Origin of the sequence: Hymenobacter perfusus (assembly GCF_003944765.1) — a bacterium.
GTDB classification, from domain to species: domain Bacteria; phylum Bacteroidota; class Bacteroidia; order Cytophagales; family Hymenobacteraceae; genus Hymenobacter; species Hymenobacter perfusus.
In genome coordinates this window covers 1320562-1378232 of the sequence record NZ_RWIU01000001.1, presented here as the reverse complement: position 1 = coordinate 1378232, position 57671 = coordinate 1320562, and the positions used below count along the sequence as shown (strand labels likewise).

The window sequence follows — 57671 nt, the reverse complement described above, 5'->3', positions numbered from 1 at the left end:
GTGCTGATTTCCTCGGTGCTCATCTGCTGGATGCGGGCGCCCACGGCTTTCAGCTTGGCGCCGTACTGCTGGCCCAGGCGCTTGAAGTTGGGCTTCACCGACTTCACCAGCACGCCGCTGGCATCATCGAGGAACTCCACGTGCTTCACGTTCACCTCGGCGCAGATCAGGTCTTCCACCAACGCCACCTGGGCGCGGGTACTCTCGTTGAATACCGGCACCAGAATGCGCTGCAAGGGCTGGCGCACCTTCAGCACCGACTTCTTGCGGAGCGAGTGGGTGAGCGAGCTGATGCGCTGAGCCAGCTCCATGCGCTCCTCCAAAGCCTTGTCGATGCGGGCCTCGTCGGCCTCCACCAGCAAGGTCAGGTGCACCGATTCGGCGGCCAGCGGGGTGTTGCGCAAAATGGCTTCGGCGCGCATGCCGTTGGTCATGTTCTGGTAGAGCCATTCGGCGAAGAAGGGCGCAATCGGGGCCATCAGCTGCGAAACCACCACCAGGCATTCCTGCAGGGTTTCGTAGGCGGCGCGCTTGTCGGCGGTTAGCTCACCCTTCCAGAAGCGGCGACGCGAGAGGCGCACGTGCCAGTTGGAGAGTTGGTCGGTGACGAAATCCTGGATGGCGCGGGCGGCCTTCGTAGGATCGTAGCTGTCGTAATGGCCGCGCACTTCCACAATCAGCGACTGAAGCTTGCTCAGAATCCAGCGGTCCAGCTCGCTCAACTCGGCGTGCGGCGTGCGGTCGAACTCGCGGGCCTGAAAGCCGTCGAGGTTGGCGTAGAGGGCGTAGAACGAATAGGTGTTGAAGAGCGTGCCGAAGAAGCGGCGCTGCACCTCCGTGATGCCCGCCACGTCGAACTTCAGGTTGTCCCAGGGCTGGGCGTTGGCAATCATGTACCAGCGCGTGGCGTCGGGGCCGAACTGACTGATGGTGGCAAACGGGTCCACAGCGTTGCCGAGGCGCTTGCTCATCTTGTTGCCGTTCTTATCCAGAACCAAGCCGTTGGCCATCACGTTTTTGTAGGCCACCGAGTCTTCCAGCATCACGGCCAGCGCGTGCAGGGTGAAGAACCAGCCGCGGGTCTGGTCCACGCCTTCGGCAATGAAATCGGCCGGGAAATTCTGCTTGAATTTCTCGCCGTTTTCCAGCGGGTAGTGCCACTGCGCATAGGGCATGGCGCCGCTGTCGAACCACACGTCGATGAGGTCGGTTTCGCGGTACATGGGCTGACCTGAGGGCGACACCAGGAAGATGTCGTCCACGTAGGGCCGGTGCAGGTCGATTTTGGCGGTTTGATCCGAAGAACCGTTGGCCATTATCCAGTTGCCGTCCACCAGCTGGTAGGGGTTGTGGGTCATGACTTCGGCCGCCACTGCTTTATCGATTTCGGCGTTCAGCTGCTCGATTGAGCCGATGCAGATTTCCTCGGTGCCGTCCTGGGTGCGCCAGATGGGCAGCGGTGTGCCCCAGTAGCGGGAGCGGCTCAGGTTCCAGTCCACCAGGTTTTCCAGCCAGTTGCCGAAGCGGCCGGTGCCGGTGCTGGCGGGCTGCCAGTTGATGGTTTTGTTGAGCTCGATGAGCCGGTCTTTTACCGCCGTGGTTTTAATGAACCAGGAGTCGAGCGGGTAGTAAAGCACGGGCTTGTCGGTGCGCCAGCAGTGCGGGTAGGTGTGCTCGTACTTCTCCACCTTGAAGGCTGTGCCGTCGCCTTTCATGCGGATGGCAATGCTTTCGTCGAGGGTTTTGTAGTCGGCGCCCGACTCGTCGTGGCCGTCGTAGTTTTTCACCCAGCGGCCGCCGAATTCGCCCATCTGGGCCACGTAGCGGCCCGTCCGGTCCACGATGGGGCCGAGCTTGCCTTCGTCGTCGGCCACCATCAGGGCGGGCACGCCGGCCAGCTGAGCTACCCGGAAGTCGTCGGCGCCAAACGTGGGCGAAATGTGCACGATGCCGGTACCGTCCTCGGTGGTCACAAAGTCGCCGGGAATCACGCGGAAGGCGTTTTCCTCGTTTTCAAACGCCGGGAAGCCTTTGTCGTGGCCGAACAGCCGCTCGTAGTTGATACCGACGAGGTCGGCACCTTTGAAAGTATTTTCGATGCGCCAGGGCAGCACTTTGTCGCCGGGCTTGAAGTCCTCAAACGAGGCTTCTTTGCCTTTCTCCGAGAAGTATTTGCCCAGCAACGCCTCCGCCAGCACCACCCGGATGGGCGCGTAGGTGTAGGGGTTGAAGGTGCTCACCAGCACGTACGGGATGTTCTTGCCCACAGCCAGACCCGTGTTGGCGGGCAGGGTCCAGGGCGTCGTCGTCCAGGCCAGGATGTACACGTCCGGCTCCGAGGCATTGTCTCCGTAGAGGGCCGCCAGGGGCACTTCATCAAGTTGCACGTTGCCGAACAACGGCTCCGACTTCTCGTCCCGCTTCACCTTGAACTGGGCCACCACGGTGGTGTCCTTTACGTCCCGGTAGGTGCCGGGCTGGTTCAGCTCGTGCGAGGAAAGGCCGGTGCCGGCGGCCGGCGAGTAGGGCTGGATGGTGTAGCCTTTGTAGAGCAGGCCCTTGTCGTAGAGCTTCTTGAGCAGCGCCCAGCAACTCTCGATGTACTCGGGCTCGAAGGTGATGTAGGGGTCGTCGAGGTCCACCCAATAGCCCATTTTCTCGGTGAGGTCGTCCCACTGGGCCTTGAAGCGCATGACGGTTTCGCGGCAGCGCTGGTTGTACTCCTCGATGCTGATTTTCTTGCCGATATCCTCCTTGGTGATGCCCAGCTCCTTCTCCACCTGCAGCTCGATGGGCAGGCCGTGGGTGTCCCAGCCGCCTTTGCGGTGCACCTGCTTGCCCAGCAGCGTCTGGTAGCGGCAGAAGATGTCCTTCACCGTCCGGGCCATCACGTGGTGAATGCCGGGGGCGCCGTTGGCCGAGGGCGGGCCCTCATAAAACACGAAGGTGGGCTGCCCTTCGCGGGTGCTCACGCTCTTCTCAAAGATGCCGTTCTGCTTCCACCACGCCAGGATATCGGTGCCGACCTGGCCGTAGTTGAGCGGCTGCTTGAATTCGGGGTAGTTCATTTGTGGGTGTTTATTTCTTAGCCTCTAGCTGCCTCACCCCCTAGCCCCCTCTCCAAGGGGAGAGGGGGAACTAGAACGGAAGACGTTAACAGCAGCTAAAAAGAGTCTGTACTGGCGCTAGTGGAACTGATTTTTAGAATTTTTAAGCTAGTTCCCCCTCTCTTTTGGAGAGGGGGTTAGGGGGTGAGGCGACTAAGGCTAGGAAACCAACCCCTTCCGCATGCGGCTCAGGTTGAGCTCCAGGTCGTCGTCTTCCTCGTGGTAGTTGTCGTCGTAGTGCCGGATATTGGACTGGTCGATGACGTCCTCATCCTTGCCATGCTCGAAGGTAACAAGCAGGCAGGGCAGCAGAATCAGGTTGGAGAAGTTGGTGATGAGCAGGCTGGCCGACATGAGCAAACCTAGGGCCTTGGTACCGCCAAACTCGGAGAAGGCAAACACCGAAAAGCCCAGAAACAGCACGATGCTGGTGTAAATCATACTGGTGCCGGCCTCCGAAAGCGTGGTGCTGATGGCGGCCTTCACGCGGCGGCCGTTGGCGGCCATTTCCTGCCGGAACTTGGCCAGCAGATGGATGCTGTTGTCGCCATCAATGCCCAGCGCAATGCTGAAAATGAGGGCCGTGCTGGGCTTAAGCGGGATACCGAAATAGCCCATAATGCCGCCCGTGAGCAGCAGCGTGAAGAAGTTGGGCAGCAGCGTAAAGAACACCGCCCGGATGCTGCGAAACAGAATCAGGACCACCAAACCCACCAGCGCAAACGCAATCAGTAGGCTCTCCTTGAGCGTGCCAATCAGGAATTCGTTGCCTTTGGTAAAGATGACGGTGGTGCCGGTCAGCTTCACGTCCATGCCGGTGCCGTTGAAAATCTTGTTGATTTCGGGGCGGATGCCGTTGTTGAGCAGCGTATCGAGGTTGTGGGAGCCGATGTCGGCAATCTTGAGCGAGATGCGCGCCTTCTGCATCGTGCTGTCGGTGAAGGAGCGCAGCAACTTGCTGGTAAGCGCGCCCTCGCTGCCTTTGGTGCTCTGCGAACGGGCCAGGTAGCTGAATACGTAATTCTTGTCGTCGTTGTCGGGCAGGCGGTAGTAGGCGGGGTCGCCATTGTAGAAGGCCTGGGTGGAGGCTTTCAGGAACGTGACCACGCTCACGGGCGTGGTGAGCACGGGCTGGGTACGCAGGTAGTTTTCCAGCCGGTCGATGCGCTCCAGGGTCTTGAGCTTGAGCAGGCCGCGGGGCTTGCCGGTGTCCACCACCAGTTCCAAGGGCATCACGCCGTTGAAGTGCTGCTCGAAGAACTTGAGGTCGGAGTTCACCGACGAATCCTTGGGCAGGTCATCCACCATATAGCTCACCGACTTCACCTTGGCCACCCCGAACGAGGCCAGCACCACCAGCGCCAGGGCCGTCAGATACACCGTGCGGCGGCGCTCCAACACTAGGTAGTCGAAGAATTCGAGCAGCTTCATCAGCGGCTTGGCTTCCAGATGTTCCAGCTGTTTGGGCGTGGGCGGCGGCAGAATAGTGAACACAATCGGCATCAGTATAAACGACACCGCAAACGCCACGAAAATATTAATGGTGGCCACTGCCCCAAACTGGAACAGAATGGCAATGTTGGTGAAGCAGAACACCACAAAGCCGATGGCCGTGGTAGTATTGTTCATGAGCGTAACGAGGCCGATTTTGCGCACCACCCGCGCCATAGCCAGCACCTGGTTGCCCGATTTGCGGTAGTCGTAGTGGTAGCGCGAGAGCAGGTAGGTGCAGTTCGGGATGCCAATCACGATGATGATGCTCGGAATCAGGCCCGTAAGCAGGTTGATTTTGTAGCCCATCAGCACCATGCTGCCAATACACCACGTCACCACAATCAGCACAATCAGTAACGGAAACACCACCGCCGACCACGTCCGGAAGAACATGAACAGCGTCAGGGCCATCATCACGATGGTGAGGCCCACGAACAGCTTCATTTCCGAGGCTACCTTGGTGGTCATCGTGGCCCGCACGTAGGGCAGGCCGGCGTAGTGCATCTTGATGCCGGTTTTCTGCTGAAACCGCTCGGCGTGGCCCAGAATCTCCTGCATCACGGCCTCCCGCCGGCTAGAGTTCAGGTACTTGGGGTCCATGGTAAGGGCCAGCAGCGTGGCCCCGGTGGTAGGCGAAATCAGCTGGCCTTTGTAGAATTCCTGGGCATTAACCACCCGCATCAGCGAGTCCAGCTCGGGCTGGGTCTGGGGGAAGTTGCGGAAGATGGGCTCGGCCCGAAACGTGCGGGAAGTAGTGTCTTTTACCAGCCGGGGCAGGCGCGTAACGCCCAGCACGCCATTCACGCCCTCCACCTTGCTGAGCGTGTCGGTGAGGGTGCGCAGCTCGTTGAAGTTGCCCAGCCGGTACACCGAACTATCCTGCATGCCCAGCACCAGCACGTTGCCGTCCTCGCCAAACTGCCGCTTAAACTGCTGGAAGTACACCATGTCCGGGTCGGTAGGGCTCACCACCTGGGCAAAGTCGTAGGTCATCTGCACCTTCCGGGCCTGCCAACCCATGAACACGGTGATGATGGCCAGCAGCCCAACCAGCAGGCGGCGGTTCTTGATGACGAACAAGGCGAGGTTTCTCCACATAGGCCGGTAAAATGCAGCAAAGGTACGTAACCCCAGGCAGCTATCCGGTGAGCATCAGCTATTAAACCCCGGCTCCACTACTGCATCTGAGAAGATGTGTTAATTGGAAAATCCAATTTTAATTCGGAATATAGGGAACAATTTATACCATTTATAGCGTAAGTAAGCTCACTTCAGCGTGTTGCACAGTCCAATAATTGTATTATTTCCCGCACCGCTTGTTATTTTCTTCTTGTCATGACTTTGTACAATTCCCCGGATGCGTCCTTGACCTATAATCCGGTTTCTGCAACGCTGCACCTGAGCTACAATGCTACCTGCCTTTCGGTGTCGTTCGGGCAGGCCTATCAGCGCGCCCTGGAGGAAATGCTGGCCCAGAATGTAGACAAGCTGCTGCTGGACCTCAAGCGCAACGCCCCGCCCACCGACGAAGCCGACGAGCTGCTCGGCCCCCTTACCGACGTGCTTGCCGAACAGGCCCACCGGCCGCTGTTCATTGCCGCCGTGGTATCGGAAGGTCAGTACCAGTACCAGATCGGCAATTCCATTGCCTCCACCACCCTGCCGCCGGCCCGTGTGGAATTCAACTACTTCACCTCCCGCCGCGACGCCACTCAGTGGCTAAGCGAAAACTAGTCCTTCTTCAAACACCGCCTCCTACGTACAAAAAGGCCGCCGGATTGCTCCGGCGGCCTTTCGGCTTTTTACTGACTACGTTGTGCTCTACAACTGCTCGAAAATGCGGTTCAGGCTCACGGCCTCGCCAATGTAACCGCGCAGCTCGGCAATGGGCATGCGGGTCTGCTCGCGGGAGTCGCGGTGGCGGACCGTGACGGTGTTGTCCTCCAGCGTCTGGTGGTCGACGGCAATGCAGAACGGCGTGCCAATGAGGTCCTGGCGGGTGTAGCGGGTACCGATGCTGTCCTTCTCCTCCACTACCACCCGGAAATCGAAGCGCAGGGAGTTATAGATTTCGTTGGCTTTCTCGGGCAGGCCATCCTTTTTCACCAGCGGGAAGATGGCGGCTTTCACCGGGGCCACGGCCGGGTGCAGGCGCAGCAGCTTGCGGGTTTTGGTTTTCTGCTCCTCGCCTTCGCCTTCCGTAATGGTTTCCTCCTGAAACGCCTGGCAGAGCGTGGCCAGGAACAGCCGGTCGGCGCCCACTGAGGTTTCCACCACGTAGGGCACGTAGTTGCCGTAGGGCTTGCCGGTTTCGGGGTTGATGTCGTTGTCGAAGTAGTTCTGCTTCTTGCGGCTCAGCGTCTGGTGCTGCGTCAGGTCGAAATCGGAGCGGGAGTGGATACCCTCGATTTCCTTGAAGCCGAAGGGGAATTCATACTCAATGTCCACGGCGGCCTTGGCGTAGTGGGCCAGCTTCTCGTGGTCGTGGAAGCGGAGCTTTTCGGCGGGTAGGCCCATTACTTCATGCCAGCGGCGACGGGTGGCCTTCCACTTGTCGTACCACTCGCCCTCGGTGCCGGGCCGCACGAAGAACTGCATTTCCATCTGCTCGAACTCCCGCATGCGGAAGATGAACTGCCGGGCCACAATCTCGTTGCGGAAGGCCTTGCCGATCTGGGCAATACCGAACGGCACCTTCTGGCGCGCCGACTTCTGCACGTTCAGGAAGTTCACGAAGATGCCCTGGGCCGTCTCGGGGCGCAGGTAGATTTTGCTGGAATCATCAGCCACGGCCCCGATCTGGGTCGAGAACATGAGGTTGAACTGGCGCACATCGGTCCAGTTGCCGGTTTTGGAAACCGGGCAGATGATTTTCTCATCAATGATGAGCTGCTTCACCCCGGCCAGATCCTCGGCCGTGAGCAGGCGGCCCATTTCGGCCAGCAGGGTTTCGGCTCGGGCTATTTCGCCGTTTTTCTCGTACTCGGCGGCCTTGTCCTCCAATAGCACGTCGGCGCGGTAGCGCTTCTTGCTGTCGAGGTTATCAATCATCGGGTCCGAGAAGCCGTCGATGTGGCCGGAGGCTTTCCAGGTGAGCGGGTGCATGAAAATGGCCGCGTCAATACCCACCACGTTCTGGTTGAGCTGGGTCATGGCCTTCCACCAGAGCTGCTTGAGGTTGTTCTTGAGCTCCACGCCGTTGGGGCCGTAGTCGTACACGGCGGCTAGGCCGTCGTAGATTTCCGAGGAAGGGAATACGAAGCCGTATTCCTTGGCGTGCGACACGATATCGGCCAAGGTGTTTTCGGCCGTGGCGGCGGGTTTCTGCTCGTTGCTCATACTGTATAGAGAAGTGAGAGGCGAGAAGTGAGAGGTGAGAACTGAACAGGTTTGTGGGTACTTCGGCCCTGGGGTCCGTTTCCCTTCTCACCTCTCGCTTCTCGCTTCTCACTTCTGAATCGGGGCAAAAGTAGCTAAAGCCCAGGCTAGTAGCCTAGCCGCAGCCGCAGAAATAGCCCTTACAGCCTAACTGTCAGAATTTTACCATACCCAAACAGGTCTACCTCAACCAATACGGCCGGCCTGCGTTTAGCGGCTCAACCGGCCGGCCCTCGGGGCAGTGCGGTAACAATTTCATAATCTTGCGCCCCCTTAGGGCGACAGTACCTTTGGTTGCCGAAAACTGAATCTTCACCAATCCCCCCCTTATGTTTGGCTTAGAGCCTCATGTGCTGCTGCTGCTGATTGCCTGTCTGGTAGCGGCCTGCGCGTTTGAATTTGTAAACGGCTTCCACGATACGGCCAACGCCGTGGCCACGGTGATTTACACCAACACGCTGCGGCCCTGGGTGGCCGTGGTGTGGTCGGGCTTCTGGAACTTCATTGGGGTGCTCACGGGCGGTATTGCGGTGGCCATGGGCATCGTGTACCTGCTGCCGGTGGAAAGCCTCGTCGACCAGAACGTGTACCACGGCATTGCCATGGTGGGCGCGCTCATCATTGCGGCCATCATCTGGAACGTGGGCACCTGGTACTACGGCCTGCCCTCGTCCTCGTCGCACGCCCTCATCGGGTCCATTCTGGGCGTGGGCATTGCCTACTCGCTGCTGCCCGAGTCAAATGGCGCGGCCGTGAACTGGGGCAAAGCCGGCGAAACGATGGCGTCTCTGCTGATCAGCCCCATCTTCGGCTTCTCGCTGACCATCATCATGATGTTCCTGCTGAAACGCTTCGTGGCCAATAAATCCATCTTTAAGGAGCCCCACAAGCGCAAGCCGCCACCCCTCTGGATTCGGCTGATTCTCATTGCCACCTGTACGCTGGTAAGCTTCTTCCACGGCTCCAACGACGGCCAGAAGGGCGTGGGCCTGATCATGCTGATTCTGATTGGCATCGTGCCCATTCACTTCGCCCTGAACTCCAAGCTGAACCCGCTGGATATGCGCGAGTCGCTGACCAACGTGGAGATGGTGATGAACAAGGTGAACGCCAACGGCCTGAGCGAAGCCGACACGAAGCTGCTGGCCGATATCCGCACCCAGACGAGCACGCTGGACCAGATTTTTGCCGGTAAAACCGACGTGAAACAGCTGCCCGAAACAGCTCGCTTTGAAATCCGCAAGGCCATTCTGCTGCTGAACAACCGCGCCAAAAAACTCACCGCCAGCGACAAAGTGCCCCTGAGCACTGCCGACCGCACCACGTTCGAAGACAGCATCAAGCAGATGCGCACCTTCACTGACTACGCGCCCTGGGAGGTTTCCTTCATGGTAGCTTTGTCGCTGGGAGTTGGCACCATGGTGGGCTGGAAGCGCATCGTGAAAACCATCGGGGAGCGGATCGGCAAGGAGCACCTGACCTACGCACAAGGGGCCTCTTCGGAGCTGGTAGCTGCCGCCATGATTGGGGTGAACACCCAGTTCGGCCTGCCCGTATCCACTACCCACGTGCTCTCGTCGGCCATTGCCGGCAGCATGGTGGCCAACCGCGGTATCAAGAACCTTAACCCCCAGATGGTGCGCAATATTGCCCTAGCCTGGGTACTCACCCTGCCTGTGACGATGACGCTGGCCGGCGGATTGTTCCTGCTGTTCCGGGCCATCATCCCGAGCTAAGCACCAAAGGGCAGGGTAACCTGCTCTTGAAATCACACAAAAAAGCCGCTCCGTTACCGGGGCGGCTTTTTTGTTTTTTCGTTGAGTATCAGCAGCGTGCTAGCGAAACTAGCAATTCCTCCCGCGTTGGGAAAACCTGTTGAAAACTCCCGATACTTAGCATCTTATCCACTTATCAACACTAAAATTGAACGATTTTGTGGATAACTCTGACCTAAGCGGGCCATTGTACGTCCAGATCGTCGTTTATGAACACGCCGAAGTTGACAAACTGCAGTTCCTCATCGTCGAAATACAGGTCAATCATTTCCTTTTCGTAGGAGATGCGCATCTCGCCGGTGTCCATTTTCTCGATTTCGCTGTGCTCATGGCCATGGCGTTTCATGAGGTCCTGAATTTCCTCGGGGCTTTTGCCGTGAATGGCTTCGCCGTAGAGGCGCATGCCGGGGTGATCCGTCTCGATGCAACTCAGGCGGTAATCGTCTTCCCGGTCGAAATACAGGGAGTAGCCTTCTTCGAGGTAGTTCCAGGCCTGGTGCTCAAACTCGTCGTCGTCTTCCGACTCTTCAATCTCTTCGGGCTCACCCATCAGGGCGCGCACCTCGTCCATGGAAGCGCCAAACCTGAGCGGGCCCATGCCGGTGCCGAGGCTGATTTCGTTTTCTTCGGTGCTGGAGGGTTGGGCTGGGGTCGTCATAGCCGGTTCGGGAAAAAAGTAGAGGTTGAGTACGTGTAAAGGTAAAGGTTCTCGGGGGTCATTTGCCGTAGCGTGCTTCAAATTCGGCGCGCTGGCGGAGGTAGTCGGGGTGTTGCTTGGCCTCGTCCCACTTGCGTTTGAAGATGGCGGCGGCTTTGGCCTTTTCCGGGTCTTCGGGGGAGCGGGGCAACTCGGCGCGGCCGTGGCTGCCACTCTGGCCTTTCTTGTCGTCGGGTACCGGGCCGGCGTATTTCTTGCCGCCCTTGTGGTTGGCGTAGCGACGGGCCCGGGTAAAGCCCATCTGCAGAAACTTGCGGGCCATGTCGGCTCCCACAAAATCGTTGGCCTGCAAATAGGCCTCAAACAGCGCGTAGATAGTATCGGCCGACTCCCGGGCCACGGCAGGGGTGCGGAAGCGCCAGTGGGGCAAAATCTCGCCTTTATAGGGCTGTACCAGCAATACCCCCTGCTCGCCCTTGCCCACGCGGTAGTATTCCGGGTGCTGGCGGAAGTCAACGGTGTGGAAATCCTGTTGATAATCGAACGGCATGCCAGAGAAACCAGGGACAGAGAAGCAGGAACTGTAGTGCTATACGCCGGTTACTGGCCATTGGCTGCTTCCAAACTTCATCGGCTGCGCCCGCACGAAGCATAATTCCACGCATAACCGTGGATAACTGCCTATTTATCAACAGAGTTATCCCCAACGAAAGCAGGCTGCTTATTCTACCAACATGTTTTCCGCCGCTTTCCCGCCCTGATGCGACACCGCAACGCAACAGTCGCGCCTTCTGCAGTTCTGGCAACAGCTGTCTTGGTCGGCAACAACTGGTAGCCCGCCGGATACCAATCGGTTCGGCTTTGCTTACCGGACTCACTGTTCCAACCCGAATCAGGCAAGCGGAAGTCCGGCTGGCTTTTCCACAGGTTAATAACTTTTAAAAAATCTTTTATTTAAAAATCTCTTTTAATCTCTGTTGTTAGGGGTGTTCATAAGTGGATAAAAACAAAAGGTTATCCACGGCGGGGATAACATGTGCACAAGAACTGAGTTATACACCGTCTATCAACAGGGGGTGTGGATAGTAAAATTCTCATTATTAGTAATTTGTAGTAGTTTTTCACAATTCACACAGGTTATCCAGATATCCACAATCCACATCCACACAGGTGTGTGGATAGTGGGATTTTCGGGGGATAGTTATCCACCGCTATCCACAGCGTTTGTGCATAGCCAAGCGGGTGTGCTGGCCGGTTCAGATGCAAAAAAACTTGTCCGCAAGTTGTCCACGGGTTATCCCCAGGTTTCCCCACTATTATCCACAGGTTACGCCGCTTACGCGGATTTAGGTGGATAACTTATGTGGATAGTGGTTTCGGAAAAATGAGAAACCGGCCCTCCGAATCACAGGTGCGGTTTTGGGGTGTGGATATCTTTATGAAGGAGAATCTATATAGCAGCTGTTTGCACTTTTAAGAGCTAACATGGTTGGTGGCACGCAGGCGTGCAGACAGTGGCATTCAGGCCGACCAGTTCTATGGGTAGCCGCTACCTCCCGCCGCAAAAAAGCCCGACTCCGGCAAAGCGGAATCGGGCGGAACAGGCATTGGAGAAGTGCTTAAAAGCTCAAGGACTCCACATTATCGAAGTTTGAGCGCACCTGAATGGTTTTGGGAAACAGGAAGACGGGTTCTGGCGGGAGGCGCAGCTGCGGGTCGCCGCCCTGCCAGCGGCCGTCTTGGTTGGCATCAATGAGTACGCGCAGGCGGTAGGTGCCGGGTTGCAGGTTATCGAAGCGGTAGGTGCCCTTGGGCGAATCGAGGGTGATTTGGGCCTGCCCATTGGCATCGAGCAGCTGCACCCAGTATCGCTTGGCCGTCGTCTGGATGGGGCCGCTGAGCGTGCCGGTGCTGGTTTGATCCGTCACCCGAAGGCGTAGCGGTTTCAGTCCCAACGACTGCCCCGTAATACTGCGGATGGTGGTGCTATCGAGCTGAAACGTGACGGTTTTGCGGGCCGTGGTGTTCAGGTTCAGGGCCAGCTCGGTGCGGCTGGGGCTGAGGGTGCCATCCTGCGGGAGCCGGAGCGGCCGCCGTTTCAGGGAATCTTCCACCAGCGTCCCGATCGGTTTATCCAGGGCAATGCGTACCGGCTCGTTGAACACAAACTTGATCTGGCCCTGACGGTATACCTCGCGCGGATTGCCTTCCACGGAATAGGCGGCCCCGCGCTTAGCGGAAGCATTACCCTGAAAGCGCACGTTAATCGTGTCGCGCCCTATGTTGCCGGCGCTGTCGGTAGCGGTGAGCAGGTAGCGGCCTTCCGGCAGTTCGGGCGTGCGGTAGAGGATGGCGGTGCGGCCCCGTTCGGCCAGCTGCACGGCCTCGTTCAGGGCCGGGGTAGCGGCTGCGCCCAGCGGAGCCAGGGTGGTAGCCACCACGCCCTCAGTGTAGCTCACGCGGTAGCTGGTGGGCTCAGGTTTCTGGGTGGTTACAAGCGGCCGGCGGGTGTCGGGGCGGGTGAGCACAAAGCGCAGGCTATCGGAAGCGGGGCCGCCCACGGTGAGCAGGCCGGGCAGATAGCCGATGCGCTCGGGCTCCTCGTAGCGGTTGTTCTGGTTTTTATCGGCCAGAGCGTAGGCCTGGTACTGGCCAGCTTTCAGATAATTCAGCTCAAACTGCCCGGCCTTATCGGTGCGGGCTAAGTACGTGGGGCGGCCCCGACGCACGTTGGCAGTATCGGCCTCAGGGTACAGCACCACAGCCACGTTTTCCACCGGCTGCTGGCTCAGCACATCCACCACTGTGCCCCGCACCGAGGCCGAGTCCAGCTCGGGGCCGGTGCTGAAGCTGACCACTGCCTTGGCGGCCGGATTGCTCTCGGTAATGTCGCTGATGGCGGTGCCGAAGTTGAAGGAATAGGTAGTATTTGGGGCCAGCGGCTTATCGAAGGTTAGGGTAATGGACGTGCGGTCTTCGCGCACTTTGTAGGGGTTGTCGTCGGAGAGCAGCGGGGCCACGATGAGGTTTTTGGCCAGCTCTTTCAGCTGCACTTGCTCCGAAAACTCCAGCCGCACCGACTGGCCCTGGTAATTGCGGGTGCCGTTGGCCGGCACCGTGCGCACCAGCTTGGGCGGAATGGTGTCCCGAATACCGCCTTCAGGCGAACTAATGGCCGCGCAGCCGCTCAGGCCCGCGGCGGCGGCAAACAATAGGAACAAGGAGGCGCGGGCGCAGGCAGACTGGAGCATTGCGGGCAGGCAGTTGGGAAAGGTGACAGATTTCGGCCCCGCCCAGGCGGGCGTTTCCGAACTCCGAAGGTACACGCTGTAACGCGGCTCAGGTCCAAAACTGTCATGCCCGGCTGCTACATCATCCGTCAAACAAAGCGAGGAATCCGAAATACGTCAGTAGACGTCCCGGATTCCTCGCTGTATTCGAGCTAGCAACAGGTTTTGCCTTAGTGCTATAGCCTCTCCCCTACCCTACTGCTTAGCGCTTGCGCACCACGTAAATCAGGCTGCTGTACTGGCCTTCGTGCTGGGCTGCGTACTGGTTGGATTTGTAGCCGGCCTTGAGCACCGTGAGCATCCCGCCGCCGCGTTCAGCGCGGTGCTTTTCGCTGAGCATGCTCACGTAATAGGCATCCAGCGGCATGGGCAGCACCTCCAACACCTGCATCTTGTGCTTTTTAAGCAGCTGGGTCATGGTTTTGGGGCTGAAGTGGTAGAGGTGGCGCGGTACGTCGTAAGCAGCCCAGTCCTGGCGGTAGTGCTGGGCATCGAGGCTGTCCACGTTGGGCACAGCAATGACGAGCGTACCGTCGGGCTTCAACAAGCTGATGAGCTGAGCGAGGGTTTCGTTCAGACTGTGAACGTGTTCCAGCACGTGCCAGAGCGTAATGGCATCGAAACTGGCGGGCTGAAACTGCACCAGACTCTCGGTGCCGATGGGCTGGCCTACTCGTTCGGTAGCTTCCTCGCGGGCGCGGGCGTTGGGTTCCCAGCCGGCCACCTGCCAGCCGTCGGCTTTGGCGGCGGCCAGAAAGTGGCCCGTGCCGCAGCCGTAGTCGAGGAGGCGGCCCTTGCTGGCGCGCTGATTGACCAAGGCTACCTTGCGGCGCATAGTAAAGTAGCGCGCTACTTTGTAGGCTTGGTTGATGACCCCTCCTGCCCCACTGTTGTGCGACACGTACTCCTCCGACTCGTAGTAGCGGCCGATGTGGGCGGCGTCGGGCCGGGGGTTGGTGAACTGGAATGTGCACGCCTCGCACTGCTGAATGGCGAAACTCTCCTTGCTGACGGATTTATCCTCGACCACCAGCTTGTTGCGAAACTCCGTTTTGCCGCAAACCGGGCACTTCTCCAAACGCTCGTAAATCACAGATGCTCGCTGATTATGTTGATTTCGCTGATTGCGACAACCGGCCTGCGCAGAGAAGCCAGCCGCAAGGCGAAGGTACAAAACCAAACCGGCCGCCGTTTCGGAAAGAAACGGCGGCCGGTTTGCTAACCAGAACGTGATTAGTTAAGAACGTCATTCCGAGCGGAGCGAAGAATCTCGCGCGCTGCCGTTATAATGGTAATTCAACAAAGCGGTAGAGCTGTTTCGACAAACTCGGCATCACAATGCAGTTTCTATGGCCAAGCCACTTATTTCTTCACTTCGTATTCTTCTCTGATCCAACGAATGGCTCGTGGCACTACTTCGCTCGACTTGAGCGGCTCGTCGGGTGCTAGGGATTGGCCATACTGTACTAAGCGGCGGTCGGCGAATACAGCGGTTGTCAGCAAGAGAACGGACCCCTCAGACAAATAAAAGCGGCTTCTGCTGGTCGATACCCCGCACGTGCCCGCCCCAAAGCTTCTGGTGTGCTTTCGGGCTTTAAAGGCCACCGCCACGGCCTCGCCTGAACTGGCCGTTAAGGTATCGGTCAGCACGGCTACTATTGGGTTGGCCGACTTAAGCGTATAGTAATTAGCTGTTTCTGCTTGTATGTTGCCGTCCAGCAATGCCTTGCCCTTTTCGTAGCGCCACGCGGTTTTGGTATTATGCGATTCGATGAAATAGCCGAGGGTATCCTCTCCCAAAATCGGCCCTGCCCCCACAAGCATCGGCCACATATTTCCGCCCATATTCCCTCGCAAATCCACGACCCAGCCTTTTAATTCCGGCTTATCCCGCTCCTTGATTTGGGCTTGCACGCGGGTGATATACGCGTCCAGCTTTTCCTGACTGCCGACAACCCACGGAACTCTGATGTAGCCGATGTCCCCAGGCACCGGCTCGTCGGGGTATACGAGGGGTTGCTTGGCAGGGGGCGTTTCGAGGCCCTTCAGCGGCCGGGCGGGCACAAACATACTGTGCTTATCGCCCAGGGCTCCAATAGCAGATACAACCGCTGGATAGACCTGCTCAATTGTTTTGGCGCCACTTGCTTGCGCTAGTAGGTTCTGCCTGAAAACTACCCAGTTTATTGCCGACCGATTAACGAAATTGGCTTGCAGGATACTGGTTACCTCATCCAAATACTTCCGCACCGCAGGTGAAGACAGCCTACGTTCTGCACTATCTGCACTACAAGAGGCAAAGACGAAGAATAGAATACAGAGCTTGACCCTCATGGTTGCGTAGCGTATCAACACAAAGCCCAATTCGCAAAGCTCATCCCAGAACGCCGTTCCTCACTCCGAGCGGAGCAAGGAATGACGTTCTGTTTACTCAGGATGACAAGAGCTACCGCCCCAGATACACCATCAGTACCGACACATCGGCGGGGCTGACGCCGCTGATGCGGCTGGCCTGGCCCAGGGTTTCGGGCTGAATCTTGAGCAGCTTCTCGCGGGCTTCGTGCGAGAGGGCCGGCATGGCGGTATAGTCGAGGCGGCCCTGGATGACGAAGTTTTCCAGCTCCTGCACGCGGGCGGCCTGCTGGTGTTCCTTCTCCAGGTAGGCCTCGTACTTCACCAGAATTTCGGCCTGCTCCAGCGCGTCGGGGCGGTACGCGGCCAGGGCCAGGGTGAGTTCGGGCAGCACGCGGGCCAGGGCTGGCAGCTCGATGCCGGGGCGGCGCAACAGGTTCACGGCGCGGGTTTTCTCGCTGATAACGGCCGAGCCGATTTCCGTGAGCCAGGGGTTGATATCGGCAGCCTCGATGCCGAAGTTCTTCAGCAGCTTGGCTACTTCCTTGGTCTGCTGCTCCTTTTCGCGCACCAGCTGCATACGCTCCTCCGAGGCCAAACCCAGCTCGTAGCCCAGCGGCGTGAGGCGCAGGTCGGCGTTGTCCTGGCGCAGCAGCAGGCGGTGCTCGGCGCGGCTCGTGAACATGCGGTAGGGCTCGTCGGTGCCTTTGTTCACGAGGTCGTCGATGAGCACGCCGATGTAGGCCTCGCTGCGCTTGAGCACGAAGGGCGCCTTGCCGTGCACCTTGTTGTGGGCGTTGATACCGGCCATCAGGCCCTGGCAGGCGGCCTCCTCGTAGCCGGTGGTGCCGTTGATCTGGCCCGCGAAGTACAGGTTCTGAATCCGCTTGGTTTCCAGGGTGAGGTGGAGCTGCGTCGGCGGGAAGAAGTCGTACTCAATGGCGTAGCCGGGCCGGAACATCTTGGCGTTTTCGAAGCCGGCAATCTTGCGCAGGGCGCGGTACTGCACGTCCTCGGGCAGACTGCTGCTGAAGCCGTTCACGTACACTTCCACCGTGCTCCAACCTTCCGGTTCTACGAAAATCTGGTGGCGGTCCTTGTCGGCGAAGCGGTTGATTTTGTCCTCCACCGACGGGCAGTAGCGCGGCCCCAGACCCTTGATGCGGCCCTGAAACATCGGCGACTTCTCGAAACCCTCTTTCAGGATTTCGTGGACTTCGGAGTTGGTGTAGGTGATGTAGCACGGGCGCTGGTTGCGCAGCGCGGGCGTGTCGAGGTACGAAAACTTGCTGGGCTCGGCGTCGCCGGCCTGCTCCTCCATTTTGCTGTAGTCGAGCGAGCGGCCGTCCACGCGGGGCGGGGTGCCGGTTTTCATGCGCCCGGCCTCAAAGCCCAGCTCTAGCAGCTGCTCCGTGATTCCGGTGCTGCCCTTCTCAGCCGCGCGGCCGCCGCCAAACTGCTTCTCTCCGATGTGAATAAGCCCGTTCAGGAACGTACCGTTAGTGAGCACCACCGATTTGCCCCGGAACTCGATGCCGAGCTGGGTTTTCACGCCCACGCACACGCCGTCTTCCACCACGAGGCCGGTTACGGCTTCCTGCCAGAAATCCACGTTGGGCGTTTGTTCCAGCGTCATGCGCCACTCCTCGGCGAAGCGCATCCGGTCCGACTGCGCCCGGGGGCTCCACATGGCGGGGCCTTTCGAGCGGTTCAGCATCCGGAACTGAATCATGGTTTTGTCGGTGATGAGGCCCGACTGGCCGCCCAGCGCATCCACCTCGCGCACAATCTGGCCCTTGGCAACCCCGCCCATGGCCGGGTTGCACGACATCTGCGCAATGGTGTTCATGTTCATCGTCACCAGCAGGACCTTGGAGCCCATGTTGGCAGCCGCGGCGGCGGCCTCGCAGCCAGCGTGCCCGGCTCCTACTACAATGACATCGTACTCTTCTTGCTGAAACATGAATTCGCGGATTTAAGCCAATAGGACGGTCTGAGCGGGAAACTGACGTCGGCTAATCAGTACAACTAGTCGTTGTCCCGTTGCGCGGGCCGTTTGCAGGAAACAGGTTACACCGAAGGGAAAGTTCGCCCCACAGTTAAACAGAAAACGCCCGCAGGTGGCAGGCGCTTTGTCAGGAAAACCGCGGCCAAGTGCCCCACGCAACACGCTCAAAACGTGCGCAAAGATACGCAGTGCAGCGCGTTTTCACGCGGTCCGGGGCTTCAAGCATCGTCGATGGGCGCGAAGTCGTCCTCATTCCAATCTGCCAGCAGTTCAGTTGCTTGCCGGTTCACTTCGGGCCAGGAAAACGGCAGCCATTGCCCGGTCAGGCAGTCGAATACCTCCGTGGCGGCCGGGCACGGGAACAGCTTATAGTCGAATTTGGGGTAGTTGTGGACCACGTAGCCGGGGTAGTAATAGAAGTGGCCCAGGGTGCGGGCGTGTTCCAGCTTCAGCAGCATCAGTACCTTGCCCAGGCTGAATTTGCGGTATTCGGGGTGGTAGAAGTTCATGATGCCAGCCAGCGTACGGGCCCCATTATCGAAGATGCCCGTCGCCACCAGCCGCGCCCCGTCCCGGATTTCCAGCACCTCCGTATTGAACACGTTGTGGATAGCGCCGGCCAGCAGAAATGCCTCCACCGTGGGCGGCGCATCGAAGGTGATGGAGGCCCGGTAGGCCGCATATAGTTCCTCCAACTCGGCCGTGAGCCGGAACGGCCGCCGCACCACTGTAAACCGCTCGGCGAGGCGTAGCAGGCGGCGCTGCTCGGAGCCGTAGTGCACGCGGGCCAGCTCCAGCCGCAGCCAGTGCACCGTGTACAGCCCGCCGTCAATGGGCAGAAACCGGCAGGTAAACAGGTCCTGGTGCATGCGGTAGTAGCCCTGGCCCAGGTAGTAGTCCAGCGCCGGGCCGGGAATGATGCGGATAGGTTGCGGTTGCGGAGTAGCGGACATAATGGAGTAGCCAGGATACAAAGAACGTCATGTAGAACGAAGCCTAAGTATGACGTTGAACGGTGTAGAGACGCAATATTTTGCGTCTCATCGTTGCTGACGTTGTTCAGACCAGACAGCTTGGTTCCGGTCGTTCGATGTCAGCAACGACGAGACGCAAAATATTGCGTCTCTACCCCGTTCAACAAAAAACGCCCACCGAATGGTGGGCGTTTCAATCTAGTAAAGCAGCGCGGGCTAAAACGTGCGGAGCAGCAGGCAGTCGTCTTCCTTTTTGCGCATGGCGGTCTGGCTGAGCAGGTCCTTGTCGGCGTAGCCAAGCAGGTGCAGCACGCCGTGAATCATCACACGATGCAGCTCGTCCCGGAACGTGACACCATGGGTCAAGGCGTTTTCGCGCACCCGATCCACCGAAATGAAGATGTCGCCTTCGAGGATGTCGGCGTCGTCGGCATTGTCGAAAGTGATGACGTCAGTGTACGTGTCGTGGTCGAGGTACTCCACGTTTACCTTGTGCAGGTATTCATCGGAGCAGAAAATGTAGGTGAGCTGCACGATTTCATGCTCGTGCACTTCGGCTACGCGCTCAATCCAGGAGGTCAGCTCCTGGGCGTCGGCCAGCTCAAATTCCACTTCCTCCACCATGAACTCGATGCCGTGGCTTTCGCCCCCGAAATCATCTTCGTCCTCAAATTCATCGTGCTCGGTAGGCAGGTCGCTCATGGCAACGAAGCAGGGTTAATGGGTCGTAGTTTCGGAGCTGTTCAGGGCCTCAGTCGATTCGGCTTCTGGGGTGGGCAGCATAAAGGTCAGCTGCACATGGCGGCCGTCCTTCTGAAACTCCACTTCATCGGCCAAGTGGCGGATGAGGAAGATGCCCCGACCGCCGGGGTTTTCCAGGTTTTCAGGAGCGGTAGGGTCTGAAAGGTTCGTGTAGTCGAAACCCATGCCTTCGTCCTCAATCTCAAACTTCACCCGATCCGGCTCCACGAACAGGGACAGGAACACGTTTTTGTCCTTATCGAACTTGTTGCCGTGGCGGATAGCGTTGTTCACAGCTTCCGTGACGGCCACCATGATGTTGCCGTAAATATCGTCGTCGATGTGAAAGGTATCCTTCGAGTTGTCGATAAAGCTTTCTACAACGCGGATATTTTCAACCAGGGAAGGAATCTGAATTTTGACCTGCTTCATAAAAGAGGAAAAGAGAGGGGCAGCGGGTAAGAGGGTAAAATTAGCAGAACGCTATTTCATTTTCTGAAAATATTCACTCACCTCGCGTTGATAGTACGGGGTAAGCGTGGGCGGTACCGTTCGCAGCAGCTCCGTCTGGCGGTTTTGCTGGCGTTTGTATTGCTGAAAAGCCGGCGGAAATACCGGCGGACGGCTCTGTGCCGTCTGCGCTTCCCGCTTATCATCCTGGTCCCGTTCCCGGGCCGATTTCTCGGCTTCCAGCAAACGAGTGAGGATTTGGCGCTGGCGCAGAATGGTTTGCTCCGTCAGCCGCTTGTTTACGAGGTCGGTTTCGGTTTGTTCCATCATTTTTTTCACGTCGCCGAGGCCACCGGCACCATCCTGGCCTTTACCGTCTTTGTTGGAACCGGGTTTACCGCCACCTTTCTGCTGCATGCGTTCCAGATCCTGCATGGCTTGGCGCAGCATCTGCTGCTGGCCGGCCAGCTTGGCTAGCTCCTCACTCAGGGCCCGACCGGTTTTGCCGCTTTGCTGGAGCTGCTGAATCTGCTGGTTGAGCTGCTGTTGCATGCGGCCCATCTGGCCTTCGCCGGCGCTGCTGCCTTTTTTCTTCTTGCGGCCCGGCTTGCCACCACCCTGCATCTGCTGCTGGCTCTGGCTTTCGCGCTGTTGCTGCTGCATTTGCTGGAGAGCATCGTTGAGCATCAGGGCCAGGTTGTTCATGCTGGTCATGGCCAGCTGCTGGGAGTTGGTAGCACGGCCCACGTTGCGTTGCCGGATCTGGTCGAGGCTCTCGTCCATGCGGCCGTTCATCTCGCCCACCTCCCGGGTCACGAAGCTCTTGATCTGGAACACGCGCTTGGCCAGGGCATACAGCGAATCCTGCACCACGCGGGCGTCGTCCTTGAGCTTGCGCTGCGTCTGACCCAATTGCACAAAGCGCGGGTCCGACTGGTCTACCTGGCGGAACTGCTTCATCAGGTTTTCCTGGTCGAAGCTGAGCTTGAGCAGGTTTTCCAGGATGTCGCGCAGGTCGTCGATGTTCTGCTGCTGCTCGTCCGATTCCTCCTGCTCCATCTGCTGCTGCATCTTCTGGGCCATCTGCTGCATTTTCTGGGCGGCCTGCTTTTGGTTCTGGCTGGCTTTCTGGTTCTGGTTTTTGCCCAGCTGCTCCTGGCTCTGCTGCTGTTGCTCATCCACCTGCTGCTGGTCCTGCTTCATCTCGTCGGCCCCGTTCTGGCCGTCGAGCTGCTTATCCAGCTCCTTCAGGTCCTGGAGGTCCTGCTTCACCTCGTCGAATTTCTGCTGCTGCTCGGCCTGCTGGTCTTTTAGTTTTTCGTTTTTGTCTTTCTGTTGCTCGTTGCTGAGCTTGTTGTCGGGGTTCTGCTTGTCGTTTTTCTGGGTTTCCTCGGCCAGTTTCTGCTGCTCCTGGGCCAGCTGTTGGAGCTTTTCGAGGGCCTGGTCCTGCTTCTGCTCAAACTGCAGCTGCTTGAACATTTCGAGGGCGCGCTCCAACTCCTTCTGCAGGGTATTTTCCTTGTTTTCGAGCTGCTGCAGCAGCTTCTGCATGTCGGGCTGGTTCTGGTCCTGCTGCTGCTCCAGCAGCTTGCGCAGCTCCTCGTAGAGCTTCTTGGTTTCGGGGTCGAGCAGGTCTTCCATCAGCTTCTGCAGCTCCTTGGCTTTCTCGGCCAGCTCCTCGTTTTTCTGCGGGTTCAGCTCGTTCTGCTGCTCCTGGAGCTGCTCAAACTGCCGCTTCAGCTCGTCCATGGCCTGGTCCATCTGCTGCTTCTGGTCGAGCATGTCCTTGAGCTGCTTGCGGTCCTGGAAGTTCAGGTCGCGCTTCACCTTCAGCTTGTCCTCGGCCTTGGCCAGCTCGCGCTCCATCTTTTTGCTCTGCTGGGCAGCCTGGCTAAGCTGGCTCTGCACGGCCTGGCTCTGGGAGGCCAGTTGCTGGCGCTGTTCGGCCCGGCCGGGCAGGCGGAACTCGGCGGTGCGGCTGCGGGCGGCCTTGGGGCCGTGTACGCCGTCGTTGTCCCAGGCCTGCACGAAGTATTCCAGCCGGTCGCCGGGCTTCAGGTTGAGCGGGCGCGCATCCCACTGGTAGGCGTAGCTCTGGCTGGGGCCGGTGCCCAAAGGCAAAGCCTTCACCTGGTAGGCGGCATTGGGCCGGCCTTTGCTTAGCACGCGGTAGTGCAGCTGCAGGCGCGAGAAGCCGTAGTCGTCGCGCAGGTTGCCACCCAGGGCCAGGAAGCGGCGGGCGGTGGTATCCTGGAAGGTTTCCAGCGTCACTTCGGGCACCTGGTCGGGCACCACAGTGAGCTGGTATTCGATGGGGTCCCGGTTGGGGCTGGCCGCGTTGCGCAGCTGCACTGCGTACGACTGGCTGCGCAATGCCCGGCGGCTAACGAGAAATTGACCGTCATCGGGGGTGGCGGTGAGGGTTTCGTTGGGGTTGCGGAACTGCAGGCGGAGCTGGTCGGTGGCCTCGGTGCTGAACTCCCAGCGCAGGTCGGTGCCCTCGGGCACGGTGAGGTTGCCGGCGTTGCGCAGGGTTTCGGCGGGCCGCCGCAGGTAGGCCGGGTAGCTGGCCCGCACCACAAAGTCGCGCAGGTTGGGCCGGGTTTTTACCGTCAGGTTGTAGGCTTCGGAGCTGAAGCCAGCGGCCGAGAATTGAAACTGCACGTTACGGCGCAGCTGCCGGAACTCGTAGCGGAACTGGTTGTCGGTGGTGCGGGTGAGGCGGCGCTGCCGGCCATCGTATTCTATGCTGATTTCATTAGGCAGGGCCTCCCCTTCCACGGCCACGGTCAGGCTGAAATCCTCGCCCTGGAAAGCCGTGAGCTGTTTGTTTTCCACGATGAAGCGGAACGGCGCGGGCGGACTGTAGGTGCGGTTGTAGTTCAGAATGCGGCCGGTGCCCTGCACAAACAGGCGCGGGTACACCAGCAGCAGTACCATCACCACCACGGCCGGCACGGCCACGTACTTCCACAGCGGCCGGGTCTGGGCCTGAATATTGATGCCCTGGCTGAACTCCACACCCCGCAGCTGACCGGCGCGCTGCTCCAGGCTGGCGGCCAGCAGGGCGTTTTCCTGGGCCTGGCCGCGCAGTTGCAACGCGTTCAGGAGCTTGTCCTGCACCTCCGGGAATAGCTCCCCTACCCTACGGGCCGCCTGCTCGTCGCTCAGCATGCGGCGCAGGTGGGTGAGGGCAGCCAGCGGCTGCCAGATCCAGCGGAAGAAGGCCACGGCCACCCCGCCCACAAACCCAAACAGCAGCCCGGCCCGCACCCAGGTGGGCAGGTACAGGAAGTATTCGAGCAGGTTGAATACCAGGAACAGGCTCAGCACGAGGCCGCCGGCTACCAGCAGCCCCCGCACCAGCAGGTTCAGGTAAAATTTGCGCTTGAAGGCATCCAGGCGGGCCAGTACGTCGTCCAGCGCCCGGGTTGTTGCGGGGTCTTTCTCCACTACCATAAGGGTGCCGCCTAATCCGGGCATGGGAAAGATACGGATTTCGGCCCGGCGGCTGCACGTAGGCTACATTCCGGGCGGGGTAAGTGGTTCCCGGAGGGGTGAAGGTGGTCGGCCGGATGCTACTGCCGCTGCTCATCTGCCACCCACGCAAACCGGCCCGACCTGCTTGCGCAGACCGGGCCGGTTTCAGGGGCTAAGAGGCCGTTCAGGCCTACTTCGCGTCCTTGTCCTTCTTGGACTTCTTTTTCTCTTTCTTACCGTTAGCGTCCTTGGTAACCACCTTCATCTTCTCCGCTTCCAAGGGTGGGGTGAGAGTAGAAGTTGGGGCCGCGGCCGGGGCGGCGGTGGCTACGCGGGTACCTTCGGCATCCAACTCTACCACCTCATAACCTAGCTCTGAAAGGCTGGGAAAAGCCTTGGCCCGGTCACCGACGACCACGATGTACATGTTATCGGCGGGCAGGTATTTCTGGGCAATGCCCTGCACGTCCTCTTTCTTGAGGGCTTTTAGGATGTCGCTCTGCTGCTGCACGTAGGTGGTGGGCAGGTCGTACTCCAGCAGGCGGCTCAGGAAGGCGGCTTTCTGCTGGCCGGTTTCGTAGCGCAGCGCGTCGCTCTGGCCCACCGAGGCTTGCAGGAACTGCAGCTCTTCGTCGGAAATGCCGTTGCGGTAGTTCTGGATTTCCTTCATGAACTCCTTCACCGAGGCGGCGGTGGCATCGGCGCGCACGCCGGCCTGGGCGGTGTAGGGCCCCACGTAGCGCGTGCCCTGGAAGCCCGAGCGGGCCCCGTAGGTGTAGCCTTTATCCTCGCGCAGGTTCAGGTTGATGCGCGAGTTGAAGGCGCCGCCCAGCAGGTAATTGCTCAGGTAGGCGCGGTAAAAGTCGCCGGTAGCATCGTAGGTAAGGGGTGTGAGGTAGCCCACCCGGATTTCCGACTGCGCGGCACCGTCCTTGTTCACGAAGTAGATGCGCGTCTTATCGGGCTGGGTGGTCGCCATGCCGGCCGGCAGGCTGATACGCTTCTGCTCCCATGTTTTGAGGAAGCCCAACTGGTTGGTGAGGCCGGCCTGGTCCACGTCGCCCACGGCCACCAGGTAGCTCACGTTGGGCGCGTAGTTCTGCTGGTAGAACTGCTTCACGTCGTCGAGGGTGAGGCTCGTGACGGTGGCCACGGTACCGCTGCCGGGCGTCTGCATGATGTCGCCGGCTCCGTACACAAGGCGAGCAAACGTCTTATCGGCAATGACGACCGGCTGGGTGCTCTGGTTGGCAATACCTTCCAGGGTCTGCTTTTTGAGGCGGGCGAAGTCGGCCTCATCGAAGCGCGGGTGCAGCAGACGCTCCTCCAGCAGCTTCATGGTAGCAGGCAGGTTCTTGGTCAGGCTCTGCACATACACGGTGGTGTTGTCGTCGCCGGTGTTCACCCGGATGGTGCTGCCCAGCTTGTCCAGCTCGGAGCTGAACTGCTCGCCGGTGTACTTCTGGGTGCCCTCGTTCAGCATAGCGGCCGTGAGCGAAGCAATACCAGCCTTGTTGGGCGTGGCCTGCTCCAGGCGGTGGCCGCCGCGCATGGTCAGCAGCATGGTCACCGTCGGAATTTCGGCGTTGCGGCTGCCCATCAGGCGCAGGCCGTTCGGGAAGGACGCCTGCCACACGGTGGGTACCTGCACCACCGGGTTGGCACCCGAGCCGGGCTGCTTGCTCCGGTCGAAGGTGTCGGTGGCCTTCACGTATTTCAGGCCGTCGTAGCCGTAATCGGGGGCCTTGTAGCCATCCTTGCTGGCGGTGTAGTTATCAGCCTTGGCGGGGGCCACGCTGCCGGTTTTGGGCACCACGCTCAGAATCACGGCGTTTTTGCCTTTGAGGTACTGGTTGTACACGCGGTTCACCTCGGCGGGCGTTACGGCGCGCAGCTGCTTCAACTCCTCGGGCAGGCGGTTGGGGTTGCCGAAGTAGGTCTGGTTGGCAGCCAGTTGGCTTACTTTGCCCTGCACGCTGGCCAGGCCGTTAATCATCTGGGCCTCGGTGCTGGCCTTGTAGCGGGCCACCTGCTCGGCGGTAGCACCGGTGCGCTCAAACTCTTTGAGGGTGTTGCGTACCTTGATTTCCAGCGAATCGAGGCCTTTGCCGGGGAAGGGCAGCGTGACAATGGTGAACTCGCCGGCCAGCTCCGAGGTGCTGTTGTAGGCCTGAGCCTGCACCGCCTGCTGGGTTTTGGTGAGGTTCTTATAGAGCAGGGAGTTTTTGCCACTGCCAATGATTTCGGCCAGCGCATCAAGGGCAAACTCGTCGGGGTGGCCGCTGGGCACCGTCGGGAATACCATTTGCAGCATCGGGAAGCGCACGTTGTCCTTGTAGCTCACGTAGCGGTCAGCGGTGAGCTTGGGGGCGGGCAGCTTCTGGGCCGCTACGGGCTGGCCTTTGGCAATGGGGCCGAAGTATTTCTCGGCCAACCGGATAACGTCGGCCGGCTTTACGTCGCCGCCCACGGTGAGGGTAGCGTTGTTGGGGCCGTACCAGCGCAGGAAGAAGTTCTTGAGGTCGTTTACGTCGGAACGGTCCAGGTCTTCGAGGTAGCCGATGGTGAGCCAGCTGTAGGGGTGACCATACGGATAGAGCGTGCGGCTCACGTTTTCGGAAGCCAGGCCGTAGGGACGGTTGTCGTAGTTCTGGCCCCGCTCGTTTTTCACGGTGCTGCGCTGGTTCTCGAACTTGGGCTGGGTCACGGCATCCAGCAAAAAGCCCATGCGGTCGGCCTCCAGCCACAGTGCGGTTTCAAGCTGGTTGCTGGGAACGGTTTCGAAATAGTTGGTCCGGTCGCGGTTGGTGCTACCGTTGAGCGTACCGCCGGATGCCGAAACGGTTTTGAAATGCTGCTCGTCGGCCACGTGGTCGGAGCCCTGGAACATCATGTGCTCAAAGAAGTGGGCAAAGCCCGACTTGCCAATCTGCTCCCGGGCCGAGCCCACGTGGTAGGTCACGTCCACATGTACCAGCGGGTCGGAATGGTCTTCGGCCACGATGACGGTGAGGCCGTTGGGCAGCACATACTTTTCGTAGGGAATTACCAGCTCCGAGCCTTTGCGGGTGACTTTTTCCACGAGGCGGGCTCCGCCGGTGGTAGCGGCCGGAGCCTTGGTAACGGTGGCGGGTTTGGGGGTAGACTTTTGCGCCAGGGCCGGCTGAACGGCTAGCGAAGCGCCCAGGCCCAGCAGCAACAGGTGATTACGAGTCATCAAAATAAGGAGGTGAGTGAGACGAATGGAAGCGGAAGTTACGCCCCGCCGCGCAAACGGCCGGGTGGCCGGCCCCCGGATTCCAACCAACTCGGCAGTTTCGGCCCCGAAAGCCCGAAAACCGGCCGTTAACGGGTACGGTGGCGTTCGGCCGCGCGGGGCCACGGCAGGTTCACCGGAGATTCATGTAGCGGCGGCATCTTTCGGCCGGACCGCGCGAAAAGTCGCCTTACCTTTGCCCGACTGCCGTATGCCTGACTCCAACCTCCCCGATTATCTGCACCTCTCTTACCGTTCCGATTTGGCGGTGGTGTTTCTGCGCTGGACCCGGCCTGCTACCTCCGCCGAGCACCGCGAAGGCTACCGCACCGGCCTAGTGCTGGCCCGGCGCGAACAGGCCGGCCGCTGGCTGATTGATCTGCGCAGTCGGGGCCTCGCCGACCCGACGGATCTGCAGTGGCTGCTAGAGGAGTTTCGGGTCGAGTTGAAGGCGGCTTTGCCGGGTATCCCGCGCCGCCTAGCTTACCTCACCACGCCCTACCACGCCGACATCCTGCGCCCCCGCCTGGCCGAGTACGACCACGACCCCACCAACAGCACCCAACTGCGGGTGTTCACCGAGGAGCAGCTGGCCCAGCAGTGGCTGCAGCACGGCTAAGCGCGTAAGTATTACGCTACACTAAAAAGCCCCGCTGCACTCAGGTGCGGCGGGGCTTTTTGCTGTCCGTTAGTCGGTGGTTGACGGGTTACACGCGCGGGTTCGATTCCACGGTGGTGTCGTAGCCGGGCGAGCTGGTCTGGAGGGTCGCGTCAGCGGGCAGACGGATGTCGTCGGCGTCGTGGACGCGCAGGGTCAGCAGGCCCGAGATGATCATGGAAACGCCACCCAGAATCAGCGTGTACACGGCTTCGCCCCCGAATACGGTTTTGGTGAAGAAGCCCAGAATCAGGCCCGCCACTACCTGCGGAATCACAATGAAGAAGTTGAATACGCCCATGTAGTAGCCCATTTTGTTGGCGGGCAGTGCGCCGGCCAGCATGGCGTAGGGCACGCTCAGGATGGAAGCCCAGGCTATGCCCACCCCAATCATGGACACGAGCAGCATTTTGGGGTCCTGAATGAAGTAGATGGAAATTAGGCCCAGGCCGCCGGCTACCAGGCACAGCAGATGCGTGAAGCGGCGGCTGGTGGCGCGGGCAATAAAGGGCAGCAGCAAAGCTGCCACGGCCGAAACCCCGTTGTAGGTGGCAAAGCACACGCCCACCCAGTCGGCACCCTCATTGTAGAGCTTGGAAGTGGTGTCGGTGGTGTGGTAGATGTGACTGGTGACGGCGGGCGTGGTGTAAATCCACATCGAGAACAGCGCCAGCCAGGAGAAGAACTGCACAATGGCCAGCTGGGCCATTGTCTTGGGCATGTGGAAGATACCGCCGAACGACTCGCGGATACCATTCCAAAAACCAGCGGTGCGGCGCTTCTCTTCTTCAAACTCGGCCATATCAGCCGGCGGGTACTCTTTGGTGGTCAGTACCGTCCAGAGCACTGCCGTGAAGAAGGCAAAGGCCCCGATATAGAAGGCATACTTCACCGAAGGCGGAATCTGACCAGCGGGGGCCGTGTTGGCAATGCCAAACCAGTTGGTAAACATCCAGGGCAGCATGGAAGCTACCACGGCTCCTACGCCGATAAAGAACGTCTGGGCGGCAAAGCCCGTGGTACGCTGCTCCGAGGGCAGTAAATCACCCACCAGCGCCCGGAACGGCTCCATACTGATGTTGATGCTGGAGTCCATGATCCAGAGCATGCCCACAGCCATCCACAGGGCGGATACGTTGGGCATCACTAGCAAGGCAAAGGAGGCCAGCACCGCGCCCACCAAAAAAAACGGCCGGCGGCGGCCCCATTTCGGGCTCCAGGTGCGGTCCGACATATACCCGATGATGGGCTGCACGAGCATACCGGTAAGCGGAGCCGCCAGCCAATACAGCGCTATTTCGGTGCCACCCAGCGTTTCGAAGATTCGGCTCACGTTGGCGTTCTGCAACGCAAAGCCAAACTGGATACCCAGAAAGCCAAAGCTCATGTTCCAGATCTGCCAGAAGCTGAGGCGGGGTTTGTTATCGGTGCCGGGGGGAGCGGCTGCTACACTGGTTGCCATTCTGTGACTGTGTGGGAATTAGGGGAGGGTTTTAGAGCTTAGAGGTGAGAACCGAGAGCTTAGAAACCAAAAAGATGCTAAGCTCTAAGTTCTCACCTCTAAGATCTACTTCTTGGGGTTGATTTCGAAGATGTAAGCGCTTTGGGGAGCCAGGGTGAGGTTGAGGGTTTGCACGGCCGGAGCCTGGCTGAGCAGCTCGGAGTAGGTGTAGAACTGCTGGGGGTTGAGGCCCATCAGTTGCAGCACATTCTGCGGAATCCGGATAGTGGGCTTATAAGTTTTATCGGGGCTGAAGTTGACTACGATGAGCAGCTTTTGCTTCCCGGTGTAGCGCACGTAGGTGTAAAGCTGGCGCTGGTTGTACTGCGCGTCGAGGTTGTTGGCGTCCTGCAGCTCGTAGAATTTGCCCTGGCGGATGGCGTCGCTCTGGCTGGTGAGCGTGAGCAGGCGGGCGTAGAAGTCGTGGAGCTGGCGTTGCTCGGGGCTGAGCTTACCGCCGTCGAACTTGCCGCCGTTCATCCATTTCTGGTGTTCGGGCACGCCCCAGTAGTCGAAGATGGTGGTGCGGCCGTCCTCACCCGAAAAGCCCTCGGAGCCGTGGGCTGGTTCGCCCACATCCTGCCCGAAGTACAGCATTACGGGGCCGGTAGCCAGCGTGGCCGAAACCGTCATGGCCGGAATGGCGGCGCGGGGGTTACCGGCGAAGTCCTTGCTGGCAATGCGCTGCTCGTCGTGGTTTTCCAGGAAGCGCAACATGTGGTTGGCAATGCCGCGGCTTTCCTCCTTCCATACTTTGGTGATGTCCTCGGTGCTGCCCTCGCCGCGCATGAGGCGGCGCAGGCCGTCGTAGAGGCCCACCTTGTCGTAGAGGTAATCGAACTTGCCCTGCTCGATGTACATCTTGTACGTCTTGGCGTCGTAGGCCTCGCCGATAAAGACCAGCTTGGGGTTCACCTTTTTCAGCTCCGGAATCACCCAGGCCCAGAACTCTACCGGCACCATCTCGGCCATGTCGCAGCGGAAACCGTCCACGTCCTTCTTGGCCCAGAAGATGAGGATGTCGCGCATTTTCAGCCACGTATCGGGCGTTTGCTCGAAGTGCTTTTTGCGGCCGTTCTGGTAATCGACGCCGTAGTTGAGCTTGATGGTTTCAAACCAGTCGTCCACCTTGGGCGCTTCCGAAAACACGTCGTTGCCGGTGGCTTTGGCCGGGTTTTCCTGGAACTTGCCGTCCTCGCGGGGGCCTTTCAAATCACCCAGCGGGTTGTAGCCGGCCGGCACCACGAAGGGCTTGCCAGGCAGGTAGTAGAAGTTGTTGTTGGGCGCGAAAGCCGTGGTTTTGTCGTCCTTCTCCCCCAAATCGGCCACGCCCGCCGGGTTGGCATCCGACTTGTAGGTGCGGGCCACGTGGTTGGGTACGAAGTCGATGATGACTTTCAGGTCGTTGTCGTGGGTGCGCTTCACCAGGGCCTCGAACTCCGCCATGCGGTTCTTCACGTCCACGGCCAGGTCGGGGTTCACATCGTAGTAATCCTTGATGGCGTAGGGCGAGCCAGCGCGGCCTTTCACCACGTCGGCATCATCCAGGGCAATGCCCTGCTTGGTGTAGTCCGTCATGGTGGCGTGCTCAATCACGCCGGTGTACCATACGTGGCTGGCCCCCAGCTTCTTGATGGCCTGCAGGGCCGGACCGGTAATGTCGTTGAACTTACCCACGCCGTTTTCCTGGAGCGTACCGTAGGGCTTGTTCACGGCGGTTTTGTTGCCGAACAGGCGGGTCATCATCTGGTAAATCACCAGCTTATGATCCTGGGGCTGCTCGTCGGTGGTATTGGGGTCCGAGGAGGCAAAGGAATCAGCCACGGAAGCGGAGGGTTGCAAGGTGAAAGAAGAAAGCCCGAACGCAGCCAGCCCCAGAGACAGGGCCGCCGCCGGCAGCAGCAGGTATTTCATAGGTAAGCAAGATAGGCGTTTAGGTGGGTTGTCATTGTGAGCCGCGCGAAGCAATCCGTCCTTTTACATCTGAAAGCTTCCGGATTTGACAAGCCTATGATAGACCACGCACCATTGGCTTCTGAATAGGTCTAAGCTAAGCGCTCAGAAAAGGAAGGATTGCTTCGCGCGGCTCGCAATGACAGTTTACCATTCCTGCGTCATCGGGTGCAGCATCAGCTCGTCGATGACCACGTGGGCCGGGGCCTCCAGCACGTAGCGCACTGCCTGGGCCACATCGGAGGGCTTGAGATGGGTTTTCTCGGCGTCGGGGCTGCCGGGGCGGGAGTCGTTGAAGTACGTATCCACCAGACCGGGGTAGATGGTGCTCACCTTCACGCCGTGGGGGCGCACTTCTTTGCGCAGCGAGGCCAGCAGGGCATCCTGGGCGTATTTACTGGCCCCGTAGGCGGTGCCGTGCTCGAAGGTGCGCTTGCTCACATCGGAGGTAATGCCCACGATGTGGCCCCGGCCCTGGGCCTTGAAGTGCGGCACCGCCGCCTTACACAGCAGAAACGTACCCTTCACGTTCACGTCGAAGATCCGGTCCCACTCGGCGGCCTCGAAGTGCTCCAGCAGGTTGAAGGAGCCCACGCCCGCGTTGCACACCAGAATATCGAGGCGGCCGAAGCGGCTGAGCGTTTCCGTGACGATATGCCGGGCGTCGGCCTCGTCGGCTACGTCGGCGGGAATGGCCAAGCCTTGGGTTTTGGCGTTGAGCTCTTCAAGTTCCTCAGCGGTGCGGGCTACGGCTACCACTTTGGCACCCTGCAGGGCCAGCAGCAGGGCAATAGCGCGGCCGATGCCCCGGCTGGCACCCGTTACAATGGCTACTTGGTTGGTGAGGTCGGTCATGGCTTTATCAGGTTGAAGCTGAAGATAGTACCAAGCGGTAGTACATAAGTAGCGACGAGCGGCCGTGGTTCCGCCGCTCGTCGCTAATCTTATTTTTTCAGCTCCACCACCCAGGCCGTGCGCCCGGGAACCTTAAAGCTCTTGAGGTCAGCCAGGGCCGCGCCGGAGTTGATTTCCACCCCGGAGCTAAAGCCGCCAGTACGCTCCGCAAACCGCGCGCCGTCCACTGTTTTCTCGTCTTTGTTGCCGTTGAGCAGGATCATCACCGCCTCGTCCTGGTCGTTGTACCGGAAATATACATACACGCCATCCTGCGGAATGAACTGCATGAGCTTGCCGGTGGCCAGCACCGGGTGCGCCTGGCGGTAGAGGCTGAGCTTGCTGAGGTAGTTAAACGCCTCACCGGTCTGGCCCGTGCGGCCGGCCGCCGTGAAGTAGTTGGTTTTGTCGCCGGAGAAGCCGCCGGGGAAGTCCTCGCGCACCTTGCCGTCGGGGTTGCTGAAGTTCTTCATCAGCATCTCGGTGCCGTAGTAGAGTTGCGGAATGCCGCGGGTAGTGAGCAGCCAAGCCACACCCAGCTTGTACTTGTTGAAATCCTCCCCGATTACCGAGTAGAAGCGGCTCATGTCGTGGTTGTCGAGGAAGGTGACGTTGCGGGTGGCGTCCTCGTACATCCAGTCGCCCTGCAGGGCTTCGTACATGCGGTTCATGTTGGGCTGGTCGCCGCGCAAGGCATCATGCACCGCTCCCTGCGACTGGAAATCGAACACCGATTCCAGGTTCGACTTGAAGCCATCGACGGGCTGGAACACGTTGCGGGCGAAGAACGCCTGCTGGGCCGTGCTGCCTACCCAGGCCTCGCCGAAGCTGAACAGCGTCGGGAACTCCTCTTGCATCGCCTGGCCCCACTGCATCAGGAACTTGGGGTCGGAATACGGGTAGGTATCGATGCGGTAAGCGTCGAGGCCGGTGTATTCCACCCACCACAAAAAGTTCTGAATCAGGTAGGTAGCCACCAGCGGGTTGCTCTGGTTCACGTCGGGCATGGTGGTGTCGAACCAGCCTTTGTTGTAGAGCTTGCCGTCCAGCTGGGAGCCGTAGGGGTCGTTGAGGGCCAGGGAGTTGTAGTTACTGCGCGTGAAGCCGGGCCACTGGTTGAACCAGTCTTTGGCGGGCTGATCCAGGAACAGGTAGTTTTTGCTGCCCATGTGGTTGAGCACCACATCATGCACCACTTTCAGGCCGTTGGCGTGGGCCTTGTCCACAAACTGCTTGTACTCTTCCAGCGTGCCGTAGCGGCGGTCGGTGTTGTAGTAGTCGGTGAGGGCGTAGCCGTGGTAGCTGGCCTTGGGCATGTCGTTTTCCACCACCGGCGTCAGCCACAAAGCCGTTACGCCCAGGCTCTTGAAGTAGTCGAAGTGGTTCTCGATGCCTTTCAGGTCGCCGCCGTGGCGGGCGTACATCGAGTCGCGGGCCACTTTGGGGGCACGCATGTCCTTGAGGTAATCGTTCTTGGGGTCGCCGTTCGAGAACCGGTCGGGCATCAGGAAGTAGATGAAATCCTGCTGCGCGAGGCCCTGCACTTTCTGCTTGTCGCCGGGCGTGGTGCGCTGCTTCAGCTCGTAGGCGAAGGTGGTTTTCTTCGCGCCCTGGAACTCCAGCTGCAGCTTGCCGGGCTTGGCCGTGGGGCTGATGGTGAGGTTGATGAGCAGGTAGTTGGGGCTTTCCAGCTTCTGCACCCCGTCCAGCGTCACGCCCTCATAATTCTTGAGAGTAGCGGTGCTGCTGGCAATGCCGGGGCCGTGGACCAGCAGCTGCAACTTCGGGTTTTTCATACCCACCCACCAGAAGGTCGGGTCGATGCGCTGAATGGCGGCGGTTTTGGCGGCCGGGGCGGCCAGTTCGGTAACGGTCAGGGCCGGGGCGGCCAGGGCTACCGACGAGGTAGCGGCGGCCAGCAGCGAGCCGGCCAGCAGAGGTAGAAATCGGAAGGAGTTCATACGCGGGGTGGGAAGTCAGAAACGGTTCTGCCAAGGTACGCACCCCGACCCCGCTCATGCTACTGCCGCCGCCGCCGGAAATGGTGACGTATTGACGGGTTTTTGGTGCTCTGTTGATTCAAGCTGCGCAATGCGGCCGGCGGACCGGGTAATGCGGTTGTATATGACCGGTTCTTCCCCTTCTTCAACCCCAAACAAAAGCCCCGCCGCCCGGAAGGTCCGGACGGCGGGGCCGTGTGCATTGCGCGGGTTACAGCGGGCCGCTTATTGCAGCTTCGCCAGCCACAAAGAGGCGTTCAGGTGCAGGCGGGCGTGGCTCACGTTTTCGTTCCAGCCATCATACACCGTGTTGCCGGGCGAGCCGGTGCCGTCGTCTGCCGGCGAGGAGTCGCCGATAATCACCACGCGGCCGGTGCCGAAGGTGCTGCTAGCGGCCATGGCCAGGCTGTTGCCCTGGGTGGCGGAGGTGCGCCAGATCAGGCCCTGCACCGTGCTGTTGGCGGTGGGGCTGAGCGTCATGGTGGCACCGTTGTGGAAGGACAGCTGCGACACCCGGCCCTGCGAGCCGTTCATGATGGTATTGGTGCTGGTGGTGAGGGCGTTGCTGCTGTTTTCCACGATGTTGTCCATGTTCACCGAGAAGCCGAAGGGGTTGGCTTTCACGGAGTTGTTCTGCATCAGGTCGTTCCAGATTTCGGGCGAGTCCCAGCCGTCGTTGTTGCGGTCCGAGATGGTGTGGTCGGAAATCATGAACAGGCCGCCGCCGTTCTGCACGAACTGCAGGATGGCCGTTTTCTCGGCGGCCGTGAATACCGTGTTCGGCTCATCCACCACAAACACGCTGTAGTTGCTCAGGTCCTGGGAGTTGCTGCTGTTGCCGTAGCTGATGGCCGTGCCGGCGGGCAGCTGCTCCACCGTGTGGCCCAGCTTCACCAGCGCCACGCCCCAGGCCGAAACCGCGCCCGTCCAGAAGGTTTCCGAGGTAGTAGCCGTGATGCCGCTCTGGGCTGGCGTGGGGTAGCGCGAGGCCACGCCACTGTTCACGTCCAATACCCAGTCGGCATTGCCGGCCAGCTCCCCGTGCGAGCCATCGAACAGGAATTTCTTGCCCGTGCCGGTGGGCGGCGGCGTAGTGCCCCCGCCGGAGCCATACTGCTCCATCGTCACGTTATCGAAGTTCACGCGGTTGGTGCCACCCGAGGTCTTGCGGATCTGCAGGCGCAAGTTGCCGCTCAGGTTTACCGTGAACGAGGCCGTGCTGAGCGTGGCGCTGCTGCTGGTAATGGTGCTGCCCACTTTGGCATAGCTGCTGCCGCTGTTCTGGCTTACCCACAGCTCCCACTGCGAGCTGCCATCGGTGCCGTACACGGCGTGCTGCACCGTAACCACGCCCGCGCCGGTGGTGGCGTTGAAGTTCATGGTAAGCGAGCCCACATTGCGCACCCGCACCGACTGCGCGCCGGTTTTAGGGTCGGCGGTGGTGTTGCCCAGCAGAGCGTCGTTGAGCGTCCAGGAGCCCGAGCCAAGCGTGACGGAGCCGGTGGTGTAGGCGGTTTTGGTGCCGGTGTCGAAGCCTTCCGGGAAACCGGCGCTACTCACATCGGCAGTGCCGGTGGCGGTGGTGGCCGCAACGGGGGAAGGAAGATTATCCTGTTTGGCGCAGGACAGAACGGTGAGGCTCAGCAGGGAGGCTGTGAGCCAGCGCAGGGGGTAGCGCATACGGTGTAGGATGGTTGTGGAGTGAGAAAAAGGACTGAAAACCCTTTCGGCAAAGGTATCGGGACCCTGAGTGACGAAAAGGATAAGGAATATTATAGAATTATTATCAAACAGTTAGCTTGCTTAACCCCGTTCCCGGTACCGGATTTTTGCCCCGGAAACTGTCGCCAGACGGAAACGGCTCAGGCAGCCTGACCGGGCCGTTTAATGGTGCTTGTTTGCCTTTTACTAGTGGCTCGTTAACATTTTGGCATTCTTATCTGAATGCAATCCGCTTGGTCCGTTCTTTTCCGCTTTTTTTGGGCTTTCAACCGGCGCGGTGCGGCTTTTCGCACTGCCGGTAAGCTTACACTCACCGCACATTTTCTGCTTGTATGGCATTCGAGTTTAACCCCTACACCCCCGCCCCGGAGTTCAGCACGCCGGCCGCATATTTCTCCATGGAATTTGCCCTGGATCAGGCCCTCAAAACCTACTCCGGCGGCCTCGGCTTTCTGGCCGGCTCGCACATGCGTTCCGTGTATGAGCTCAAGCAGAACCTAGTAGGCATCAGCATTCTGTGGTCGTTCGGCTACTACGACCAGGGCCGCAACGAGGACCAGAGCATGCGCGCCGATTTCCGCCTGAAGCACTACAGCTTTTTGCAGGATACCGGCCTGGTGTTCCCCATCACCATTCACAACGCGCAGGTGCTGGTGAAGGCCCTGTACCTGGCCCCCGACACGTTCGGTACGGCCCCGATGTTCTTCCTCACGACGGACATTCCCGAAAACGACTACCTCTCGCGCACCATCTCCCACCACCTGTACGACGCCGACACGGCCGCCCGCGTGGCCCAGAGCATTCTGCTGGGCGTGGGTGGCGGTAAGCTGCTCGATGTGCTGGGCCGCCACACGGAGGTGTACCACCTCAACGAGGGCCACGGTCTGCCCCTGGCCTTCTACCTCTACGACAAGCACGGCCGTAACCTCGACGAGGTGAAGAAGCGCCTGGTGTTCACCACCCACACGCCCGAGCTGGCCGGCAACGAGGAGCACCCCATCAAGCTGCTGCACGATATGTCGTTCTTCGGCAACGTGCCGCTGGAGGAAGTGCGCAACCTGGGCCTGGTGGAAAATGAGCGCCTGAACTACACGCTCACCGCCCTGCGCTTCTCGCGCATCTCGAACGGCGTGAGCAAGGTGCACGGCGAAGTGGCCAATGACATGTGGGGCACCAACGCGGGCATCTGCCCCATCATTGCCATTACCAACTCCCAGAACGGCACCTACTGGCGCGACCAGCCTTTGCACGAAGCCCTGGTAGCCAACGATGACAAGGCTCTGAAGGCCCGCAAGCGGGAGCTGAAAAAGCAGCTGTTCGACCTCGTGGCCGACCAGACCGGTACTTTGCTCGACCCGGACGTACTGACCGTGGTGTGGGCCCGCCGCTTTGCCGGCTACAAGCGCGCCGATTTGATTCTGCGCCACTTCGAGCGGTTCCTCGACATCGTGAACAACGCCGACCGGCCGGTGCAGGTTATCTGGGCCGGTAAGCCGTATCCGAAGGATTTCGGGGCGGTGGGTCTGTTCAACAGCATCATTGAGAAGACGAAGAACCTCGCCAACTGCGCCGTACTCACGGGCTATGAGCTGGGCCTCTCGGCTGCTCTCAAGAAGGGTTCCGATATCTGGCTGAACACGCCCCGCTACCCGCGTGAAGCCTCGGGCACCTCGGGCATGACGGCCGCCATGAACGCCTCGGCCTCGCTGAGCATTGCCGATGGCTGGATTCCGGAGTTCGTGCGCCACGGCGAAAACGGCTTCATCATCGCGCACACCGACATCAACCAGCCCGATGAGGTGAAGGATAACCTGGAAGCCACCAACGTGCTCGACGTGCTCGAAAACGAAATCGTGCCCCTGTACTACGGCCAGCCCGAGAAGTTCCTGGAGCTGGTGAAAACCGGCATGCGCGAGGTAGAGCCCGAGTTCGAGTCGCACCGCATGGCCACCGAGTACTACCAGCGCATGTACGACGCCAAGTAAAGGCACGCACGCTGCTTAGAAAACCCGCCGGTTCAGGATCTGCCCCTGAGCCGGCGGGTTTTTGCGTTAGTCTGTAACGCCCAATACCCCACGGAGTATCTGCCACACGTTCTGGGCCAGAATTTTCTGGCCCTCGGCGTTGGGGTGTACCCCGTCGGGGAGGTTGAGGTGGCGCTGGCCCATCACGCCGTGCAGCAGGAATGGCACAAAATCGACCTGATTCTTCTCTGCCAGCTGCCGGAACAGCGCGTTGAACTCCTGGGCGTAGTGCCCAAGCCGACCGCCGCCCAGCGTGGCCAGTGGCCCCAAATCAAAGGGAAACTCCAGGCCTACCAGTACCACCCGGGCCTCGGGATGGGCGCGGCGCACCGCATCGAGGATGAACTGCAGGTTCTGGGTGGTTTCGCGGACGGGAATGCCGCGCAGGCCGTCGTTGGCCCCCAGCTCCAGCACGAACACGTCTATTTTATCGAAACGCGCCAGGACGGAGCTGATGCACTGCCGACCCCCGGCAGTGGTTTCGCCGCTGACGCCGTAGTTGTGGGCTTTGTAGGCGAGGCCGGCCGCGTCAATTTTTTCCTGAATACGGGCCGGAAAAGACTCACTGGCGCGGAGCTGATAACCGGCCGTAAGCGAGTCGCCGAAGAAGAGGAGGGTGTGCATAGTGGGAAGCAGCGCGGACGGCTGCGCTGAAGAAAAGTAGCGTCTACGCAGGCCGCAAACGGCTGGCAAAGCTTTCCAGCCAAGATCTAAAAGACAGAATGAGTAAAAACCGGATAGAAAAACTTCACTTGTACGACTACTCACTACGGGAAAGTTGCTACTGTGGAGCTGAATTTTTATACCATCCTCAGGATCAGCATATATATTATGGCCTATATTTCCTAGCTTTGACACAATATTCAGCACCGATGTGTGCAGTTCCCTTTTCGGCGAGTATGAACAAAAATCTACGCTTTCAAGTGTTGGCAGCGGCGGCGTTGGCAACGGCTTCACTTTCAGCCAGCGCTCAAACCGGCAGCGTCGGAATTGGGGTGGCCACTCCCAACTCATCGGCTGTGCTGGACGTGAGCAGCACCACCAAGGGTATGCTGGTACCGCGCCTGACCAGTGCCCAGCGCACGGCCATCAGCAGCCCGGCCCAGGGCCTGCTCGTGTTCCAGACCGATGGCACCCAGCCCGGCTTCTACTACAACGCCAGTACCACCAGCACGGCCAACTGGCTGTGGCTGCCCGATAAGGCCGGGGCCGGCGACAACCTGGGCAACGGCACGGCCACCACGGCCGTGAAGCTGGCCGGCAATACCCTTTCCAACAACGGTACCGGCGGCATCAGCATCACCGACGCGGGCCAGGTGACGGTAACCGGCAACAGCGTGGTAACCGGCAGCGGCAACGTGGGCGGCAGCCTGGCCGTGGGCACCACGGCGGCCCCGGTTAGCACGGCGGCACTGGAGGTCAGCAGCACCAGCAAGGGCCTGCTCCCACCCCGCATGACACTGGCGCAGCGCAACGTCATCGGGAGCCCGGCCGTCGGCCTGCTCATCATCCAGACCGATAACACGCCCGGCCTCTACCAGTACACCGCCACGGGCTGGTCGACGGTAGGCGCGGGCAACTACACGGCCGAAAGCAACTCGGTGAGTACCGCCCCCACGGCTGCCGTGACGGTGGCTCCGGCCGTGACCAACATCGTGTACACCAATAACGGTGGCGGCAACGGAGCCGTGACGCTGGGTGCGGGCACGGAAGGCCAGCGCCTCGTTATCGTCAACAACGACAATGAGTTTCTGACGGTGGTATCGGGCAGCGGCACGGGCAACATCCTGTCGCGGTACGCGGCGCGCTACATCTACACCAACGGGGCCTGGCGCCGGGAGTCGTAGGCGGCTCCTCTTTCCGTATTTCTCTTTCGAGCCCCGCTAGTTTCATGGCTGACTTTTCCTCTTCGGCATCCGGCTCCGCGGCCGGGCGCCGCTCTTTGCGCCAGCGCCTGCAACGCTGGCTGCGGCCCGGCACGGCGGCCCAGCCCCGGCAGCTGGTATCCATGCGCCCCAACAGCTCGCAGCCTTTTGTGGGCGAAATAGCCATTTTCGCCGGCAACTTCGCCCCCTATGGTTGGATGTTCTGCCACGGCCAGCTGCTGCCTATTTCAGAATACGAGACGCTATTCCAGCTGATCGGGACCACCTACGGCGGCGACGGACAGGAGACGTTTGCCCTGCCCAACCTACAAAGCCGGGTGCCGGTGCACATGGGTAGTGGGCCGGGGTTGAGTAATTATCAACTGGCAGAAGCGGCGGGAGTAGAAACGGTAACGCTGAGTACCCAGCAGATTCCGTCGCACACGCATACGTTGAGCGCCAGCGCGTCACCCGGTACATCGGCCTCCCCAATAGGCACTGCGCTGGCTGACAGCGGCTCCGGCTCGGCCCAGTACACGCAGTCAACGGCCAGCCTGGTAAAACAGCCCACCCAGCCGCTGGGCGTGGTGGGTGGCAGTCAGCCCCACGAGAACATGCAGCCCTTCCTGGTGGTGAACTACATCATCTCGCTGTACGGGACGTTTCCTTCCCCTTCCTAAGCCGATTCGCAGTATGTCTTCTTTCAATACTTTGCCAGCGGCCGATTCCTCGCGCCGGAGCTGGTTTAAAAAGCTGGGCGCGGTGCTGGGCGGTGGCCTGCTGCTGGGTAAAAGCCAGGCTGCCACCGCCAGCCCGCTGGGCGTGGCTGAAACGATGGGCAATACGTCGTTTCTGTCGGAAATCATGCTGGTTTCCTTCAATTTCGCCCCCAGAGGCTGGGCCCAGTGCAACGGCCAGCTGCTGCCCATCAACCAGAATCAGGGTTTATTCTCGCTGCTGGGCACCATGTACGGCGGCGATGGACGAACGAATTTTGCCCTGCCCGATTTGCGGGGCCGCGTAGTGGTAGGCGACGGGGCCAACTTTTCGCTGGGCCAGCGCGGTGGGGAGGAGGCGCATCGGCTACTGGCCAGCGAGATTCCGCAGCACGTGCACGGCCTCAAAGCCAGTACCGCCACGGGTACTACCAGCCTCTCGGGTACCGCCAGCCCCACGGTGCATAACTACCTGGCTAACAGCGGGGGCGGCGTGCCCCAGTACGGTGGCGATATCAACACGCAACTGGCCAGCTCAACGGCGGTAAACCCGCCCGTTAACGTGTCCGGCGCCATTGGGGGCAGCCAGGCCCACGAAAACCGCCAGCCGTACATCTGCCTCAACTACATCATCTGCCTGCAAGGCATTTTTCCTTCCCAGACCTAGCCGTGCCACTACGTTCTACTACCCCTGTCGGCCCGGCCCAGCCGGCCCGCCGGAGCCTGCTCAAGCGTTTGTCGGGCTTGGTGGCCGGCAGTTTCCTGGCCGGGCCGTTGCAGGCGCTGCTGGGCCGCGCCACCCCCGCCGCCGCCGGTACCCTCTCGGGCGGCGACGGCGTATTTGTGGCGGAAATAATTACGGTACCGTTCAATTTTGTGCCCCGGGGCTACGCCCGTTGCGACGGTCAACTGCTGCCCATTTCCCAAAACACGGCCCTTTTCTCGCTGCTGGGCACTATGTACGGCGGGGATGGCAAATCTACGTTTGCCTTGCCCAACCTGAACGGCTGCGTGGCGGTAGGCGCGGGCCAGGGCCAGGGCTTGAGCCTCTACGACCTGGGCCAGACCGGCGGCAGCGCCACGGTTACGGTGCTGGAAAGTGAGCTGCCCGCACACAGCCATCTGCTGGACCTGACCTACAGTACCGAACTGGGTACGCTAAGCTCCCCCGATAATGCCTATCTGGCCAGCAATGGCTCGGGCCGGGCGCAGTACGAGGCTACCGGCACCGGGTACATGGCCAGCGGGGCAATTGGCGGGGCTCTCCCGCACAACAACCTGCAACCCTATCTGACGCTCACCTACTGCATTGCCCTGCAGGGCATTTTTCCGCCACGCGGGTAGCCTGCTTTCTTTCTTCCTATGAAGCACTCTTTACTTATCTGTGGGGCCCTGGTGGCTGCCGCGCCAGTCGTGGGCCAGGGCTTATCCAACCAGGGTGCCATACTATCCATTCAGTCGGGCGCGCAGGTGTCGGTGGTGGGCGACGTGACCGTGAGCAGCGGGGGGACCATTGATAATGCGGGCACCCTCAGCCTCACTGGCAACTGGACCAACGCTACCACTGGCGGCGTGCTCACGCCCGCCACGGGCACCGTGCGGCTCACGGGCACCACTGCTCAGCAGATTGGTGGCGCCACGCCCACCACGTTTCACTCCTTAGATGTAAGCGGTGCCACCGGCCCGGTGCAGCTGGCCACTGATGTTTCGGTGGGCACTACGGGCGGCGTGCTGACGCTGGGGGCCACGCAGGTGCAGCTTAATTCCCGCACGATTACGCTCAACAACGGCGCGGCTTCGGCCCTGAGCCAGACGACGGGCCGGCTGGTAGCCGAAACTACCCCGGCGGCCGGCTACGGTCGGCTGGTGTGGGTAATCGGCTCCAATACGGGCACCTACACGGTACCTATGGGCACCAGCACCGCCCCGCTCGCCATGACGGCGGCCATTACGGCTGCTGGCAGCAGCAGCGGCAACCTGTCATTTACCACCTACCCCACGCCGGCCAACAACCAGCCGTTGCCGGCTGGGGTATCGTCGTTGCAGGGCGACGCCAACTATGCCCTCGACCGGTTCTGGATTATCACGCCGGCTAACTACACCATCACGCCCACCTCTACGCTCACGCTGGGCTACCAGGACAGCGAGTGGAATACCAGTCCCAACACCATCACGGAAAGCCGCCTGCGCCTCCAGCGCTGGAACGGTAGCAACTGGGAGCCTTCGCAGGGCAGCGTAAACCCCACGGCCAACACCCTCACCTCCGACCTGCAGAACACCTACGGCACCTTTGCTTCTTCCGACCTCAACCGTCCGCTGCCGGTAACGCTGGTAAGCTTCACGGCGCAGGCCCAGGCCCGGAACGCCCTGCTCAGCTGGAATACGGCCCAGGAGTTGAATAACAAGGGGTTTGAGGTAGAAGTGAGCCTGGATGGTATCAATTTTCGTCGGCTGGGCTTTGTAGCCGGGCACGGCACTACGGCCGCGGCCCAGCAATACCGCTACACCGATGCCGGTGCTGCCCGGCGCGGTACGCTGCAGTACTACCGCTTGAGCCAGCTTGATACTGATGGCACTGCCACCTACTCGGCAGTGCAAACGGTGACCTTCGCGCTGCAGCCCGCCTCCATTGCCGCCTGGCCCAACCCCACGCCCGATACCTACACCCTGCTGCTCACGGCCGCCCGGGCCCAAACGGTGCAGCTGACCATGCATGATGCCGTTGGCCGCCAGGTAAGCCAGGTATCGGTGCCGCTGCAGGCTGGGGAAAACCAGCTGCCCGCCACCTTCACCGAAACGCAGCCGGCGGGTGTATACATCCTCTCAGGGATGATAGATGGGCAGATAGTTCGCACGCGGATAGTGCGGCAGTAAGCGCGAGTTCAGGTAGTAAAGGCCAAACCCGGGAAAGAATAAACTTTTTTCCAAGGTTTGGCCTTTACCTTTGCTGCCAGATGAGAATGATTCTCCTCTGTTGAGCCTGATTTTTTTCACCAAATACCCCCCGAATGTCCGTTACGAAAGCCACCGACGCCGATTTCCAGCAGCTACTTCAGGAGAACGAGAAAGTAGTGGTGAAATACTACGCCGATTGGTGCGGCAACTGCCGCCTGTTCTCGCCCAAGTTTAAGCGCCTGGCCGAGCAGAACGAAGGCATGGCCTTCTTGGACGTAAACGCCGAAACCAGCCCTGAGGCCCGCAAACTGGCCAGCGTCACCAACCTGCCCTTCTTCGCGGTGTTCCGCAACGGCGAGCTGGTAGATACCGTGGCTGCCAGCAAGGAAGAGGCCGTAGCCAGCCTAATTTCGCGCCTGAACTAAGCCCGCTCCGTCATGAAAATGCCCGTAATCAAGCGGCTGGTGGAAAGCCAGTCGCTGGAAAGCCTGGTGGCCGCCGAGCAGGCCATTTTGGAGGAGCAAACCCCCGCTTTTGAGGTAGAAGGCGAGGACGAAGGCGAACAGTTGACCCATGTGTTTGCGGCCATCTTCATCCTCAACCACATGCAGGACAACGGCTCCGACTTCAAAACTGCCCTCCGCGAGTACACCGCCAAAGTCCGCGTGAGCATCAGCTAGGCGGTGAAATGGTGAGTTTGATGTTTAAACTGCGCAATAGGCGCTGCCGAAACATCAAACTCACCATTTCACTATCTCACCATTTCACCTTTAAGCCGGTATACGCCGGGCGTGCTGGTAGCTTCGTACCGGCCAAAAATGGCGGGTATCTTGTATTGCAAATCCGGCACGATGCCCCGTTGGTCGATGAGGTAGCGGGGCGGGGCCGTGCGGAAGTTGCGGGCTACCCGGAAAATGGCGTCGTATTCATTCAGATGACCGAAATCGGCCTGCGCCAGCTGCCAGTCGAGGTAGGGCGTGGCTAAACGGTTCTGCAGGTACGGGCGCATATCGGGACCCAGTACCAACAGCTGCTGCCCCTGCAGAAAACGGTAGCGGGCCGTGGGCTGCACGGCGTAGCGGCTCTCCAAAGGAAGCTGCAGAACGTTCTCTAGAAACAATGCCGAGCGGTAACGCACCACTAGTACGGCTCCCACCACCGCCAGCAACAGCATTTCCGGTACCCAGGCCCGCCGGCTTTTCTGCCACAGATACAAACTGAAATACGTGAGTGGCGGCAAGGCCAGTACCAGCATGCCCGGTGCCGTGCCACCACTGGCCGCCGCCATAGCCCCGGCTACCAGCAGCCACACCAGCATCAGTTGCTGAAACTTCACCTGAAACACCAGCCCCGGCGGAATAGCGAAGCTGCGCCCCAAACCCAGTACCAGTACCAGCCCTGGCAGCACCAGCAGCCGCAGCTGCAGCCACAGCGGAAGCCCATCGGCCCCGGCTACCAGCCCGCTCAGCGTGGGCCGCAAATGAAACTGTGCGAAGCCCGGCAAGGAGTCGGTATACAGGAAAAAGGTGGCTACTACCGCGTACGGAAACAGGAAGCCGCACACCAGCAGCAAAAAGCTTCGGAACGAGTTGGCCGCGAAGATGATAACGGCAAATAGGCCTAGCAGCAGAAACAAGGCCAGCGGCAGGTAGCACAGGGCCGCCACCCCAGTCAGGAAGCCGGCCCGGAACAGCCGGCGGTTGTCGTACCCCTCCCGCGAGGTGGGCAGTAGTGCGCTCATGCCGGCAATCAGAAACGTGTGGCCCAGCAGCAGCGGCGAGAGAATGTCCAGGTCGGTGGTGATGGAGCCGAGCAGCAGGTACACCAGCGCCGCCACGTAGCCCCGCTCCGGATGTACATCGGCCCGGTTGAGTACGAAGTTGAACCGCAGCGCCTGAAACGTGAGCAGGGCCAGGGCCAGCACCCGGTAAAGCCACAGCGGCCGGTTGCCTACCAGTTCCAGCAGCCCTGCTAAAGCCGCCGCCAGCGGCGCGGTGCTGTCGTACACGTCGCGGTACAGCAGGGCGCCGGCGTGCAGCCGCTCCCCAATGAGCAGGCCGCGCAACTCCACGGGCATCAGCGGAATACCCCACCACAACAGCGGCACCCGCAGGGCCAGTAGCAGCAGCAGCAGCACGAACAGGCGGGTGGGCAGGGAGCTTTTAAAGAATTGCAGCAAGAAGTCAGGCAGTTGACGCGTTTTGAGCGGAAGCAGTGGCGGTAGCAGCCGACAGCTGGTTACCGTGGCCCCACTCGTTCCGCTACAAATATAGCCCTCCCCGGGCCCACCGCCCGAATGGTGTATTTATCTCAACTACCCAACTCTTTAACTCCCTATCTTTGCGGATTCATATGGAAAGTAAACGACAGCAAAAAGTAGCCAGCCTGCTCCAGCAGGAGCTGGCCGCCGTATTTCAGCGCGACCTGCCGCACCTGTTCCCGGGTCTGCCACCCGGCATCAGCCTCGTGCGCGTTTCGCCCGACCTGGGCGTGGCCCGCGTGTACCTGAGCCTGCTCACCCTGGGCAAAACCGATAATACCGCCACCGAAGCCTTGGTGCAGGATAGCGCCAAAATTATCCGGCAGGCCCTGGCCCGGCGCGTGGGCAAGCAGCTGCGCATCGTGCCCGATCTGGTGTTCTTCCTCGATGACTCGGCCTCCTACGCCGCTCACATGGACCAGGTGTTCGGCGACCTGCACATTCCGCCCGCCCCCACCGAAGGCCCGTCGGATGCTGCGGATGAAACCGGCAGCGCCCCCAAACGCCCCAAACTCTTCGCCGACGAAGACGAGCTGTGAGGTGGTGAAATGGTGAAATGGTGAGTTTTTGCGCTGCCTGTTTCGCCATTTAGCATAGCCAACTCACCATTTCACCAACTCACCATCTCTCCTCCTTGTACTACGATCCGATTAAGAAGTCGCTCGGCGAAGTATTCAACCGCACGCCGCTGCTGCGTCGCCTCTTCTACCACCTGCTCGATTTGCTGCTGCTGCGTACCTGGCACGTCCATCGGGAACTGCGCCAGTGGTCCAGAGGCCGCACCAATGAGCCGCTGAACATCCTCGACGCCGGTTCCGGCTACGGTCAGTACACCTACTGGCTGTCGGGCCTGAGCCGCAAGTGGCAGATTCTGGCCGTGGACGTGAAGGATGATCAGGTAGCCGATTCCAACCGCTTCTTCCGCGAAATCGGGCGTACCAACGCCCAGTTTGCCGTGCAGGATCTGGTGCTGTATCAGCAGCCCAATTCCTTTGATCTGGCCCTGTCCGTGGACGTGATGGAGCACATTTTGGAAGACGTGGAAGTATTCCGCAACATTCACGCTTCCCTCAAGGACGGTGGCATGCTGCTTATTTCTACCCCCTCCGACCAAGGCGGCTCCGATGTGCATTCCGACGGCGAAACCAGCTTCATTGAGGAGCATGTGCGCGACGGCTACAACATTCACGAGATTCAACAGAAGCTGCGTACGGCTGGTTTCGAACGAATTGAGGCCCAGTACAGCTACGGCGAGCCGGGGCAGGTTTCGTGGCGTCTGAGCATGAAATACCCGATTCTGATGCTGGGTAAATCGAAGCTGTTTTTCCTGCTACTGCCCTTCTATTATCTGCTCACATTCCCGTTGTGCCTCATTCTGAACTGGTTTGATGCCAACACGGAGCACCAGTCGGGTACGGGGCTCATTGTGAAAGCCTGGAAATAGACCTTTTCAGTTGGGGCGCGTATCTTGCTCCTGATTATTCCGCTCCTATTTTCTCCACTTCGCCTTCCATCTAGCTCCGCCTCCGCGCCCCGCACGTGAACGTACCTTTGCTCATTGCCCGGCGTTATTTTCTCTCGAAGAAGAAGCGCAACATCATCAGCATCATCTCCAACATTTCCATGGTAGGCGTGGCCGTGGGAACGATGGCGCTGATTATTGTGCTGTCGGTATTCAACGGGCTGGAAGATCTGGTGCGCAGCCTCTACGGCAAATCCGACCCCGACCTGGTTATTTCGGCGGTGAAGGGCAAAGCGTTTGAGCTGCAGGCTCCCATGCTGGTCCATATTCGCCGTACGCCGGGCGTGGGCCTGGTCACGGAAGTAATCGAAGACAACGCCCTGCTGCAGTACCGCGACCGGCAGATGGTGGTGAAGATGAAGGGTGTCTCCAGCAACTACTACCACCAAAGCAACATCGATTCTGCCATTGTGGACGGCAGCCACCAGCTGCACCGCGACGGGCTGGACTACGCGCTGGTGGGCGCCGGCGTACAGCACGAGCTCAGCATCACACTCGACAATCGGTTTGCGCCCATGCACCTGCTGTATCCGCGCAACACGGGTAAGAAAACCCTCTCCATGAACCCCGAAACGGCGTTCAACGAACAGAATATTCTGGCCGGTGGCGTTTTCCTGATTGAGCAGCACATTGACGACAGCTACGTTTTCGTGCCCCTGCAGTTTGCCCAGGATTTGCTGCGGTACGGGAACCGCCGGACGGCCCTGGAGGTGAAAGCTACGCCCGGCCGGGACATTGCCGACGTGAAAGAGGCGCTCAAAAAGCAGCTCGGCCCCGGCTTTAAGGTGCTGGATTCCGATGAGCAGCACGTTTCCCTGCTGAAGGCCATTAAGGTGGAGAAGATGTTCGTGTTCATCACGTTTGCCTTTATCCTGCTGATTGCCAGCATCAACATCTTCTTCTCCCTCTCAATGCTGGTCATCGACAAGCGCAAGGACATGGCCGTGCTAATGGCTATGGGAGCCAGCACGCGCACTATCCGCAACATATTTCTGCTCGAAGGAGCCATTGTGGCGCAGGTGGGCGCCATTACCGGGCTGGTGCTGGGGGTGGGTATCTGCTGGCTGCAGCAAACCTTTCATATCGTGAGCATGGGTATGGCGACCAGTGTGGTGGACTCCTACCCCGTAAAAATGCAGCTCTCCGATGTAGTGCTGACCGGTATTGCCATCATTTTCATCACGATATCCGTGTCTATCCGGCCGGCTCTGAATGCAGCTAACCTTGACCTGCGCGAAAATCTGTAGAACTGGATTCAACTATATAATGTGCTGAGTAGTTGGTCCCGGGGTGGGAATTTCGGCCCTCCGAACTGAACAGGCACTACTATTTCGTCCCGAATTGAAACGGCAACCGCCCGCTCAGCTTCTGTAAGCTGGGTGGGCGGTTGTTTCTTTGCCAGAAACTATAACTATGAAAAGATAACTCCGTTACCTTCGTAGACTGCAAAGGGCAGTCGGACCATGTGGTTTGCTGGTTCTAACAGTTTAATGTAATTATTCTTGGATTAAATTTTACTTTTTGGCAGAAAACATAGTATTTAGCATTTGTTACTACTTCCAACACTGCACTTTAGTTGCCGACCATGAAGGTCTCTACTTCTCAGCCATTTCAGATTGTTTATTCGTTACTCGAGCACGAGTATCTGGGCTATTTATTTGAGTCCTATGTGGTGCAGCGCAACCAACGCGGCCAGCTGACGCTACAGCACCAGACGGTATCCGCTAAGAATGCTCCGGAATTTGCCGACGGCCTTGACGAAACAGATTTTGAGCTGATTGCCCTGACCGACCAGATTCAGCAGGATGTAGTGATTAAGGAATTCTGGTCAAAAAAAACCACGCCCGCCGAGTTTTTCCTGAAGATATACGACCCTGAGAAAGGCGACAAAGGCCTGCAGGACGCTATTTGCCAGTACGTGCAGGACCGGATGGGCCAGATTCTGGACCGCTTGCAAGGCAAGTACGTGTTCATCATGGGCAAGGATGGCGAACCTACGTGGCGCGAAATCGGGGTGGCCCCGGAGCCGGCCTCGGTGCTGTTCCACTTCCGCCGCAACGAGGAAAGCACCCACTATTTCCCCACCATTCAGTACCAGGGCCAGAAGCTCGACTTTCAGTACAAGAACGCGGTAATTGTGTGCGAGCAGCCGGCCTGGCTACTGCTGGGCGACATGCTCCATAACTTCCGCAACGATGTGGACGGCAAGAAGATCAAGCCTTTCCTCAACAAGAAGTTTATTGTGATTCCCCGGCAGGTGGAGGACAGCTACTTCCAGCGGTTTGTGGCCCCGCTGGTTGAGTCGTTCGACGTGCATGCCCGGGGCTTCGATATCCGCTCGGAGCGGTACGTGGCCCGGCCGCAGCTCACCTTTTCGGACGCGCCGCGTGCTGGTATGGTGGCCGTTGCGCCGGCCCGGCCCACTGTGGCGCGCCGGGGTTCGGGTGGCGCGGCGGTGGCTACTGTTGCGCCGCCCGTATCCGATCATATTCACTTCGACCTGAGCTTTCAGTACGGCGACCATACCGTGCACACTACCCACGACAAGCGGGTGTGCGTGAAGCTGGAAAAGAAGGAGGATAGCTATATTTTCCACCGGCTCATCCGTAACCTCGACCGGGAACAGGAAATTATTGCGGAGCTGCACGACCGGGCCCTGGAAGTGCGCAACGGCCGCGCGGTGCTGGAAAAAGCTACCGCCTTCCGCTGGCTGCACCACCACGCCGACGAGCTGGTGCGCATGGGCTTTACAGTGCAGCAGGGCGTTACTTCGGGGAAGGATTATTTCATCGGAGCCGTAACGGTGCAGGTGGGCATTACGGAAACCAACGACTGGTTTGACGTGCACGGCACCGTGCGCTTCGGCGAGTTTGAAATTCCCTTTATCAAGCTGCGGCCCTATATCCTCAACAAACGCCATGAGTTCCGGCTGCCGAACGGGCAGATTGCCATCATTCCGGAGGAGTGGTTCACGCAGTATCTGGAGTTGTTTGCCTTTTCGGAAGAGCACAACCATACGCTCACCCTGCGCAAGCATCATCTGGCGCTGGTATCAGACCTGCAGAATGGGAACCTGGCCACCGTGGTCATGTCGCGCAAGCTGGAGAAGCTGCGCGAGTTTGAAGCTGTGGAAGACCGACCCATGCCAGCCTCGTTCCGGGGGGAGTTGCGGCCTTATCAGAAAGCCGGCTACAACTGGCTTCACTTCGTGCAGGAATACCACTTCGGGGGCTGTCTGGCCGATGATATGGGGCTGGGTAAGACTATCCAGACGCTGGCGCTGCTGCTGCAACGCAAGGAAAGCGGTGCGGCTAAAGGCGCCGCCTCGCTGCTGGTGATGCCTACTTCGCTGGTCTACAACTGGATGACGGAGGCCTTCAAGTTCACGCCAGCCCTGCGGCTGCTCATTTATACGGGCACGTACCGCGACAAAAACGTGGAGCAGTTTGCCGATTATGATTTGGTGCTGACCAGTTACGGCATTGTGCGCCTGGACGTGGAATTGATGAAGTCGTACAAGTTCGACTACGTGATTCTGGACGAGTCGCAGGCCATCAAAAACCCCGGTTCTACCACCTCGCAGGCCGTGCGCGGGCTGCACTCCCGCCACCGACTGATTCTGACCGGTACGCCGGTGGAAAACAGCACGATGGACTTATGGTCGCAGATGTCGTTCATTAATCCCGGGCTGCTGGGCACGCAGGCGTTCTTCCGCAAGGAGTTCCTCAAACCCATTGAGAAGGGCAAGGACGAAGCCAAAACCAAGCGCCTGCACGCCCTCATCAAGCCCTTTATCCTGCGTCGTCACAAAGCGCAGGTGGCCAAGGAACTGCCCGAGAAGATTGAGAACCTGAGCTACTGCCCCATGACGGAGGAGCAGCAGCAGTGCTACGAAGAAACCAAGAGCTTTTACCGCAACCAGATTCTGCAGAGCATTGAGGAGCACGGCACGGCCAGCACCCAGTTTATGCTGCTGCAGGGCCTCACGAAGCTCCGCCAGATTGCCAACCACCCGCGCATGGCCCACGAGGACTACGAGCACGAGTCGGGGAAGCTGCGCGAGGTAATTCGGATGGTGAAAAGCGTGGTATCAGAAGGGCACAAGGTGTTGGTATTTAGTCAGTTTGTGAAGCACCTGGATATCGTACGGGCGGCCCTGGATGAGCGGCAGATTGAGTACGCCTACCTTGATGGCAACACCCGGGACCGGCACAAGGAAGTGGCCCGCTTCCAGGAAACCGAGGAGCTGCGGGTGTTTCTCATCAGCCTGAAAGCGGGCGGCGTGGGCCTCAACCTCACCGCCGCCGACTACGTGTTCATCCTCGACCCCTGGTGGAACCCCGCCGTGGAGGCCCAGGCCGTGGACCGCGCCCACCGCATCGGGCAGCAGCGCACGGTGTTCACTTACAAGTTCATCACCCAGAACACGGTGGAGGAGAAAATCCTGGCCCTGCAGAACAAGAAAATCCAGCTCGTCACCGACCTCATCACCACTGACGAGGCTATCATCAAGAGCCTCACCAAGGAGGATATTGAGGAGCTGCTGGGGTAAGAATTACATACGTATATACAGCATATGGGCTTATTCGACGCGCCAAAACCCGTTCGGGTAGAAATAAAAGGCCACACGCTGCAATGTATTATTTGTGGGCACCAGGGCTTCCACCGCAACGAGGTGAAGCTGGAACGTGCCGGGCTGTTCACTTCTGACTGGACCGACCCGCATGCCATCTGCTACGAGTGCGACAACTGCGGCTACCTGCACTGGTTCATGCCGAAGTAGGGGGCCGAGGCTTCGGCAAAACCCTGGGCCGCCGGCCGGGGTTTAGCCAGGTATGCATCTTTACCTCCGTACCCACGTTGCCGCCGCGCCCGCCCAGGTATGGCAGGGCTTTACCCGGGAGCTGTTTCTGGCGCTGGCCCCGCCGTTTCCGCCGTTCCGGCTGCGCCGCTTCGATGGCTGCCACCGCGGCGACGAGGTGCACATTGAACTGGGAGCCGGGCCGTTGCGCTACCTCTGGACTTCGCTTATTACCGACCACGGCGTTACGCCCGACGGCACATACTACTTCGTGGATGAGGGCCGGCAACTGCCGCCGCCGCTGCGCCAGTGGCGGCACCGCCACCTGATGCAGCCCGCGCCCGATGGCGGTACCTACATTGTGGAGGACCTGGAATACACGGCCGGCGCGGGTCTGCTGGACCGGCTGCTGTGGCCGGCTATGTGGGCGCAGTTTGCGTGGCGCCGACCCATTTACCGCCGCTGGTTTGGGGCGCCCGGTAAGCCGCTGCTGCCTCAAAATGCGGCTACCGGCAGCGCAGTCGCCCCGACTGCCGTATAGGGTTCGTCGGGCCGCGTACCTTGTGGCTTCTTCCGGTTCTGCCCATGCCTGTTTCTACTACTCCCGCCCGCCGTGCGCGGTTTTTTTCTCGCTGTCCGCTGGTACTGTTGGTACTGCTAATGGCCGCTGGCTGCCGCAGTTCGCAGTTGGCCTACCAGTTCCGGCCCGCCCCGGTAAAGCAGCAGCTGATTGTATCTGAGCCGCCGCCAGATATTGCAACAGGCGGGAATTCTTCCGAAGCTACTGTAACTGCCAAGCCCACAGACAAGCTGCAGCCGGCTACCCAGCAGCGGCCGAAACCGCGGCAGGTGCGCCAGCAGATGCGGCAGGCTCTGGCTCAGTTCCGCACGACTCCGGCACTGAAGCTCCGCGCCAGCCAATCGGCTGGGCAGGCGTTGCGGACTACGGCCGGACCCCGAGAAACGACTGAAGTAGGCTTAGGAACCACCGTATTGGGTGTGCTGGGGCTGGTGGTGCTACCGGTTGCGCTAATTGGTTTGCTGATCTGGGGCGGGCCGGTGTGGGCCGTGCTGGCCGGCCTGGCGGCCCTAGCGGTGCTGATAGCTTACCTCGACCCGTTCGGTTAGTCATCTGATGCAGTGGGGTGGGGCCGATTGGGTTACCTTTGCAGTCCAATTCTTCACGCTGCTGCTTATGACCTCTGCCATCGTCACTCTCAAACCCGGAAAAGATCAGTCCCTGCGCCGTCGGCATCCGTGGGTATTTTCGGGGGCCATTGCCCGTTTGCAGGGCGAGGTGGTAGAAGGCGAAGTGGTGACGGTGCAGGCTTCTAACGGGGAAGTGCTGGGCGTGGGTCACTACGCCCCCGGTTCCATTGCCGTGCGCATGCTCGATTTTGGTCCCGATGCCCAGCTGCCCGACGCGGACTTCTGGGAAGCCCGCCTACGCAATGCCTACCAGCTGCGCCAGGGCCTGGGCCTCACGGGAACCGGTAACACCAACGTGTACCGCCTCACCCACGCTGAGGGCGACGGCGTGCCCGGTCTCATTATCGACGTGTACGGCGACACGGCTGTGGTGCAGACGCACAGCGCGGGCATGTACAAGGCCCGTCCGCTCATTGCGGAAGCGTTGCAGGCCGTCATTCCCGGGCTACGGGCCATTTACGACAAGAGTGCCGAAACGGTACCGGCTAAAGCAGCCCCGGGGACTCAGAACGGCTATCTGTTCGGCAGCGGCAGCGGGCAGGAGCACATTGTGTACGAAAACGGCCATCCGTTTGCCGTGGATTGGGAAACGGGCCAGAAAACCGGCTTTTTCATCGACCAGCGCGACAACCGGAGCCTGCTGGCCCGCTACGCGCCCGGCCGCCGGGTACTCAATACGTTCTGCTACACTGGCGGCTTCAGCTCCTACGCTTTGCAGGCCGGGGCCGAGCTGGTGCATTCCGTGGATAGCTCGAAGCGCGCCATTGAACTCACGGAGCGCAATGCCGCTCTCACTGGCCTCGAAAGCAAGCACGCTGCCTACGCTGAGGATGTGTTCAGCTTCATGAAAAACAGCCAGGAACAGTACGATCTAATTGTGCTCGACCCGCCGGCCTTTGCCAAGCATCTCTCAGCCCGCCACAACGCCTTGATGGGCTACAAGCGCCTGAACGCGGCCGGCATCCGCCAGATTGCGCCCGGGGGCCTGCTATTTACCTTCAGCTGCTCGCAGGTGGTATCAGCCGAGCTGTTCGAGGGGGCTGTGCTGGCGGCGGCTATTGAAGCCGGCCGCCCGGCCCGCATCCTGCACCGCCTCACCCAGCCCGCCGACCATCCCGTGAGTCTGTTCCATCCCGAAGGTGAATACCTGAAAGGCTTAGTGCTGGCCGTGGAGTAAGCTCGGCAACAACAACCAAACAGAAAAGGCCGGGCGAAGCTGCTGCTTCGCCCGGCCTTTTCTGTGACGCGGTAAAAACCAGGAGCCGGGCTGCACCCCTAACAGGCAGACCGGCTCCGGTATTACCCCACTGGCCAAGGAGAGCCAGCAGGGAAGGCAAACAGTGTATTTTTCTCCGGCACTTGCCGGGATAGAGGAGCTCTGGTAGCTCCGTTTTTCATCCCCGAAAGCGGAACGTAACGCGGGCTTATTTATACTGATAATACCGGACGTAGTCTACCTGCATCTGTTGCGGGAAGGTGGCTGAGCCGTCGGGGTTGCCATCGAATAGCCCGCCCACGGCCAGGTTCAGAATCATGAAAAAAGAGTTGTTGAAAGGGAAGGGAGAACCCTCTGTGCTGGTGTAAGTGTAGTATGGAGTAGCCGCGCCATCCAGGTAGAAGCGGCTCATGTTCTTGCTACGCACTACGCTGTAGGTATGGAAGTCAGCCGACAAGTCGGTTGTGAGCTTTTCGGTGGTGCCCCGATACTCGTGGGTGCCGCTGCTGTTAGCAAAATGCATAGTGGAGAGCAGCTCGGTGGGGCGGCTGCCCCGTAGCTCCATAATGTCAATTTCGCCGCACTTAGGCCAGTTGTTCTGGTCAATGTCAGCCCCCAGCATCCAGATGGCAGGCCATACGCCTTTGCCCTTTGGAATCTTCGCCCGAATATCGAGACGGCCGTACTGGAAGCTTTGCTTACCCTTGGTAATCAGGCGGGCCGAGGTGTAGCTGTTGCCCGTCTGTAAAGCCTGAATGGTGAGCTTGCCGTCGCGCACAAAGGAATTGTCGGGGGAGCTGGTATAGGTTTGCAGCTCCTGGTTGCCCCAGCCGCCGCCGCCCAGCTCATTGGTCCATTTGCTCTGGTCCAAGGCCGCGCCATCAAATTCGTCGCTCCATTTCAGGTCGGTGTACTCTCCGTACTCCTTGGCGCTTTCGTTGGCAACCGGCGTTACCGGGGTGGGGGCGGGAATGTTCTTGGTTTTGGTTTCGGTGCAGGCCGACAGACCCAGCGCAAGGCTGGCCGCCAGCAGGCCGAAATGAAACCGGAAGTGATTTTTCATGGGAAAGGAGGCTACGTAAACCAGCACAAGGCGTCAGGTGCCAGGGCAGGTTTTACAAAGCCGGCCGAAGTGGTACCTCCAGCCGGCTTTGCGGTACAGGGTGGAACAGAAGGCCTATTTCACCACTAGTTTCATGGTGAATACTACGCCGGCCGTAGGAAGCCCGGCCCGCAACACCATCCGCTGATTATCAATGGAGATGATGCGGTACACTAGGTCAGGAGCATCGGTAACGCCGATGAACGTGCCCGGCGTTGCCAGCGTAAGCTGCGCCACTCCGGCTCCGGTAGCGGCCCCGAACGTGAAGGGCGTGGATTTCGAGCGGGGAGCCTGGCACCCGCCGCCGGCACCGGCTACCAGGGTTTCTGCCTTGGCATCGTAGGTGTACACGTTGGCCGTGCTGAAGGTAAACTCGTCATCGGACTGGCAGCCGGGCAGGGCACCCGCCGGGCCGCCGGCGTAATAGCTGGTGGGGTCAGCATCGTTGGGACCTACCACAATGGCCGCCGCCTGACTGTTATCCAGCTTCCAGGTGCGCGACGAGCCACCAGTGAGCAGTTGGTTAACAATGTTGAGCGGAGAAGCAATGACTACATCCTGAGTTTGGGAAGTAGTTGCCCCGCCCCGGCCCGCCGCCGTGAGCTTCACCTTCATGGTGCCGCCCTTGGCGTAAGTGTGGGTAACCGTCTGGCCCGAGCCGATGGTACCATCACCAAAATCCCACTGATACAGGAAGGCATCAGTGCTGGTGCTGGTGAAGGTAACTTCGGAGGTGAGGCCGACTACTTTGGGCGTGGTGGAAGTGAAGCTGACGGTAGGCTTGGGGCCTTCCAGCTTGCCGTCTTCGTCTTTATCACAAGCGGTGAAGAGCAGTGAGCCGGCCAGAAGGACCAGGGCTGCCTTGTTCCATGTATGTTTCATTGTGCTGAAAAGCTGAAATCGTCCGTGAAAAATGAGCCTAGTAGCCGGGGTTCTGCACCAGCCCGGGGTTGGCATCCAGCTCCGACTGCGGAATAGGAAGCACCAAGTGGGTTTTGGTCGGGATACCCCGCACGGCCCCGATGTTGAGGGAGCGTAGATAGGCGGCCTGGGCCGTCATCACCGGAATAAGGCCGTACGGCGTGCCATCGTAGCGCTTCAGGTCAAACCACCGGTCAAACTCAAAGGCCAGCTCGTACTTACGCTCCTTCAGAACCGCGGCCGTGAAGTCTGCGGTACCGGCCGTGAGGTCACGGGCAGGGGAAGCGGTGTTGATGTCCAGACCGAAAGCCCGGCGACGGACTTTGTTAATGGCTTCCAGCCCTTCAGTAGTCGGTCCAACAGCCTCGGCCAGAATCAGGTACATCTCGGACAGGCGCAGTACCGGCACGTTCAGGGGCGAATCCCAGATGTTGGTGTTCACCTTGCCTACAAACCACTTCTTGCAGTTGTAGCCGAATGGTGAGCCAGTGGCTTTGGCCGATTGTTTACCGCCGTCGGGATAAGCGTCGCCGGGCACCCAGACGGTAGCGGTCTTGCGCGTATCACCGGCCTCATAACCATTCACGAAATCGGGCTCGGGGATGTTAAAGCCGTAGCCGCTACCGGGCGTCTGGTTGGCACCCCGGGGACCGAAGAACTCATTCATCGACGAGCCCACGTTGTTGCGGTCATATTCATTCCGACCGTTCACGTACTGAATTTCGAACAGTGACTCTTTGCCGTTCTCGTTGGCTACCTTGAAGTTGTCGCCGTAGTTGGCCCACAGCGACTTACCTGAGCCGGTAATAACTTCCCGGGCACGCTGCGCGGCTTCGGTTTTCTTGCCCTGGGTGATATACACCTTCGCCAGCAGGCCCGTAGCTGCCCACTTGGTAGCCCGTCCCAAATCGGCGCCGCTGTAGGAGCCCGGCAGGTTGCCGATGGCGTCTTTCAGATCCTGCTCAATCTGGGCATATACCTGGGCCGCGGGAGTGCGCGGAATATTTACCGCCTCAGGGCTGGCCGGTGGGCTGGTGAACAAAGGCACGTCGCCGTAAGCGCGCACCAGATCGAAGTAGTATTTGGCCCGCAAAAACTGCGCCTCGCCCAGGCACCGCTTCTGAATGTCAGCATCCATGCCCTGAATGCCAGGGACCTTCTGCAGTACAATATTGGCCCGCTGCACCCCAATGAAGCAGCCGCCCCAGAGACGGTTCGTCACAATGTTGGTAGACGGAATGCTGAAGGCTTCCAGCTGCTTGTACTCAATACCATCGTTGCCGTCGTCGCCACCCGTTACCGAGATGTCGGCCATGATATCGAAAGCCCACATGGACAGGTTGTACTGGCCTTCCTTGGTCAGTTCGCTGTAAGCCGCCGTTACGGCCTGAATGGCGTCGGTTTGGGTCTGGTAAAAGTTGATATCCGTTACCTGGTCGGAAGGAGCTT

At 59.9% G+C, this 57671-nt stretch carries 43 protein-coding genes (2 of these 43 only partly in view); 19 read left to right on the top strand and 24 right to left on the bottom strand.

The features are described 5' to 3' along the window. Both ileS and EI293_RS05820 read right to left on the bottom strand, forming a co-directional pair. Positions 1 to 3068: the 5' portion of an isoleucine--tRNA ligase gene (ileS, locus tag EI293_RS05825; protein ID WP_125436170.1), read on the bottom strand. Its footprint begins 421 nt before the window's first position; the window shows 3068 of its 3489 coding nt (coding positions 1–3068); the start codon lies at positions 3066 to 3068; the stop codon falls past the left edge of the window. Between the two features lie 198 nt (positions 3069 to 3266). Beyond that, positions 3267 to 5699, bottom strand: coding sequence for an efflux RND transporter permease subunit (locus EI293_RS05820; protein ID WP_125436169.1), 2433 nt, complete (start codon positions 5697 to 5699; stop codon positions 3267 to 3269). Positions 5700 to 5936: 237 nt separating this feature from the next. Between EI293_RS05820 and EI293_RS05815 the strand changes: the two genes are divergently transcribed. Beyond that, positions 5937 to 6335, top strand: coding sequence for a hypothetical protein (locus EI293_RS05815; RefSeq protein WP_125436168.1), 399 nt, complete (start codon positions 5937 to 5939; stop codon positions 6333 to 6335). An 87-nt stretch (positions 6336 to 6422) separates the two neighbouring features. Here the strand turns inward: EI293_RS05815 and EI293_RS05810 are convergent, their stop codons facing one another. Continuing rightward, on the bottom strand, positions 6423 to 7940 hold the full coding sequence (locus EI293_RS05810; RefSeq protein WP_125436167.1) for a glycine--tRNA ligase: 1518 nt from the start codon (positions 7938 to 7940) through the stop codon (positions 6423 to 6425). Positions 7941 to 8308: 368 nt separating this feature from the next. Between EI293_RS05810 and EI293_RS05805 the strand changes: the two genes are divergently transcribed. After that, a complete protein-coding gene (locus EI293_RS05805; RefSeq protein WP_125436166.1) occupies positions 8309 to 9715 on the top strand; it encodes an inorganic phosphate transporter in 1407 nt (468 codons plus the stop codon). A 214-nt stretch (positions 9716 to 9929) separates the two neighbouring features. Here EI293_RS05805 and EI293_RS05800 read toward each other — a convergent pair whose 3' ends face one another. The 11 genes from EI293_RS05800 to EI293_RS05750 form a co-directional block, all read right to left on the bottom strand. After that, a complete protein-coding gene (locus EI293_RS05800) occupies positions 9930 to 10412 on the bottom strand; it encodes a hypothetical protein (protein WP_125436165.1) in 483 nt (160 codons plus the stop codon). Positions 10413 to 10470: 58 nt separating this feature from the next. After that, a complete protein-coding gene (locus EI293_RS05795) occupies positions 10471 to 10962 on the bottom strand; it encodes a DUF4385 domain-containing protein (RefSeq protein WP_125436164.1) in 492 nt (163 codons plus the stop codon). 1069 nt (positions 10963 to 12031) lie between these two features. Further along, on the bottom strand, positions 12032 to 13663 hold the full coding sequence (locus tag EI293_RS05790; protein ID WP_125436163.1) for an Ig-like domain-containing protein: 1632 nt from the start codon (positions 13661 to 13663) through the stop codon (positions 12032 to 12034). A gap of 241 nt (positions 13664 to 13904) precedes the next feature. After that, positions 13905 to 14795: a class I SAM-dependent methyltransferase gene (locus EI293_RS05785; protein ID WP_125436162.1), complete on the bottom strand. Its 891-nt coding sequence runs from the start codon at positions 14793 to 14795 to the stop codon at positions 13905 to 13907. 269 nt (positions 14796 to 15064) lie between these two features. Beyond that, the gene (locus EI293_RS05780; RefSeq protein ID WP_125436161.1) at positions 15065 to 16036 is read right to left on the bottom strand and encodes a S41 family peptidase; all 972 of its coding nucleotides are present in this window, start codon (positions 16034 to 16036) and stop codon (positions 15065 to 15067) included. 112 nt (positions 16037 to 16148) lie between these two features. Beyond that, positions 16149 to 18017 (bottom strand): tRNA uridine-5-carboxymethylaminomethyl(34) synthesis enzyme MnmG, encoded by a 1869-nt coding sequence (mnmG, locus tag EI293_RS05775; protein ID WP_125436160.1) that lies wholly within the window; start codon positions 18015 to 18017, stop codon positions 16149 to 16151. Between the two features lie 263 nt (positions 18018 to 18280). Further along, a complete protein-coding gene (locus tag EI293_RS05770) occupies positions 18281 to 19015 on the bottom strand; it encodes a GNAT family N-acetyltransferase (RefSeq protein ID WP_125436159.1) in 735 nt (244 codons plus the stop codon). 237 nt (positions 19016 to 19252) lie between these two features. Then, positions 19253 to 19738, bottom strand: a complete 486-nt coding sequence (ybeY, locus tag EI293_RS05765) for an rRNA maturation RNase YbeY (protein ID WP_125436158.1) — start codon at positions 19736 to 19738, stop codon at positions 19253 to 19255. Between the two features lie 15 nt (positions 19739 to 19753). Continuing rightward, positions 19754 to 20209, bottom strand: coding sequence for an ATP-binding protein (locus tag EI293_RS05760; RefSeq protein ID WP_125436157.1), 456 nt, complete (start codon positions 20207 to 20209; stop codon positions 19754 to 19756). A 51-nt stretch (positions 20210 to 20260) separates the two neighbouring features. Beyond that, complete coding sequence (locus tag EI293_RS05755) at positions 20261 to 23710, bottom strand: DUF4175 family protein (protein WP_246010540.1); 3450 nt, start codon at positions 23708 to 23710, stop codon at positions 20261 to 20263. A gap of 187 nt (positions 23711 to 23897) precedes the next feature. Continuing rightward, entirely contained in the window at positions 23898 to 26924 is a 3027-nt protein-coding gene (locus EI293_RS05750) for a M16 family metallopeptidase (RefSeq protein WP_125436156.1), read from the bottom strand. Positions 26925 to 27174: 250 nt separating this feature from the next. Between EI293_RS05750 and EI293_RS05745 the strand changes: the two genes are divergently transcribed. Continuing rightward, entirely contained in the window at positions 27175 to 27582 is a 408-nt protein-coding gene (locus EI293_RS05745) for a hypothetical protein (RefSeq protein WP_125436155.1), read from the top strand. 88 nt (positions 27583 to 27670) lie between these two features. On the opposite strand, the gene EI293_RS05740 is transcribed toward EI293_RS05745, so the two are convergent. The 5 genes from EI293_RS05740 to EI293_RS05720 all read right to left on the bottom strand — a co-directional run bounded on the left by EI293_RS05740 (position 27671) and on the right by EI293_RS05720 (position 35649). After that, positions 27671 to 29083, bottom strand: a complete 1413-nt coding sequence (locus tag EI293_RS05740; protein WP_246010539.1) for an MFS transporter — start codon at positions 29081 to 29083, stop codon at positions 27671 to 27673. Positions 29084 to 29188: 105 nt separating this feature from the next. After that, complete coding sequence (locus EI293_RS05735) at positions 29189 to 31036, bottom strand: alpha-amylase family glycosyl hydrolase (RefSeq protein WP_125436154.1); 1848 nt, start codon at positions 31034 to 31036, stop codon at positions 29189 to 29191. A 186-nt stretch (positions 31037 to 31222) separates the two neighbouring features. Beyond that, positions 31223 to 31930, bottom strand: a complete 708-nt coding sequence (locus tag EI293_RS05730) for an SDR family oxidoreductase (protein ID WP_125436153.1) — start codon at positions 31928 to 31930, stop codon at positions 31223 to 31225. 89 nt (positions 31931 to 32019) lie between these two features. Beyond that, a complete protein-coding gene (locus EI293_RS05725; RefSeq protein WP_125436152.1) occupies positions 32020 to 33930 on the bottom strand; it encodes a glycoside hydrolase family 13 protein in 1911 nt (636 codons plus the stop codon). A gap of 264 nt (positions 33931 to 34194) precedes the next feature. Continuing rightward, on the bottom strand, positions 34195 to 35649 hold the full coding sequence (locus EI293_RS05720) for a hydrolase (protein ID WP_125436151.1): 1455 nt from the start codon (positions 35647 to 35649) through the stop codon (positions 34195 to 34197). Between the two features lie 374 nt (positions 35650 to 36023). Here EI293_RS05720 and glgP point away from each other — a divergent pair, with 374 nt between their 5' ends. Then, a complete protein-coding gene (glgP, locus tag EI293_RS05715) occupies positions 36024 to 37676 on the top strand; it encodes an alpha-glucan family phosphorylase (protein ID WP_125436150.1) in 1653 nt (550 codons plus the stop codon). Between the two features lie 66 nt (positions 37677 to 37742). Here the strand turns inward: glgP and EI293_RS05710 are convergent, their stop codons facing one another. After that, entirely contained in the window at positions 37743 to 38339 is a 597-nt protein-coding gene (locus EI293_RS05710) for an arylesterase (RefSeq protein WP_125436149.1), read from the bottom strand. A gap of 275 nt (positions 38340 to 38614) precedes the next feature. Here EI293_RS05710 and EI293_RS05705 point away from each other — a divergent pair, with 275 nt between their 5' ends. The 7 genes from EI293_RS05705 (at position 38615) to EI293_RS05675 (ending at position 43871) form a co-directional block, all read left to right on the top strand. After that, positions 38615 to 39562: a hypothetical protein gene (locus EI293_RS05705; RefSeq protein ID WP_125436148.1), complete on the top strand. Its 948-nt coding sequence runs from the start codon at positions 38615 to 38617 to the stop codon at positions 39560 to 39562. A gap of 44 nt (positions 39563 to 39606) precedes the next feature. Next, a complete protein-coding gene (locus EI293_RS05700; protein WP_246010538.1) occupies positions 39607 to 40260 on the top strand; it encodes a phage tail protein in 654 nt (217 codons plus the stop codon). Between the two features lie 13 nt (positions 40261 to 40273). Continuing rightward, the gene (locus EI293_RS05695) at positions 40274 to 40963 is read left to right on the top strand and encodes a phage tail protein (protein WP_317127202.1); all 690 of its coding nucleotides are present in this window, start codon (positions 40274 to 40276) and stop codon (positions 40961 to 40963) included. Positions 40964 to 40965: 2 nt separating this feature from the next. Then, entirely contained in the window at positions 40966 to 41640 is a 675-nt protein-coding gene (locus EI293_RS05690; RefSeq protein ID WP_317127201.1) for a phage tail protein, read from the top strand. An 18-nt stretch (positions 41641 to 41658) separates the two neighbouring features. Then, positions 41659 to 43170, top strand: a complete 1512-nt coding sequence (locus tag EI293_RS05685) for a T9SS type A sorting domain-containing protein (protein ID WP_125436147.1) — start codon at positions 41659 to 41661, stop codon at positions 43168 to 43170. 134 nt (positions 43171 to 43304) lie between these two features. Continuing rightward, positions 43305 to 43616 carry a thioredoxin family protein gene (locus tag EI293_RS05680; RefSeq protein ID WP_125436146.1) on the top strand — a complete coding sequence of 104 codons (312 nt, stop codon included), beginning with the start codon at positions 43305 to 43307 and terminating at the stop codon, positions 43614 to 43616. 12 nt (positions 43617 to 43628) lie between these two features. Further along, positions 43629 to 43871, top strand: a complete 243-nt coding sequence (locus EI293_RS05675) for a DUF6952 family protein (RefSeq protein WP_125436145.1) — start codon at positions 43629 to 43631, stop codon at positions 43869 to 43871. 71 nt (positions 43872 to 43942) lie between these two features. Here the strand turns inward: EI293_RS05675 and EI293_RS05670 are convergent, their stop codons facing one another. Then, entirely contained in the window at positions 43943 to 45370 is a 1428-nt protein-coding gene (locus tag EI293_RS05670) for a hypothetical protein (RefSeq protein WP_125436144.1), read from the bottom strand. A 173-nt stretch (positions 45371 to 45543) separates the two neighbouring features. Here EI293_RS05670 and EI293_RS05665 point away from each other — a divergent pair, with 173 nt between their 5' ends. The 8 genes from EI293_RS05665 to EI293_RS05630 all read left to right on the top strand — a co-directional run bounded on the left by EI293_RS05665 (position 45544) and on the right by EI293_RS05630 (position 54160). Next, positions 45544 to 45990, top strand: coding sequence for a ribosome-binding factor A (locus EI293_RS05665; RefSeq protein WP_125436143.1), 447 nt, complete (start codon positions 45544 to 45546; stop codon positions 45988 to 45990). Positions 45991 to 46085: 95 nt separating this feature from the next. Next, a complete protein-coding gene (locus tag EI293_RS05660) occupies positions 46086 to 46895 on the top strand; it encodes a class I SAM-dependent methyltransferase (protein ID WP_125436142.1) in 810 nt (269 codons plus the stop codon). 95 nt (positions 46896 to 46990) lie between these two features. Further along, the gene (locus EI293_RS05655) at positions 46991 to 48220 is read left to right on the top strand and encodes an FtsX-like permease family protein (protein WP_125436141.1); all 1230 of its coding nucleotides are present in this window, start codon (positions 46991 to 46993) and stop codon (positions 48218 to 48220) included. A gap of 338 nt (positions 48221 to 48558) precedes the next feature. Then, positions 48559 to 51525 (top strand): DEAD/DEAH box helicase, encoded by a 2967-nt coding sequence (locus tag EI293_RS05650; protein ID WP_125436140.1) that lies wholly within the window; start codon positions 48559 to 48561, stop codon positions 51523 to 51525. A gap of 24 nt (positions 51526 to 51549) precedes the next feature. Beyond that, entirely contained in the window at positions 51550 to 51756 is a 207-nt protein-coding gene (locus EI293_RS05645; RefSeq protein WP_125436139.1) for a hypothetical protein, read from the top strand. 52 nt (positions 51757 to 51808) lie between these two features. Further along, a complete protein-coding gene (locus EI293_RS05640; RefSeq protein ID WP_211339476.1) occupies positions 51809 to 52315 on the top strand; it encodes an SRPBCC family protein in 507 nt (168 codons plus the stop codon). Positions 52316 to 52359: 44 nt separating this feature from the next. Then, entirely contained in the window at positions 52360 to 52902 is a 543-nt protein-coding gene (locus tag EI293_RS05635; RefSeq protein WP_125436138.1) for a hypothetical protein, read from the top strand. Between the two features lie 67 nt (positions 52903 to 52969). Then, a complete protein-coding gene (locus tag EI293_RS05630; RefSeq protein WP_125436137.1) occupies positions 52970 to 54160 on the top strand; it encodes a class I SAM-dependent rRNA methyltransferase in 1191 nt (396 codons plus the stop codon). Between the two features lie 247 nt (positions 54161 to 54407). Here the strand turns inward: EI293_RS05630 and EI293_RS05625 are convergent, their stop codons facing one another. The 3 genes from EI293_RS05625 to EI293_RS05615 form a co-directional block, all read right to left on the bottom strand. Beyond that, positions 54408 to 55262 carry a glycoside hydrolase family 16 protein gene (locus EI293_RS05625; RefSeq protein ID WP_125436136.1) on the bottom strand — a complete coding sequence of 285 codons (855 nt, stop codon included), beginning with the start codon at positions 55260 to 55262 and terminating at the stop codon, positions 54408 to 54410. A gap of 114 nt (positions 55263 to 55376) precedes the next feature. Then, positions 55377 to 56183 carry a PKD domain-containing protein gene (locus tag EI293_RS05620; protein WP_211339474.1) on the bottom strand — a complete coding sequence of 269 codons (807 nt, stop codon included), beginning with the start codon at positions 56181 to 56183 and terminating at the stop codon, positions 55377 to 55379. Between the two features lie 37 nt (positions 56184 to 56220). Beyond that, positions 56221 to 57671 carry the 3' portion of a RagB/SusD family nutrient uptake outer membrane protein gene (locus EI293_RS05615; RefSeq protein ID WP_125436134.1) on the bottom strand. The gene runs 82 nt beyond the window's last position, so only the last 1451 of its 1533 coding nucleotides appear in the window; its start codon lies off the right edge, out of view; it ends in the stop codon at positions 56221 to 56223.

Coding starts and splice junctions, on each gene's coding strand:
- EI293_RS05680 (WP_125436146.1), top strand. CDS start 43,305: ATGTCCGTTACGAAAGCCACCGACGCCGATTTCCAGCAGCTACTTCAG.
- EI293_RS05735 (WP_125436154.1), bottom strand. CDS start 31,036: ATGAAATACCTGCTGCTGCCGGCGGCGGCCCTGTCTCTGGGGCTGGCT.
- EI293_RS05805 (WP_125436166.1), top strand. CDS start 8,309: ATGTTTGGCTTAGAGCCTCATGTGCTGCTGCTGCTGATTGCCTGTCTG.
- EI293_RS05620 (WP_211339474.1), bottom strand. CDS start 56,183: ATGAAACATACATGGAACAAGGCAGCCCTGGTCCTTCTGGCCGGCTCA.
- EI293_RS05665 (WP_125436143.1), top strand. CDS start 45,544: ATGGAAAGTAAACGACAGCAAAAAGTAGCCAGCCTGCTCCAGCAGGAG.
- EI293_RS05710 (WP_125436149.1), bottom strand. CDS start 38,339: ATGCACACCCTCCTCTTCTTCGGCGACTCGCTTACGGCCGGTTATCAG.
- ybeY (WP_125436158.1), bottom strand. CDS start 19,738: ATGAGCGACCTGCCTACCGAGCACGATGAATTTGAGGACGAAGATGAT.
- EI293_RS05685 (WP_125436147.1), top strand. CDS start 41,659: ATGAAGCACTCTTTACTTATCTGTGGGGCCCTGGTGGCTGCCGCGCCA.
- EI293_RS05725 (WP_125436152.1), bottom strand. CDS start 33,930: ATGAACTCCTTCCGATTTCTACCTCTGCTGGCCGGCTCGCTGCTGGCC.
- EI293_RS05625 (WP_125436136.1), bottom strand. CDS start 55,262: ATGAAAAATCACTTCCGGTTTCATTTCGGCCTGCTGGCGGCCAGCCTT.
- EI293_RS05745 (WP_125436155.1), top strand. CDS start 27,175: ATGCCTGACTCCAACCTCCCCGATTATCTGCACCTCTCTTACCGTTCC.
- EI293_RS05740 (WP_246010539.1), bottom strand. CDS start 29,083: ATGGCAACCAGTGTAGCAGCCGCTCCCCCCGGCACCGATAACAAACCC.
- EI293_RS05630 (WP_125436137.1), top strand. CDS start 52,970: ATGACCTCTGCCATCGTCACTCTCAAACCCGGAAAAGATCAGTCCCTG.
- EI293_RS05755 (WP_246010540.1), bottom strand. CDS start 23,710: ATGCCCGGATTAGGCGGCACCCTTATGGTAGTGGAGAAAGACCCCGCA.
- EI293_RS05635 (WP_125436138.1), top strand. CDS start 52,360: ATGCCTGTTTCTACTACTCCCGCCCGCCGTGCGCGGTTTTTTTCTCGC.
- EI293_RS05820 (WP_125436169.1), bottom strand. CDS start 5,699: ATGTGGAGAAACCTCGCCTTGTTCGTCATCAAGAACCGCCGCCTGCTG.
- EI293_RS05795 (WP_125436164.1), bottom strand. CDS start 10,962: ATGCCGTTCGATTATCAACAGGATTTCCACACCGTTGACTTCCGCCAG.
- mnmG (WP_125436160.1), bottom strand. CDS start 18,017: ATGTTTCAGCAAGAAGAGTACGATGTCATTGTAGTAGGAGCCGGGCAC.
- EI293_RS05640 (WP_211339476.1), top strand. CDS start 51,809: ATGCATCTTTACCTCCGTACCCACGTTGCCGCCGCGCCCGCCCAGGTA.
- EI293_RS05695 (WP_317127202.1), top strand. CDS start 40,274: ATGTCTTCTTTCAATACTTTGCCAGCGGCCGATTCCTCGCGCCGGAGC.
- EI293_RS05780 (WP_125436161.1), bottom strand. CDS start 16,036: ATGAGGGTCAAGCTCTGTATTCTATTCTTCGTCTTTGCCTCTTGTAGT.
- EI293_RS05705 (WP_125436148.1), top strand. CDS start 38,615: ATGAACAAAAATCTACGCTTTCAAGTGTTGGCAGCGGCGGCGTTGGCA.
- EI293_RS05810 (WP_125436167.1), bottom strand. CDS start 7,940: ATGAGCAACGAGCAGAAACCCGCCGCCACGGCCGAAAACACCTTGGCC.
- EI293_RS05675 (WP_125436145.1), top strand. CDS start 43,629: ATGAAAATGCCCGTAATCAAGCGGCTGGTGGAAAGCCAGTCGCTGGAA.
- EI293_RS05760 (WP_125436157.1), bottom strand. CDS start 20,209: ATGAAGCAGGTCAAAATTCAGATTCCTTCCCTGGTTGAAAATATCCGC.
- EI293_RS05645 (WP_125436139.1), top strand. CDS start 51,550: ATGGGCTTATTCGACGCGCCAAAACCCGTTCGGGTAGAAATAAAAGGC.
- EI293_RS05650 (WP_125436140.1), top strand. CDS start 48,559: ATGAAGGTCTCTACTTCTCAGCCATTTCAGATTGTTTATTCGTTACTC.
- EI293_RS05730 (WP_125436153.1), bottom strand. CDS start 31,930: ATGACCGACCTCACCAACCAAGTAGCCATTGTAACGGGTGCCAGCCGG.
- EI293_RS05815 (WP_125436168.1), top strand. CDS start 5,937: ATGACTTTGTACAATTCCCCGGATGCGTCCTTGACCTATAATCCGGTT.
- EI293_RS05770 (WP_125436159.1), bottom strand. CDS start 19,015: ATGTCCGCTACTCCGCAACCGCAACCTATCCGCATCATTCCCGGCCCG.
- EI293_RS05750 (WP_125436156.1), bottom strand. CDS start 26,924: ATGACTCGTAATCACCTGTTGCTGCTGGGCCTGGGCGCTTCGCTAGCC.
- EI293_RS05700 (WP_246010538.1), top strand. CDS start 39,607: ATGGCTGACTTTTCCTCTTCGGCATCCGGCTCCGCGGCCGGGCGCCGC.
- EI293_RS05720 (WP_125436151.1), bottom strand. CDS start 35,649: ATGCGCTACCCCCTGCGCTGGCTCACAGCCTCCCTGCTGAGCCTCACC.
- glgP (WP_125436150.1), top strand. CDS start 36,024: ATGGCATTCGAGTTTAACCCCTACACCCCCGCCCCGGAGTTCAGCACG.
- EI293_RS05790 (WP_125436163.1), bottom strand. CDS start 13,663: ATGCTCCAGTCTGCCTGCGCCCGCGCCTCCTTGTTCCTATTGTTTGCC.
- EI293_RS05800 (WP_125436165.1), bottom strand. CDS start 10,412: ATGACGACCCCAGCCCAACCCTCCAGCACCGAAGAAAACGAAATCAGC.